At 72.0% G+C, this 57,671-nt stretch carries 41 protein-coding genes (2 of these 41 only partly in view); 34 read left to right on the top strand and 7 right to left on the bottom strand.

All coding sequences use genetic code 11. From position 1 onward, the window contains the following. On the top strand, positions 1-582 hold the end of the coding sequence (locus H291_RS0119570; protein ID WP_020016712.1) for a sulfotransferase family protein. The gene continues 618 nt to the left of window position 1, outside the view; only the last 582 of its 1,200 coding nucleotides appear in the window; the start codon falls outside the window, past its left edge; the stop codon is at positions 580-582. 77 nt (positions 583-659) lie between these two features. On the opposite strand, the gene serA is transcribed toward H291_RS0119570, so the two are convergent. Both serA and H291_RS0119560 read right to left on the bottom strand, forming a co-directional pair. Continuing rightward, positions 660-1,898, bottom strand: a complete 1,239-nt coding sequence (serA, locus tag H291_RS0119565) for a phosphoglycerate dehydrogenase (RefSeq protein ID WP_033327492.1) — start codon at positions 1,896-1,898, stop codon at positions 660-662. 91 nt (positions 1,899-1,989) lie between these two features. Further along, positions 1,990-4,245 (bottom strand): HelD family protein, encoded by a 2,256-nt coding sequence (locus H291_RS0119560; protein WP_020016710.1) that lies wholly within the window; start codon positions 4,243-4,245, stop codon positions 1,990-1,992. Between the two features lie 143 nt (positions 4,246-4,388). Here H291_RS0119560 and H291_RS0119555 point away from each other — a divergent pair, with 143 nt between their 5' ends. The 5 genes from H291_RS0119555 (at position 4,389) to H291_RS0119535 (ending at position 9,466) form a co-directional block, all read left to right on the top strand. Then, positions 4,389-5,771, top strand: a complete 1,383-nt coding sequence (locus tag H291_RS0119555; RefSeq protein ID WP_084468266.1) for a PP2C family protein-serine/threonine phosphatase — start codon at positions 4,389-4,391, stop codon at positions 5,769-5,771. Then, positions 5,768-7,417 carry a sensor histidine kinase gene (locus H291_RS30845; protein WP_198012553.1) on the top strand — a complete coding sequence of 550 codons (1,650 nt, stop codon included), beginning with the start codon at positions 5,768-5,770 and terminating at the stop codon, positions 7,415-7,417. The genes H291_RS0119555 and H291_RS30845 overlap by 4 nt, the downstream gene beginning before the upstream one ends. Before the next feature lie 106 nt (positions 7,418-7,523). Then, complete coding sequence (locus H291_RS0119545; protein WP_033327489.1) at positions 7,524-7,943, top strand: response regulator; 420 nt, start codon at positions 7,524-7,526, stop codon at positions 7,941-7,943. Between the two features lie 124 nt (positions 7,944-8,067). Then, a complete protein-coding gene (locus H291_RS0119540; RefSeq protein WP_020016706.1) occupies positions 8,068-8,997 on the top strand; it encodes a proteasome assembly chaperone family protein in 930 nt (309 codons plus the stop codon). Between the two features lie 265 nt (positions 8,998-9,262). Further along, positions 9,263-9,466: a cold-shock protein gene (locus H291_RS0119535; RefSeq protein ID WP_020016705.1), complete on the top strand. Its 204-nt coding sequence runs from the start codon at positions 9,263-9,265 to the stop codon at positions 9,464-9,466. A gap of 60 nt (positions 9,467-9,526) precedes the next feature. Here the strand turns inward: H291_RS0119535 and H291_RS0119530 are convergent, their stop codons facing one another. Beyond that, positions 9,527-10,432 carry a spermidine synthase gene (locus H291_RS0119530; RefSeq protein ID WP_026365927.1) on the bottom strand — a complete coding sequence of 302 codons (906 nt, stop codon included), beginning with the start codon at positions 10,430-10,432 and terminating at the stop codon, positions 9,527-9,529. Between the two features lie 91 nt (positions 10,433-10,523). Between H291_RS0119530 and H291_RS0119525 the strand changes: the two genes are divergently transcribed. From H291_RS0119525 to H291_RS0119515, 3 genes are all read left to right on the top strand, one after another. Continuing rightward, positions 10,524-11,000: an SAV_6107 family HEPN domain-containing protein gene (locus H291_RS0119525; RefSeq protein ID WP_232216115.1), complete on the top strand. Its 477-nt coding sequence runs from the start codon at positions 10,524-10,526 to the stop codon at positions 10,998-11,000. A gap of 30 nt (positions 11,001-11,030) precedes the next feature. Next, complete coding sequence (locus H291_RS30840; RefSeq protein WP_033327412.1) at positions 11,031-12,272, top strand: DNA polymerase IV; 1,242 nt, start codon at positions 11,031-11,033, stop codon at positions 12,270-12,272. Between the two features lie 106 nt (positions 12,273-12,378). Next, the gene (locus H291_RS0119515) at positions 12,379-12,804 is read left to right on the top strand and encodes a DUF3040 domain-containing protein (protein ID WP_020016701.1); all 426 of its coding nucleotides are present in this window, start codon (positions 12,379-12,381) and stop codon (positions 12,802-12,804) included. Positions 12,805-12,897: 93 nt separating this feature from the next. On the opposite strand, the gene H291_RS0119510 is transcribed toward H291_RS0119515, so the two are convergent. From H291_RS0119510 to H291_RS0119500, 3 genes are read right to left on the bottom strand one after another with little or no spacing between them, the layout of a single operon-like run. Continuing rightward, positions 12,898-15,186 (bottom strand): DUF3488 and transglutaminase-like domain-containing protein, encoded by a 2,289-nt coding sequence (locus H291_RS0119510; protein WP_020016700.1) that lies wholly within the window; start codon positions 15,184-15,186, stop codon positions 12,898-12,900. Next, positions 15,183-16,496, bottom strand: coding sequence for a DUF58 domain-containing protein (locus tag H291_RS0119505; protein WP_020016699.1), 1,314 nt, complete (start codon positions 16,494-16,496; stop codon positions 15,183-15,185). Before H291_RS0119505 ends, H291_RS0119510 begins: the two co-directional genes overlap by 4 nt. Before the next feature lie 20 nt (positions 16,497-16,516). Further along, the gene (locus H291_RS0119500) at positions 16,517-17,566 is read right to left on the bottom strand and encodes an AAA family ATPase (protein ID WP_020016698.1); all 1,050 of its coding nucleotides are present in this window, start codon (positions 17,564-17,566) and stop codon (positions 16,517-16,519) included. A gap of 397 nt (positions 17,567-17,963) precedes the next feature. Between H291_RS0119500 and mraZ the strand changes: the two genes are divergently transcribed. From mraZ to H291_RS0119480, 4 genes are all read left to right on the top strand, one after another. Beyond that, on the top strand, positions 17,964-18,434 hold the full coding sequence (mraZ, locus tag H291_RS0119495) for a division/cell wall cluster transcriptional repressor MraZ (RefSeq protein WP_020016697.1): 471 nt from the start codon (positions 17,964-17,966) through the stop codon (positions 18,432-18,434). Positions 18,435-18,633: 199 nt separating this feature from the next. Continuing rightward, positions 18,634-19,671: a 16S rRNA (cytosine(1402)-N(4))-methyltransferase RsmH gene (rsmH, locus tag H291_RS0119490; protein ID WP_020016696.1), complete on the top strand. Its 1,038-nt coding sequence runs from the start codon at positions 18,634-18,636 to the stop codon at positions 19,669-19,671. Beyond that, positions 19,668-20,096 carry a hypothetical protein gene (locus H291_RS0119485; protein WP_020016695.1) on the top strand — a complete coding sequence of 143 codons (429 nt, stop codon included), beginning with the start codon at positions 19,668-19,670 and terminating at the stop codon, positions 20,094-20,096. Before rsmH ends, H291_RS0119485 begins: the two co-directional genes overlap by 4 nt. Beyond that, positions 20,093-22,117, top strand: a complete 2,025-nt coding sequence (locus H291_RS0119480; RefSeq protein WP_020016694.1) for a peptidoglycan D,D-transpeptidase FtsI family protein — start codon at positions 20,093-20,095, stop codon at positions 22,115-22,117. Before H291_RS0119485 ends, H291_RS0119480 begins: the two co-directional genes overlap by 4 nt. Before the next feature lie 18 nt (positions 22,118-22,135). Here H291_RS0119480 and H291_RS0119475 read toward each other — a convergent pair whose 3' ends face one another. Next, positions 22,136-22,783, bottom strand: coding sequence for a TetR/AcrR family transcriptional regulator (locus tag H291_RS0119475; RefSeq protein ID WP_020016693.1), 648 nt, complete (start codon positions 22,781-22,783; stop codon positions 22,136-22,138). A 92-nt stretch (positions 22,784-22,875) separates the two neighbouring features. Here H291_RS0119475 and H291_RS0119470 point away from each other — a divergent pair, with 92 nt between their 5' ends. From H291_RS0119470 to pgeF, 21 genes are all read left to right on the top strand, one after another. Next, entirely contained in the window at positions 22,876-25,446 is a 2,571-nt protein-coding gene (locus tag H291_RS0119470; RefSeq protein ID WP_020016692.1) for a beta-glucosidase family protein, read from the top strand. Between the two features lie 49 nt (positions 25,447-25,495). Further along, complete coding sequence (locus tag H291_RS0119465; RefSeq protein WP_033327410.1) at positions 25,496-27,163, top strand: ABC transporter substrate-binding protein; 1,668 nt, start codon at positions 25,496-25,498, stop codon at positions 27,161-27,163. Further along, positions 27,163-28,281 carry an ABC transporter ATP-binding protein gene (locus H291_RS0119460; protein WP_033327408.1) on the top strand — a complete coding sequence of 373 codons (1,119 nt, stop codon included), beginning with the start codon at positions 27,163-27,165 and terminating at the stop codon, positions 28,279-28,281. The genes H291_RS0119465 and H291_RS0119460 overlap by 1 nt, the downstream gene beginning before the upstream one ends. Further along, the gene (locus H291_RS0119455; RefSeq protein ID WP_020016689.1) at positions 28,278-29,261 is read left to right on the top strand and encodes an ABC transporter permease; all 984 of its coding nucleotides are present in this window, start codon (positions 28,278-28,280) and stop codon (positions 29,259-29,261) included. Before H291_RS0119460 ends, H291_RS0119455 begins: the two co-directional genes overlap by 4 nt. After that, positions 29,258-30,175: an ABC transporter permease gene (locus H291_RS0119450; RefSeq protein ID WP_020016688.1), complete on the top strand. Its 918-nt coding sequence runs from the start codon at positions 29,258-29,260 to the stop codon at positions 30,173-30,175. Before H291_RS0119455 ends, H291_RS0119450 begins: the two co-directional genes overlap by 4 nt. Continuing rightward, complete coding sequence (locus H291_RS0119445) at positions 30,172-31,254, top strand: ABC transporter ATP-binding protein (RefSeq protein WP_051109554.1); 1,083 nt, start codon at positions 30,172-30,174, stop codon at positions 31,252-31,254. Before H291_RS0119450 ends, H291_RS0119445 begins: the two co-directional genes overlap by 4 nt. 155 nt (positions 31,255-31,409) lie before the next feature. Continuing rightward, on the top strand, positions 31,410-31,727 hold the full coding sequence (locus H291_RS0119440; RefSeq protein WP_020016686.1) for a hypothetical protein: 318 nt from the start codon (positions 31,410-31,412) through the stop codon (positions 31,725-31,727). A 36-nt stretch (positions 31,728-31,763) separates the two neighbouring features. After that, positions 31,764-32,081, top strand: coding sequence for a YrhB domain-containing protein (locus H291_RS0119435; RefSeq protein WP_020016685.1), 318 nt, complete (start codon positions 31,764-31,766; stop codon positions 32,079-32,081). Between the two features lie 226 nt (positions 32,082-32,307). Then, the gene (locus tag H291_RS0119430) at positions 32,308-35,430 is read left to right on the top strand and encodes a LamG-like jellyroll fold domain-containing protein (protein ID WP_020016684.1); all 3,123 of its coding nucleotides are present in this window, start codon (positions 32,308-32,310) and stop codon (positions 35,428-35,430) included. Positions 35,431-36,758: 1,328 nt separating this feature from the next. Continuing rightward, positions 36,759-44,414 (top strand): polymorphic toxin-type HINT domain-containing protein, encoded by a 7,656-nt coding sequence (locus H291_RS32760; RefSeq protein ID WP_198012552.1) that lies wholly within the window; start codon positions 36,759-36,761, stop codon positions 44,412-44,414. Beyond that, positions 44,411-44,746, top strand: a complete 336-nt coding sequence (locus H291_RS33860; RefSeq protein WP_157237194.1) for a hypothetical protein — start codon at positions 44,411-44,413, stop codon at positions 44,744-44,746. The genes H291_RS32760 and H291_RS33860 overlap by 4 nt, the downstream gene beginning before the upstream one ends. Positions 44,747-45,036: 290 nt before the next feature. After that, positions 45,037-46,641: a UDP-N-acetylmuramoyl-L-alanyl-D-glutamate--2,6-diaminopimelate ligase gene (locus H291_RS0119420; protein ID WP_020016683.1), complete on the top strand. Its 1,605-nt coding sequence runs from the start codon at positions 45,037-45,039 to the stop codon at positions 46,639-46,641. Between the two features lie 82 nt (positions 46,642-46,723). Next, positions 46,724-48,175 carry a UDP-N-acetylmuramoyl-tripeptide--D-alanyl-D-alanine ligase gene (locus tag H291_RS0119415; RefSeq protein ID WP_020016682.1) on the top strand — a complete coding sequence of 484 codons (1,452 nt, stop codon included), beginning with the start codon at positions 46,724-46,726 and terminating at the stop codon, positions 48,173-48,175. Then, the gene (gene mraY / locus H291_RS0119410; protein ID WP_020016681.1) at positions 48,172-49,254 is read left to right on the top strand and encodes a phospho-N-acetylmuramoyl-pentapeptide-transferase; all 1,083 of its coding nucleotides are present in this window, start codon (positions 48,172-48,174) and stop codon (positions 49,252-49,254) included. Before H291_RS0119415 ends, mraY begins: the two co-directional genes overlap by 4 nt. After that, positions 49,251-50,723, top strand: a complete 1,473-nt coding sequence (murD, locus tag H291_RS0119405; RefSeq protein WP_020016680.1) for a UDP-N-acetylmuramoyl-L-alanine--D-glutamate ligase — start codon at positions 49,251-49,253, stop codon at positions 50,721-50,723. The genes mraY and murD overlap by 4 nt, the downstream gene beginning before the upstream one ends. Positions 50,724-50,741: 18 nt before the next feature. Continuing rightward, positions 50,742-51,974, top strand: a complete 1,233-nt coding sequence (locus H291_RS0119400; RefSeq protein WP_020016679.1) for an FtsW/RodA/SpoVE family cell cycle protein — start codon at positions 50,742-50,744, stop codon at positions 51,972-51,974. A 94-nt stretch (positions 51,975-52,068) separates the two neighbouring features. Beyond that, complete coding sequence (murG, locus tag H291_RS0119395) at positions 52,069-53,223, top strand: undecaprenyldiphospho-muramoylpentapeptide beta-N-acetylglucosaminyltransferase (RefSeq protein WP_033327406.1); 1,155 nt, start codon at positions 52,069-52,071, stop codon at positions 53,221-53,223. Beyond that, the gene (murC, locus tag H291_RS0119390) at positions 53,220-54,725 is read left to right on the top strand and encodes a UDP-N-acetylmuramate--L-alanine ligase (RefSeq protein ID WP_020016677.1); all 1,506 of its coding nucleotides are present in this window, start codon (positions 53,220-53,222) and stop codon (positions 54,723-54,725) included. The genes murG and murC overlap by 4 nt, the downstream gene beginning before the upstream one ends. Next, positions 54,725-55,732 (top strand): cell division protein FtsQ/DivIB, encoded by a 1,008-nt coding sequence (locus tag H291_RS0119385; RefSeq protein ID WP_020016676.1) that lies wholly within the window; start codon positions 54,725-54,727, stop codon positions 55,730-55,732. The genes murC and H291_RS0119385 overlap by 1 nt, the downstream gene beginning before the upstream one ends. A 238-nt stretch (positions 55,733-55,970) precedes the next feature. Further along, complete coding sequence (ftsZ, locus tag H291_RS0119380) at positions 55,971-57,311, top strand: cell division protein FtsZ (protein ID WP_026365923.1); 1,341 nt, start codon at positions 55,971-55,973, stop codon at positions 57,309-57,311. Between the two features lie 22 nt (positions 57,312-57,333). Then, positions 57,334-57,671: the beginning of a peptidoglycan editing factor PgeF gene (gene pgeF, locus H291_RS0119375; protein ID WP_198012551.1), read on the top strand. 457 nt of this gene lie beyond the right edge of the window; 338 of the gene's 795 nt are visible here — the first part of the coding sequence; the start codon lies at positions 57,334-57,336; its stop codon lies off the right edge, out of view.

The following is a 57,671-nucleotide window of genomic DNA, read 5'->3' as shown; positions in this document are numbered from 1 at the left end:
GACTGGGTGGCGAACGCGGACCTCACCGAGGACTACCGGTTCCTGCGCAGCGCGCTGCAGATCATGGCCGCGGGCGAGGCCCCGGAGCGCTGGGTGCTCAAGCACCCGATGGACCTGTGGCGCATGCCGGAGATCCTGGCGGCGTTCCCCGGGGCGCGCTTCGTCTGGACGCACCGTGCGCCGGGCGCCACGGTCGCGTCCGGCTGCTCCATGGCCGAGGCGACGCAGGTCATGTACATCAAGCCCGGCCGCATCGACCTGGAGCGCATCGGCCAGGAGTGGCTGGACATCTCGGCCCGCGGCGTGGAGCGCGCCGTCGCCCTGCGCGAGCAGCTGCCCGACGACGCCGTGATCGACGTCGTCTACGACGACCTCATGAAGGACCCCGAGACGGTGGTGCACGGCCTGTTCGAGAACCTGGGTCTGGACTGGGGCGCGACGGACGACGCGAACCTGGCCGCGGCCCTGGACCGCAGCGGCCACCGCGCGCACGCGTACACGCTGGAGCGCTACGGCCTGGACGACGCCAAGGTGGCCGAGGCGTTCTCGGCGTACAAGATCCCGGACTCGGTCCTGAGCTGAGCGGTCGCTGGTCGAGCTTGGCCTACCGCTGGTCGAGCTTGTCGAGACCGCTCTAAACGAGCTCGACCAGCGTCAGCTCAGCGGGCCGCCGGTCCCGGCGGGAACTCGGGGCGCTCGAAGGCGTCGCGGATCCGCAGGCGGATGGTCGCCTCCAGCGCCTGGAGCTTCTTGGACGCACCCCGCTCGGTCACGTCCGAGATGTCGGTGACCACGTAGCCGATGTCGCCGCGCGTCGCGAGCATCTGGCCCTCGATGTTGGCACCGTGGTCCGCGAAGATCTGGTTCACGGTGGCCAGCACGCCCGGCACGTTGCGGTGCAGCAGCTTGATGCGGCCCACCCCCGTGTGCTCGAGCTGCAGGTTCGGCAGGTTGACGCTGAGCATCGTCGACCCGGTCGTCACGTAGTCGCTGAGTTTCTTGGCCACGAACTGGCCGATCGCCTCCTGCGCCTCCTCGGTGGAGCCGCCCACGTGCGGCGTGAGGATCACGTTCGGCAGGCCGCGCAGCACCGACTCGAACGCGTCGCCGCGCTTCTTGGGCTCCTCCGGGAAGACGTCGACTGCGGCGCCCGACAGGTGACCCGAGGTGATGCGCTCGGCCAGGGCGTCGACGTCGACCACGAACCCGCGGCACAGGTTGAGGAAGATCGCGCCCGGCTTCATGCGGTCGAACTGCTTCTCGCCGAACAGGCCGGCGTTGCCGGAGCGGCCGTCCACGTGCAGCGTGACGATGTCCGCCGTCTCCAGGAGCTCGTCGAGGGTCTCGACGCGGCGCGCGTTGCCGAGCGCCAGCTTCTCGGCGGTGTCGAAGAAGATGACGGACATGCCGAGGTTCTCGGCGAGCACGGAGAGCTGCGAGCCGATGTTGCCGTAGCCCACGATGCCGAGGGTGCGGCCGCGCACCTCGTGCGAGCCGTCCGCCGACTTGTCCCAGACGCCGGAGTGCAGGGCGCGGTCGCGCTCGGTCATGCGGCGGGTCAGGGAGATGATCTCCGCGATCGCCAGCTCCACGACGGAGCGCGTGTTGGAGAACGGCGCGTTGAACACCGCGACGCCGCGGTGGGCGGCCGCCGTCAGGTTGATCTGGTTGGTGCCGATGCTGAAGGCACCCACGCCGACCAGGCTGTCGGACTCGGCCAGCACCCGCGCGGTCACCTCGGTCTTGGACCGGATCCCGAGGAGCTGCACGCCGTCGAGGGCGGCGATCAGCTCGTCCTCGTCGAGGGCTCCCTTGCGGTAGTCGACCTCGTACCCGGCCGACTCGAGGATCGGGACGGAGGTGGGGTGGACGTTCTCGAGGAGAAGGGCTCGCTGCACGCACCCATGGTGCGCCAGGGTGCGGGCGAGCGACAAACGGATGGGGCCCACGTCCCGCCTGCTGGGACGGCAGGTGGACGGGGCCCCGTCGTCAGAACCCTTCGGGCAGGTCGCGGGCGTGCAGCACCACGAGGCGCTGCGTCGGCCGGGTCATCGCCACGTAGAGATCGCTGGTGCCGCCGGCGCCCTCCGCGATCGTGGCCGGCTCCACCAGCACGACGGCGTCGAACTCCAGGCCCTTGGTCTCGCGCGGGCTGAGCACGGTCACCTGCGCGTCCTCCGGCCGCTGGGCCGCGAGCCGGTCGGCCTCCTCGGCGCCGACGGCGTCGGCCAGCGCCCCGCCCACGGCGTCGGCCAGCCGTGCCACGTGGGCCGGCGGCGTGACGACGGCCACGCGGCCGGCGTCGGGCCCCACGAACTCCTTGACCAGGCCCACGGCCTCGGCGACCACGGCGGCGTCGTCCGGCACCCCGTCCGGTCCCGGCGCGGTGCGGACCGCGTCGAGGGAGCCCTCGACGTCGCGCGCCGCCCGCAGGTCGGAGACGGGCAGCCGGGCCGCCCGTGCGACCCGCTGGGCGGTGTCGGCCACCGTGGCCGGCGTGCGGTAGGAGACGGTGAGCTCGGCCAGCCGCCACCCGTCGCGCAGCAGCGGCGTGAGCATGCGGTCCCAGCTGCGGGCACCGGCCGCCGACGAGGTCTGGGCGACGTCGCCGACGATGGTCATCGAGCGCGTCGGCACGCGGCGCACCAGCGCCCGCCAGGCCATCGGGGACAGCTCCTGCGCCTCGTCGACCACCACGTGGCCGTAGGTCCAGGACCGGTCTGCGGCGGCGCGCTCCGCCGTGGTCAGTGACGGGCCGGTGGCGGCGAAGCGGGAGGCGAGCGTCTCGGCGTCGACCAGGCCGCCGCCCGCGCCCGTGGCGGACAGCACGTTGCGCGCGTACTCGACCTCCCGGGCCTGCTCGGCCTCGCGGAGCTGGGCCTCGGCCCGGGCCAGGGAGTCGTCCTCGCCCAGCAGCTCGTACGCCTCGTCCAGGATCGGCACGTCCGACTCGGTCCACGGCGCGCCCGGCTCGCGGGCCAGCAGGCGCCGCTCGCGCTCGGACAGCTCCGGCGCCGCCTCGGCCAGCCGGTGGGGCTTGGCGTACAGGTCGGAGACGAGCCGCTCGGGCGTGATCGGCAGCCAGGCGATGTTGAGCGCCACGCGGACGTCGCGGTCGGAGCGCAGGTCCTCGACCACCGAGGCGCGGTCCTCGGACGACAGCGGGGCGCCGTCGAAGTCGCGGTACTGGTCGGCCAGCCGCCCGAGCATGTCGCGCACGAACGACGCGCGCGCCAGGTTGTGCGGCTTGTGCGTGCGGCGGGCGCGGGCGATCGCGTCGGCGACGTCGCGGGGCTGGATCACGAAGTCGTGCCCCTCGACCCGCACCTCGACCGGGTGCCGCGGCACGCGCTCGCGCGCCCGCACCGCCCGGCGGATCACCTTGCGCCACAGCAGCAGGCCCTTGAGCCGGGCCACCTGGCCCTCGTCGACCCCGGTCGCCCGGACCCCCGGCAGCAGGCTGCCGATCGTGGTGGACACCACGCCGGTCTCGCCGAGGGAGGGCAGCACCTGGTCGATGTACCGCAGGAACGCGCTCGACGGCCCGACCACCAGCACGCCGGACCGCTCCAGCAGGCGCCGGTGCGCGTACAGGAGGTAGGCGGCGCGGTGCAGCGCCACCGCGGTCTTGCCCGTGCCCGGCCCGCCCTGGACCACGAGTGCCCCGGTGAGGTCGGAGCGGATGATGCGGTCCTGCTCGGCCTGGATGGTCGCGACGATGTCCGTCATCCGGCCCGTACGGCCCTGGGCCATCGCCGCCAGCAGCGCGCCCTCGCCGGACAGCGCGTCGGCGTCGATCTCGGCGTCGAGGTCCAGGACCTCGTCCTCCAGGCCGGTCACCGCGCGGCCCTTGGTCACCAGGTGCCGACGCCGCCGGACGTCGCCCGGGTGCAGCGCCGTGGCCCGGTAGAACGCCTCCGCGGCCGGCGCGCGCCAGTCCGTGAGCATCGAGCGGTGCTCGGCGTCCGTCAGGCCGATGCGCCCCACGTAGCGGGTCGCGCCGTCGGACAGGTCCAGCCGGCCGAAGACCAGGCGGTCCTCGACCGCGTCGAGCTGCGCGGCCCGGTCCTCGTACATGGTCGCGAACGCGTCGCGCTCGCTGCGGTTCTGGTGCGTCCCGGAGGCGCCCTCCAGGCGCACGTTCCGCAGCCGGTTCGCGGTGGTGCCGCGCAGGGTGTCCAAGCGGACGTACATCGTGTCGACGACTGCTTGCTCGTGGGCCAGCTCGCCCGCGATTCCCGTCACGCCCTACCTCCGTGTTTCACCAGGGAGCCTCCGTCTTTCCACCAGCGAGATCTGTCCGGTCGCAATCAACCGGCCGACCATTATTGCTCACCCGTCGGCCTGTCCGCTGACAGGGCCTCGTCACGCTGGATAGGATCGCCGCCATGGCACCGGGCGGAGCGGGTTCTGCGAGGCCCTCAGGCGGGCCCGGCGCAGAGGCGCGCCCGGCCCGGCTCGACGGCCCGATCTCGGTGCTCCTGGTCGAGGACGACGACGCCGACGCCTTCCTCGTGAGCGAGCTCCTGGCCGACGCGGACGTGGAGTCCGACCTGCGCGCGGACCTCCACCGCGCCCGCTCCGTGGACGAGGCCCTCAACATCCTGTCCATGGTCGCCGTGGACTGCCTGCTGCTCGACCTGGGCCTGCCCGACGCCGAGGGGCTGGGCGCCCTGCGCCGCGTCATGGCCGGCATCGAGGTGCTGCCGGTGCAGCCCGCCGTCGTGGTGCTCACCGGGAACACGGCGCACGACCTGGGCTCGGCCGCCGTCGCCAACGGCGCCGACGACTACCTGGTCAAGGGCGAGGTGGACGGCGACGGGCTGGCCCGCTGCCTGCGCTACGCCACGCTGCGCCGCCGCTCGGCCGCCCAGCAGATCGCGCTGTTCCGCAGCGAGGTGCGTGCCGCCGAGACCACCCGCCTGGAGCGCGCCCTGCTGCCCAAGGAGCTCGTCACCGACGAGCGGGTCTCCGTCATGGTCGGCTACCTGCCCGGCGGCAACGGCCTGCTCGGCGGCGACTTCTTCGACACCGTGGAGCGCCCCGACGGCACCCTGGTCACCGTCATCGGCGACGTCGCCGGGCACGGCCCCGACGAGGCCGCGCTCGGCGCGGCGATGCGCACCGCCTGGCGCACCCTCGTGCTGGCCGACACCCCCGCCGACGACGTGCTGCCGCTGCTCGAGCGCGTGCTCCTCGCGGAGCGCGGCCGGCCCGAGGTGTTCGTCACCATCTGCCAGGCCGTCATCTCGCCCGACCGCTCGCACATGGACGTCTACCTCGCCGGGCACCTGCCGCCCCTGCTCGTGGTGCCGCAGACGCCCGCCGGCCGGACCACGCCCGTGACCCACCAGTGCGAGGAGCTGCCGTCCTCCGACCGCGGCCGAGCCCTGGGCATCCCCGTCGAGGGCAGCTGGACCGCACACCGCGTGCACCTGCCCGAGGTGTGGACCGCCGTGCTCTACACCGACGGGCTCGTCGAGGCGGCGGTCGGCGCCGACCCCGAGGGCACGCCGATCCTCCCGCCCAGCGCCCACGGGCGCATGCCGCGCCTCGGGGCGCACGGCCTGCGCAGCGTCGTCGAGCACGAGATGGACCAGGGCACCGACGAGGTCGTCACCCGCGTGCTGCGCCGCGTGCGCGCCCTGCACGGCGGCCCCCTGGTCGACGACGCCGCGCTGCTGTTCGTCGGCTGGGCCGGCGCCGGCGCCACCGAACCGGGGGAGCGCACCTCGACCCTGGCCGACTCGGTGGAGTGGTCGCGGGCATGACGCTAGTGCCGGACGAGCACCGGTTCACCGGTGTGTCGATGCGCCGCCGCCTCGCCCGCCTGCTCGGCGCCGTCGCGGCCATGCTCGTGCTGGCGCTCGCCGTCGCGGTGCTCGCCCTGGTCCAGTCCCGCGGCCTCGACGCCCGCGCCGACGGCCCCTACTACCGCGCCCTGGTCGACGGCGAACGGGCCTCCGTGGCGCTCGCCGACGCCGACGCGTCGGTCAGCGCCTACCGCGCCACCTGCGACGAGGCCGCGCTGGAACCCTGGACCCGCGCCGTCGGGGCGAGCGGCCGCATCATGCTCCTGGCCGACGTCGAGCGCCGGGCGCTGGCCTCCGACGCCGAGGTGCTCCAGGCGTACGAGGAGGCCGTGCGGCGCACCGACGCCTGGTTCGACGAGTACGCCGAGCCCGTGGTCGCGGCCGTCGAGGCGGCGCCCGCCGGCCAGATGGCCTGCCAGATGGAGCTGCTGAGCACCGCCCCGCCGATCTCCCGGGGCGACGCGCTGTACGAGGCCGCCAACGACGCCGTCTCCCAGTACCTGGCCGAGCTGAGCGCGCAGCGCGACGAGGTCGTGGCCACCCGGGCCGTCTGGGAGCGGCTGCTGCTGGGCGCCGTCGCGACGCTCGTGCTCGTGGTCGTGCTGATGGGCACCATGATGTGGCTCGCCCTGGAGTCGTGGGTGATCCGGCCGCTCACGGAGCTCACCGCCGCCGTCCGCGTGGTGAGCAGCGGCGTGCTCGGGCGGGAGATCCGGCCCGCCGGCACGGGCGAGGTCGCCCTGCTGGCCATGCACGTCGAGACCATGCGCCGCGAGCTCGTGCACCAGGTCGAGGAGATCCGGCTGTCGCACCAGGAGGTCGAGAACGCGCACACCCTGCTCAGCGAGCAGGCGCGCGAGCTCGAGCGGTCCAACCGCGACCTGGAGCAGTTCGCCTACGTGGCCTCGCACGACCTCCAGGAGCCGCTGCGCAAGGTGGCCAGCTTCACGCAGCTCCTGCAGAAGCGGTACGGCGGTTCCCTCGACGACCGCGCCGACCAGTACATCGAGTTCGCCGTGGACGGCGCCAAGCGCATGCAGCGGCTCATCCAGGACCTGCTGAGCTTCTCGCGCGTGGGCCGCACGGGCGTGCCCCGCGAGGACGTCGAGCTGGAGGGCGTGCTGACCGCGGCGCTCGCCGAGCTGTCCGAGCGGATCACGGCCGCGGACGCCGAGATCGTGCACGACCCGATGCCCGTGGTGCACGGCGAGCGGGCGCTGCTCCAGCAGATCTTCGTCAACCTGATCGGCAACTCGCTCAAGTTCCGGGACCCCGACCGGCCGCCCAGCGTGCGGATCGAGGTGCGCAGCATGCGCGCGCACTGGGAGATCTCGGTGGTGGACAACGGCATCGGCATCGACGCCCAGTACGCCGAGCGGGTGTTCGTCATCTTCCAGCGGCTGCACTCGCGCGAGCAGTACGCGGGCACCGGGATCGGCCTCTCGCTGGTCAAACGGATCGTCGAGTACCACAAGGGCCGCATCTGGATCGAGCCGGCCGACGGCGGCGGCACCATCGTGCGGTTCACGCTGGCCCGGCGGCAGGGCCAGCCCGGCACGGGGCGCCTTTCGACCGAACGGGCGCAGTCGACTACGCTTCAATGAGGCGGCCTGACCAGGGCCGACGGCGGGCCGCGACGAGGGGGCCCGGCGATGCCGACATCATGGGACAGGTACGGGCCGGGTGGTCAACGTGAGCGGTCAGAAGGTGATGGAGATCCTCCTCGTGGAGGACGACCCGGGCGACGTCCTGATGACGCGGGAGGCCTTCGAGGACCACCGTGTCCCGAACAACGTCTCCGTGGTGGGCGACGGTGTGAGCGCGCTGGAGTTCCTGCGCAAGCAGGGGCAGTACGCCCAGGCGCCGACCCCCGACCTGGTGCTCCTGGACCTCAACCTGCCCAAGATGGACGGGCTCGAGGTGCTGGCCGTCGCCAAGGGCGACCCCATGCTGCGGCACATCCCGGTGGTCGTGCTGACCACGTCGGACGCCCAGGAGGACGTCGTCGGCTCGTACTCGCTGCACGCCAACGCGTACGTGACCAAGCCGGTCGACTTCGACCGGTTCATCGACGTGGTGCGCCAGATCGACGACTTCTTCGTCTCCGTGGTGCGCCTGCCCGGCCGCTGAGCCGGGCTTTCTCACGACGCTCAGGGCGTAACGGGAAGACAGCCGGCCCCCGCTGCGTTGGACCAGAGCAGACACCCTTTCGGATCGGGTGATCGGCAGTACTCCGACGAGCGAGGGAGCGCACGTGCTTGACCCCCAGGGCATCTACGACGTCGACGAGGCAGCGGTGGAGCGCACGCTGGGTCGCAGCGTGCCCGGCAGCTCCGACGGACCCGTCATGCTGCACGCCGTCCGCGGTTTCGTGGACGCCGGCAGCGCGGGCGACCTCGCCGTCGAGCACCTGATCGACGAGTTCCGCGTGGAGCGTCTGGTGACGTTCGACGTGGACCAGCTGCTGGACTACCGCTCCAAGCGGGTGACCATGACGTTCGACTCCGACCGGTGGGCCGACTACCAGGCCCCCTACCTCGCCGTCGACCACCTGACCGACGCCGAGGGCACCGGGTTCCTGCTGCTGCACGGCGCCGAGCCGGACCTGCAGTGGGAGCGCGTCGTGGCGGCGCTCACCCAGCTCGTGGAGCGCTTCAACGTGAGCCTCGTGGTGGGCGTGCAGGGCATCCCGATGGGGCTGCCGCACACCCGCCCGCTGTCGCTGACGGCGCACGCGACCCGGCCCGGCCTGGTCGACGACTACACCTCGTGGTTCGGCAGCGTGAAGGTGCCGGGCTCGCTGGCCGCGCTCCTGGAGTACCGCCTGGGCGAGTCGGGGCACGACGCGCTCGGGTTCACCGTGCACGTGCCGCACTACCTCGCGCAGTCGCAGTACCCGCCGGCCACGGTCGTCGGGCTGCAGCACATCGAGCGCGCGACCGGGCTGGACCTGGCGATCGGCGGTCTCGAGGAGGCCGCGACCGACGCCAAGATCGAGGTGGAGAAGCAGGTCGCGGAGTCGACCGAGATCGCCGCCGTGGTCAAGGCGCTGGAGGAGCAGTACGACGCGTTCGCCCGCTCCATCGGCCGCCCGAGCCTGCTCGCGGAGACCACGCCGATCCCGAGCGCCGACGAGCTGGGCGCGGAGTTCGAGCGATTCCTCGCACAGCAGAACGGCGAGTGAGCCGGAGCGTAGCCGCAGGCTCACTCGCCAGGAAATAGCGCGTGAGCTGGTGTTCCAGGCAAGTTCGCGGCCCGGTGTGTCATAGCTGCGGCAGAAATGTGCGTGTTCCGTGGCACATTTGAGTGGTCCATGCCACACTGGCGCACGTTGCAGTGACATACCAAGGCCACGTCCGCCGTGTCGTGAGCAAGTCGGGAAAGCATTGCGGCACGGGGGCGGGCAACGGGCTCGCCGTCGGATCCCGGACGGAAGGTCGAAGGACAGCATGGCGCAGGGTTCTGTGAAGTGGTTCAACGCGGAGAAGGGCTACGGGTTCATCGCCCAGGACGGCGGCGGCGCCGACGTCTTCGTGCACTACTCCGCAATCCAGTCCAACGGGTACCGGTCTCTCGAGGAGGCCCAGCGGGTCGAGTTCGAGATCACGCAGGGTCCCAAGGGTCCGCAGGCGGAAGCAGTCGTGCCGCTCTGACGTAACTCGTGAGCAGGGCCGCGCTCCCCCCGGGGGAGCGCGGCCCTTCTTGCGTTCGTGTCAGGGGGTGGCCGTCGGCAGCGGCGCCGCCGTGCCGGCGAACGCCGTGGCGTCCTCGCCCGCCAGCAGCGTGGCGGGCACCGCCAGGGTCCGCAGGGCGCGCCCCAGGCGCGGGTCGCGCAGGTCGGGCTGCTGGGCGTCCTGCTCGTCCTCGGGCACCTCGCGGACGGCCGCGAGCACCAGGTTGCCGTACCGGCGGCCCTTGAGGATCGCGGGCTCGGCGACGGCGGCCAGGCGGCCCTGCGCGGCGGCGTCGGGCCCGAACGCCGCGGCGAGGCTCGCGACCTCGCGCCGGGCCGTGGTCAGCGGCGGCCGGTCGGCGCAGTTGACCAGCAGCACGCCGCCGGGCCGCAGCACCCGGTGGGCCTCGGCCGCGAACCCCGTGCCCACCAGGTGCTCCGGGGTGCGGTCGCCCGCGAACACGTCGCGCACCACGACGTCGTAGGAGGCGTCGTGCGCGGAGGCCAGGGCGCGGCCGGCGTCGTCGGCCCGCAGGCGCAGCAGGGGCGAGCGCGGCAGGGCGAACCACTCGCGCACGAGCTCCAGCAGGCGCGGGTCCAGGTCGACGCCGAGCTGGCGGGAGCCGGGCCGCTCGTGCTCCACGTGCCGGGCGAACGCGCTGCCGGCCGCGCCGAGGTGCAGCACGCGCAGCGGCCCGGGCGGCAGGAGCGCCACGAACGCGGCCATCTGCTGCATGTACTCGAAGTCGAGAAAACCGGGGTCGGCGAGGTCCAGGCTGGAGCTCGGCACGCCGTTGACGTGCAGCGTCACCCGCTGTGGGAAGTCGGGGTCGCGAACCACCTCGGCGGTGCCCGTGGTGATCGGCACGGGGCCCAGGGGCAGCTCGGCGGGGAGTGTCAGTGGTGCGGAGGAGGATGGGCGGCGTCGGGCGGAGCGGCGGGCCATGAGGACAGTCTCTCCCGGACCAGCGGCCCGCTTGACAGGATAGAACGTATGTTCGATAGTGTCGCACAAGGGGTTCGATCGGAGGTTCGAGATGGGCACCATGCAGTCTCAGGGCGGTCGGGACGTGGTCTCGGCACGCATGCTCGTGCCGCGCGCCGTCCCGCCGGGGGTCAGTGCGCTCCTGCGCAAGGCGGACGCGGAGCTCGCCGAGGCGGCGCGCTCCGCCGACCCGGGGGACCGGTTCGTGCACGCGCACCTCGCGGCGATCCGGGCGGCCGCGGCCGTCGTGGCCCTGCGTGGCCGCCCGTCGGCGCGCTCGGGAGCGCGTACGGTGTGGGACATGCTCGCGCACGCCGAGCCGGACCTCGCGGCCTGGTCGGGCTACTTCGCCTCCGGCGCGCCCCTGCGGGCGGCCGTGGACGCCGGCCGCCCGGAGCAGGTCGAGCCCGCGCGGGCGGACGAGCTGCTCGCGTGCGCCGAGGACTTCCGGGACGAGGTCGCGATGCTCGTGGACCCGCAGACCGGGTTCGCGACCCAGCGGCTGTCCCTGGTGCCCGAGGCCTCCTGACAGGCGCAACAGCAAGAACGGAGCAGGTTCGTGAGCAAGGGGCCGCGGTCAGCGGCGGCGAGACGGGACTGGGGGTCGGACGAGTCCGGCTGCTCGGTGTTGCACCTGGACATGGACGCGTTCTTCGCGTCCTGCGAGCTGGCCCGGCGGCCCGAGCTGCGCGGCCTGCCGGTCATCGTCGGCGGGCAGGAGCGCGGGGTGGTGCTGGCGGCCACCTACGAGGCGCGTGCGTTCGGCGTCCGGTCCGCCATGCCGATGACTCGGGCGCGCCTGCTGTGCCCGCAGGCCGTCGTCGTCCGGCCCGACCACAACCTGTACCGCGACGTGTCCCGGTCGGTCATGGGCCTCCTGCACGAGGTCACGCCGCTCGTGGAGCAGATCAGCGTGGACGAGGCCTTCCTGGACGTCAGCGGCGCCCGGCGCCGCCTGGGGCCGCCCACGGTGATCGGTGCCGAGCTGCGCCGGCGCATCGAGGCCGAGCACGGTGTCACCGCCTCGGTGGGCATCGCCCGGAACAAGTTCGTGGCCAAGCTGGCGTCCACGCACGCCAAGCCGGACGGCCTGATGCTGGTGCCGGTGGACGCGACCGTCGACTTCCTGCACACCCTGCCCGTCGGCGCCCTGTGGGGTGTGGGGGACAAGACCGAGAAGTCGCTCGCCGCCTGGGGCATCACCACGGTGGCCGAGCTGGCCCACACCGACCTGCCGAGCCTGCAGGCCGCCGTCGGCCGGGTCAGCGGCGCGCACCTGCACGACCTCGCCTGGGGGCGGGACCCGCGCCCCGTGGTGCCCGAGCACCGCGAGCACAGCATCGGCGCGGAGACCACGTTCGGCACGGACCAGGACGACACCGAGGCGGTCAACCGGCGGGTGCTGGAGCTGTCCGACCGGGTCGCGGCGCGGCTGCGGCACCAGGGCGTGCTGGCGCGCACGGTGTCGGTGAAGGTGCGTTCGAGCGACTTCGCGACGTTCACCCGCTCCCGCACCCTGGACGGCCCCACGGACGTTGCCCGCGAGATCTATCTGGTGGCTCGCGAGCTCGTCGCGGCGGTCGACCTGGGTGGTCTTCCGGTGCGCCTGGTGGGGGTCCGGGGTGAAAACCTCATGCAACGCGGTGGTTCCGCCCAGCAGCCCACGCTGGAGGAGGCGGTCGATCCGCGCTCCGGTGCACAGCGCGAGGCGGAGCTGGCGCTCGACGCCGTGCGTGAGAAGTTTGGGAAAACGGCGATCGACCTGGGTGTACATCGCAAGAACGGCACGCATCTTTACTGATCTGCCCCTATAGTCATGGGTATGCCCGGGATGTCGACTACCAACGACGGCCGGGTCGTCCTATCCTGAGAGGGACACTGTTCCTTTGCGAGATCCGGGGGTCTCGATGCCTCTGTCCGAGTACGAGCAGCGGGTGCTGGAGCAGATGGAGCGTGCTCTGACGTCAGACGACCCGCGGCTGGCGAACACGCTCCAGTCCACAGGTCGTGGTAACGCGCTCCGTTATGTGCTGTCCGGGGCCGGCGTCGTCGTCGGCCTGCTTCTTCTTGTCGTCGGTGCAGCGACGTCGCGTACCTGGCTCGGGGCCATCGGCTTCGTGCTGATGTTCGCGGGTGTGGTCTTCGCGTTCCTCGGACCGCGCAAGAAGCAGCAGGAGGGTCCGGTCGGGGTCGTCGGCGAAGACGGCACGGTCCAGCCCCCTACCGGGGCAGCACGCAAGGCCCGCAAGCGGCAGGGTGGAGGTCGTTCCGGCGGCTTCCTCGCCCGCCTCGAAGAGCGCTGGGAGAACCGGCGCAACCAGGGTGGCCGCTAGCCGGCCAACCGTTTCCGGTGATCCGCGTCAGCGGACCGCCGACATGACAGGAGCCGGGCCCCTCGGGGCCCGGCTCCTGTCATGTCACCCCGGTCAAGCCTTGCGGGCGAGGGCTTCCGTCAGCTCCGCCGTGACCGACGTCGTGAGCTCCTCGAGCTCCGCGGCGGACGGCGGCGTCGAGGCGCGGGCGTAACGCTCGTCCTCGGCGGCGTCGGCCAGGGCGGTGAGCCGCTCGGCGACGTCGTCGGGCAGGGGGGCGCCCGTGCGCGTGCGGATCTCGTCCGCGATCACGGCCGGCGCGCGGCGCAGCGTGACCGAGGGCCCGAGGCGGACCTCCCGCTCGGCGAGCAGGGCCAGCACCCGCGCCCACGCCCGCTCCGGGTCGAGCTCCTCGACCTCCGTGCGGCGTCGCAGGAGCAGCCAGGCCGCCCCGCCGAGCACGCCGAGGGCCACGATGACCGCGACCACCCAGGCCCAGCCGGGCAGGGTCTGGTCGGACACCTGGTTGCCGGACGCGCTCTGGGTGGCGGCCGCCTCGGACTCGTCCGGCCGCTCCGACGGCTGCTGCGTGGGCACCTCGGGCGCCCGCGAGGGCGTCGGGGAGGCGCTGGGCGCGTTGCCGGTGGTCGGGTTCGCGTACGCGGGCAGCGGGCCGGTCTGTACCTGCGGCGTGGGCTCGAAGCGGACCCAGCCCACGGACGGGAAGTAGATCTCGGGCCAGGCGTGCGAGTCCTGGCCCGTGACCCGGTAGCCGCCGGTGCCGTCGGGCCGGCCGGGCAGCCAGCCGACGCCGATCCGGGCCGGGATGTCGAGGCTGCGGGCCATCACCATCATCGACAGGGCGTACTGCGTGCAGTAGCCCTCCTTGTTCTGCAGGAAGTCCCAGACGGTGTCGGACGAGCCCCGGTAGTCGGCGTCCGGGTTGTACACGAACCCGGCGCCGGAGCGCAGGTGGTTCTGGAGCGCGACCACGGCGTCGAACCGGGTCGGCGCGTCGCCGGCGACCCGCTGGGCGTAGTCGGCGATGTCGTCCCGGTGCTCGGTGTCCGGCACCTCCGTGTAGCCGGCCGACCGGGGGTCGCCCCCGCTGGGCACGGCCCGGAGCAGCTCCGGGGTGAGCCCGCGGTCGACGATCTCGACCGTGTACGGGGCGCCCTGCTGGGTGCCCTCGCCGCCTCGCACCTCGTCCCGGAGCGGGTCGTAGGCCCAGTCGCCGTCCACGTCGACCCGCCGGGGCTCGAGCGGCAGCGGGAGCTCCGAGCCGTCGAGCTGCCCGATCTGCACGTCCATCTGGCGGCCCTGGCCCGTCGCCCCCTCACCGGGCGGCGCGAGGACGGTCGACGCGTCGAAGTCCGCGAGGCCACCCGTGGGCACGTTCCGGTTGGTCTGCACGCCGTCGAACGCCGTCAGGGTCATGACGCGCAGGGGGCCGGTCGGCTCGCCGTCGGCCATCGTGTAGGTCAGCACCGTGTTGCCCGAGCGGGCGCTCAGCGGCTGGCGCATGTCGAGCTCGGAGGAGAGCTCGACCGTGTCGGACGGCGTGGAGATGAGCTGGTTCCACGTGCCCGCCAGCGCCGGCAGCGCGGCCATGCCGGTCGCGACGCCGAGCGAGGTGGCGGCGACCGCGACGGACGTCAGCGCGGTGATGCCGGAGCGGAACCGCTGCGCGCGGCGTACGGCCGCGGACTCGGAGTCGCCGCGCCGCCCGGGCGTCACGCCCACCGGGTCGACCGTGAGCAGCAGGAGCATCGCGGTGACGCTGATGACGAAGACGGGCCACGGCACGTCGCCGATCAGGGTGAGCGGCGGCGTCCACAGGAGGAGCAGCGGCACCCCGGCGAAGCCTGGCATGCGGGCTCCGGCGAGCGAGTCCACCACGAGCAGCACCAGCAGCGTGCCGCCCACGGCGACCATGCTGATGGCCGGCCCGGGGTCCACCGGGGCCACCTGCGTGTTCATCAGCTCGGTGGCCTGGCGGAACCGTTCGAGGACCTGCTCCACGGAGTCCGGGCCCACGAACGGCTCGAACCGCTGGCCGGGACCGCCGTAGCGGGCCAGGACGAACCAGACGGCGACCACGAGGCCGGCCGCCGTGGCGATGAAGGACGCGCCGCCCGCGGCGCGGTCGGCGGCCCGGTCGGCGCTCGCGCCCTGGCCCGCGGCGCGACGGGCCGCGGCCCGGTCCACGGCGGTGCGCAGCAGCAGGTAGCGCACCACGCAGGTGGTGGTCGAGACCAGGAGGACGCCCGTCGTGCCCGCGGTGAGCCAGGGCCCGGGGTCGATGACGAGCCGGAGCGCGTGCATGGAGGCGATCACGGCGATCGCGACGAGCACGCCGGAGGCGACGGTGCGGACCAGCGGGCCGCGGTGCGCGGGGATCACGGCGCACGCTCCGCGAGCAGGGCCCAGGCGCGCTCCGGGTCGGTGCGCGCCTCGCACGTGCTGACGTGCCAGCTCGACGCGCGCAGCTCGGCCGCCGTCTGGTCCAGCTCGTGCTGGAAGCCCGCACCGTGCGGCGCCACCAGGAGCGCCCAGCAGGTGCCCTCCGCGCCGAGGGCGGCCAGGTCGTGTCGCGCGTCGGGCCCCTGCGGGCCCAGCACCGTCACGACGATCTCGCCGGGCACCCGCGCGAGCCGCAGGGCCCGCGCGGTGGTGCTGATGGCGTGCTGCCCCTCGGCGTTGCCGCGGTGGCCGCGGATGTCGACGCAGGCGTCCAGCAGCGCGGACCGGCTGGCCCGGGTGGTCGCGAACCGCTCGCCCTCCAGGCTGGGGGCCACGCTCGTGGTCACCAGGCGCGCCGGGTGGCCGGCGTCGAGGAACGAGGTGGCGATCGACGCCGCGAGCTCGACCGCCCACTCGCCGTCGTCCACGGCCGCGGGGCGGCGCATGCTCCCGGACTCCTGCCAGTGCGGCAGCAGCGAGCGGTCGAGCAGCACGGTCACGGGGCGCACGCCGGCGCTCTCGTCGGCGCGCACCATGAGCTGGCCGCGGCGGGCCGCGCTCGCCCAGTGGACCCGGCGCGGGTCGTCGCCGGCGACGTACTCGCGCAGCACGGAGTCGTCGGTGGACTGTAGGCGCGCGCCCGTGGCGGAGTGGTCGACGTCGCCCACCGCGCGCGTGCGGACGGCGAGCTCGACGGTGCGGGGCCACACGGGCACCTGCGTGGGGCTGCCGAGCGGCTGGGTGGCGCGGACCAGGCCGAACACGTCGGTCCGGGTGGTCAGCAACGGGCCCAGCGACCAGCGGCCGCGGCGCATCGGGGTGAGCGAGTAGTGCACGGTGATCCGGTCGGCCCGCGCGGACACCCGGGCGCGGATGCCCTGGTGCCCGGCGAGCTCGTGCGCCGCCTGCTCCGACAGCCGCAGGCGGGAGAGCCGCTCGTACGCGGCGCCGGAGGCCTGGTGCGCGGCGACCAGGAGGCTCACGTCCGCCGTCCGGTCGCGGACCACGGGGTTGGGTGCCACGGCACGCGTCACGTGCAGGGCGCCGCGCCCCGACTCGAGCCGCTGGGTGCCGATCACCAGCCAGGCCACGGTGACGGCGATGAGGGCCGCCGCGCCGAGCCCGACGAGGTCGGGCAGGGTGAGCACCAGCCCGAGCGGGATCAGGACGCCGCCCACGCAGGCCGCCCCGATGCCGCGGGGGGTGAGCCGGACCCGGCTGATCCGGGCGAGCGTGTCACGCCACCTCATGCGCTTGCCGCCCTGGCCGCTCAGAACTGCCGCCGGTCGGCGGGCTCGAGCGCCGGCACCGGCGTGCGCTGCACGATCTCGTCGACGAGCGTCTCCGGCGTCACGCCACCGAGCCGGGACTCGGTGGTGAGGATGAGGCGGTGCGCCAGGACGGGCCGGGCGAGCCGCTGGATGTCGTCGGGCAGCACGTGGTCGCGCCCCGCCATGGCGGCGATGGCCTTGGCGGCCCGCAGGAGCTGGAGCGAGGCGCGCGGCGAGGCGCCCAGCCGCAGGCCGGGGTGCTCGCGCGTGGCGCCGACGAGGCCCACCACGTAGCGCTTGACCGAGGGGGAGGCGTAGAGCGAGCGCACGAGCGCGGAGAACCGCAGCAGCGTGCGCCCGTCGGTCACGGCCTCCAGGTGGGCCAGCGGCGTGGTGGCCTCCTGCCGGTCGAGCATGAGCATCTCGGCGTCGATGTCGGGGTACCCCACGGTGATGCGGGCCATGAACCGGTCGCGCTGCGCCTCGGGCAGGGGGTAGGTGCCCTCCATCTCCACCGGGTTCTGGGTGGCGACCACGAGGAACGGCCGGGGGAGCTGGTGGGTGGTGCCGTCGACGGTGGTCTGGCCCTCCTCCATGCACTCCAGCAGCGCGGACTGGGTCTTGGGCGAGGCGCGGTTGATCTCGTCGCCGATGACGATGTTGCTGAACACCGGGCCCGGGCGGAACTCGAACTCGTGGCTGCCGGTGCGGAAGATGTTGACGCCGGTGAGGTCGCTCGGCAGCAGGTCGGGCGTGAACTGGATGCGGCCCACGTGGCAGTCGATGCTGCGCGCGACCGCCTTGGCGAGCGTGGTCTTGCCGACGCCGGGCACGTCCTCGACGAGCAGGTGGCCCTCGGCCAGCAGGACGGCGAGCGTGATGTCGGCCAGGCCGGGCCGGCCGGTCACGACGGACTCCACGGCACCCCGGACCCGGGCCATGGTCTCCACGAGCTCGTCGAGCGCGCCGGGTCCGGGCGCCGGCTGTGCGGCGGCCGCGCCGCCGTAACGAGGGTCCGAGAGGCCGGAGGTGGTGGGTTCCGTGTGCACTGGGGGGACCTCCATCGGGCCGGGAGTCAGGCCGGTTTCTCGCGCGGGTACGCGCTGTTCGGAAGCCGCGGCGAGAACGCCCGCCCGGCTGGTCCAGCCTAGTAGAGATGTAAAGCACTCTGTTGAGTGCATCACGCGGTCTTCACAGATCCGAGAGCTTGTTTCGCCCTGGTGAAACGACGTCCGGCCAGGTCGCGCACGCCTGGCGGGATGCGGCCCCGCGCGACCTGATCCGACATTCCACGCCACGCCGGACATGAATTTACTCCACCTGCTCTTTACCTCTTTGACCTGCGCATTGAGGGTCGCTGGGCAGTTCTCCCCATCGTTTTTCCGAGTGTGGTGGTGGAAAGTGGAGTAGCGTGGAGTATGCGGGAGCGGAAGGAGGTGTCGGCCCATGACTGCGATGGCGGAAGGTTTCGCAGGTCTGGGTCTGCTCCTCGGTACGTACACCCCGAAGCTCGACGAGAAGGGGCGCCTGATCCTTCCCGCCAAGTTCCGGGGGCGCCTGTCCGGCGGTCTGGTCATGACCAAGGGGCAGGAGCGGTGCCTCTTCCTCCTCCCGATGGACGAGTTCCAGCAGATCTACACCCAGATCCGGCAGGCGCCGGTGACGAGCAAGGCAGCACGGGACTACACGCGAAACTTCCTGGCGGGAGCGAGCGACGAGGTCCCGGACAAGCAGGGCCGGGTCTCCATCCCGACGCACCTGCGCGAGTACGCCGGTCTCGACCGAGAGGTGGTCGTGATCGGGGTCGGTACCCGCGTGGAGGTGTGGGACGCGCAGGCCTGGGCCACATATCAGGAGCAGACCGAACCCGACTACATCGATCAGGCCGAGGAGATCTTCCCCGGGCTGAGCTTCTAGGACAGGTGGGCTGACCGGCCGCACGGTCAGGCCTCCTCCCGCAGGATCCGGCGCACTTCCCCGCCGCCGGAACCGTGCGGAGGGAGACCTGACCGGGCGGCCCGCCCGGATGTACGAGCAGTACGAGCGCCACGAGCACGAGGCACCACGCATGACCAGCACCACGGCAGGACCCGCACGACGCAGGAGGGAGACACCGATGAACGCGACCGGCAACGGCCCCGGCGGAGACGCCGCCGACCGCCACCTCCCGGTGCTGCTCCAGCGCTGCGTGGACCTGCTCGCCCCGGCGCTCGCCGAGCCCGGGTCCGTCCTGGTGGACTGCACGCTCGGCATGGGTGGCCACACCGAGGCCGTCCTGGAGCAGCTTCCCGCCGCCCGCGTGATCGGCATCGACCGCGACCCGCAGGCCCTCGCCCTCGCGGGCGAGCGGCTGGCCCGGTTCGGCGACCGCTTCACGCCGGTGCACGCGGTGTACGACGAGATCACCGAGGTGGTCGACGCGCACGCCGGCGGCGCCGTCCAGGGCGTGCTCATGGACCTCGGGGTGTCCTCGCTGCAGCTCGACGAGACCGACCGCGGCTTCGCCTACGCGCAGGACGCGCCGCTCGACATGCGCATGGACTCCACCCAGGAGCTGACGGCGGCCGACGTGCTCAACACGTACGACGAGCGTGACCTCGCGCGGATCCTGCGGGAGTACGGCGAGGAGCGGTTCGCGGGCAAGATCGCGCGAGCGATCGTCCGGCGTCGAGCCGAGCGGGAGTGGGACCGCAGCGGTGAGCTCGTCGACCTGCTGCGCGCCGTCATACCCGCCGCGACCCGCAAGACCGGCGGCCACCCGGGCAAGCGCACCTTCCAGGCGCTACGTATCGAGGTGAACGGCGAGCTCGAGGTGCTCGAGCGCGCCGTGCCCGCCGCGATCGAGGCGCTCGCCGTGGACGGCCGCATCGTCGTGGAGTCGTACCAGTCGCTCGAGGACCGGATCGTCAAGCGCGCCATCGCGCAGGGCACGACGTCGTCGGCCCCGCCGGGGCTGCCCGTCGAGCCCGAGACCCACCGGCCCTATCTCGAGGCGCTCACACGGGGCGCGGAGGAGGCGGACGCCGCCGAGCTGGAGCGCAACCCGCGCTCGGCCTCGGTCCGGCTGCGCGCCGCCCGCCGTCTCCGTCCGACGCCCGAGCACCTGCTGAACCGCACCAGCACGCACCACACAGCGAAGGAGGACCGCCGATGAGTGCTACCAACGCCGCGACGGCCCGCGCAGTCCGTCCGGCCGAGCTGCCCCGCACCCGCAGGGCGCCGCTGACCGCCATCTCCGGGGGTGCCGCGCAGCGCGGCCGCCGCCTGGACGTGGTCCGCGCGCCGCTGCACGCGAAGAGTCGGGTGCCGTTCTTCGTCCTGTGCGCCACCCTGATGATCGGCTCGCTCGTGGCCGTCCTCGTGCTGAACACCACGCTCGCCCGGGGCTCCTACGAGATGTCGCAGCTGCAGGGCGACGTCGCGCAGACCGCCCAGGACGTGCAGGTGCTGGAGGAGGGCCTGAGCGCCGCCGAGACGGACCTGCCGGACAAGGCCCGCAGCCTGGGCATGGTGCCCGCGGAGAACCCCACCATGGTCAGTGTCCGCACCGGCAAGGTGGTGAAGGGTACGGACCAGTGACGGGCTCGACGTCCGGCGCGGGCCGGCAGCGCACCCCCTCGGGGCGCGCTGCCGGCCCGCGTTCCACGCCGCCGCGCCAGGCGAAGCAGCCGGCCAGGAAGCAGCCGGCCAAGAAGCAGCCCGCCAGGAAGCAGCCGGCCAAGGCCCAGCCCCGTGCCACCAGCACGCGGCTGGGCCTTCAGGCACCCGACGGTCCCCGCGCGTCCCCGGCCCAGGCCCGGCCCGCCCGGTCCCGGGTGGCGCGCCCGCTGCCGCCGAGGCCCGGCCGGCCGGAGATGCGGCAGCGCTGGCTGGTCGGCATCGCGGCCGTGGTCGTGCTCGTCTTCCTGGTGCGGCTGGTCCACGTGCAGCTCATCGAGGGGCCGACCCTGGCCGCGAAGGCCGAGGCCCAGCGCACGGCCACCGCGGTCACGCCTGCGCACCGCGGCGACATCACGGACGCCAACGGCGTGGTGCTGGCCACCTCGGTGGACCGGTACACCGTGGTCGGCGACCCGAAGGCGATCGAGGACTTCCGTGGCGCGGGCCGCGTCGACGCCGACGGCCACAAGGTGGAGAACGGCGCCCTGGGCATCGCCCAGCTGCTCGCGCCGATCCTCGACGAGCCCAAGAACGAGCTGGCGGCCAAGCTCGTGGGCGAGTCGCGCTACCGCGTGCTCGCCAAGAACGTGGTGCCCCAGGTGCAGCGCGCCATCGCCGACCTGGAGATCCGCGCGTACATCCGCACCGACCTGACCTCCCGGCGCACCTACCCGTCCGGCACGGTGGCGGGCTCGCTGGTCGGCTTCGTGAACGAGGAGCAGGCCGGGCAGGGCGGCATCGAGCTGGCCTACGACGACCTGCTGGCGGGCACGCCCGGCTCCGACACCTACGAGCGCAGCCTCGACGGCCTGCGCATCCCGGCCGCCGGCCAGGAGTCCGTCCCGGCGGTGCCGGGCGACAGCATCCAGCTCTCCCTGGTGCACGACATCCAGTGGAAGGCGCAGGACTCCATCGACGAGGCCAAGCGGACCACCGGCGCGGAGTACGGGATCGTCATCGTGCAGGACATCCGCACCGGCGAGCTCGTGGCGCTCGCGGACTCGGGCTCCACGGACCCGAACGACCGGTCGACGGCGGCCGTTGCGGGCGGGTCGCGCGCCGTCAAGGACGTCTTCGACCCCGGCTCGACGGGCAAGGTGGTCACGATGGCCGCCGCCCTGGAGGGCGGCTACTGGACGCCGGACAGCCGGTTCACCGTGCCCTACTCCTACACGACGCCCAACGGGCAGACCTTCCGTGACTCGCACGAGCACCCGGTGGAGCGGCTGACGCTGACCGGGGTGCTGGCCCAGTCGTCGAACACGGGCACCGTGCAGGCCGGCGAGAAGATCCCGCTGCAGACGCGGCAGGACTACCTGTACAAGTTCGGCTTCGGCGCGCCGACGGGCCTGGGCCTGCCGGGCGAGTCCGTGGGCCTCATGCCGCCCGCCGACGTCGCGGACTGGGACGGCCGCACGCAGTACGCGGTGCTGTTCGGCCAGGGCCTGTCCGTCAACGCCATGCAGGCCACGAGCGTGTTCTCGACGGTGGCGAACGGCGGCGTGCGCATGACGCCGACGCTCTTCGAGGGCTCGACCAGCCCGGACGGCACCAGGACGCCGGCGGAGCGCGAGCCGGGCAAGCGGGTGATCTCCGAGGAGACCGCCGACACCCTGGTCGAGATGATGGAGACCGTGACCGGGGACGAGGGCACGGGCAAGAACGCCGCCGTGCCGGGCTACCGGGTGGCGGGCAAGACGGGTACCGCGCAGATGCCCACCGGCAGCGGCGGCTGGACCTACATGGCGTCGTTCATCGGCGTAGCGCCGGCCGACGACCCCCGGTACACCGTGTCCGTCTTCCTCAAGAGCCCGCACAGCTCGATCTTCGGCGGCGACGTCGCGGCCCCGGTCTTCAGCGACGTCATGGGGTTCACCCTGCAGACGATGGACGTGCCGCCGAGCGAGCAGGAGAAGCGGCGGCTCAAGACCGAGTGGTGACGCCGTGCGGGTCGTGGGTCAGGAGGCCGCGATCCGCACGGGCGCGCCCAGCGTGGCCGTCAGGATCGACTCGATGGCGAACTCCGTGCCCGACGCCAGGTCCACCGCCGCGGGGTCCAGCAGCCACTGGAGCTGCAGGCCGTCCATGACGGCGATCACCGCGGCCGCGGCACGCTCCGGCTCGCCCTCGGGCAGGGTCACCTCGCGCTCGTCGGCCAGCACGCGCACGGCCTGGGAGATCTCCCCGCGCAGCACGCTGAACCGCTCGGCCACCCAGGTGGAGGCGGGGTGGCCGTCGGTCACGGACTCGCCGGTGAGCACCGCGTAGGCCTGGACGATGCCGCGCCGCTCCGCGTTCTGGCGCGCGGTGGTGACCAGGTGCCGGAACAGCTCGATGCCGCCCGGGATGTGCTTGCCCTCCAGGTGCTGCACGTCCACGCGGTCGCGGTACTCCAGCACCTCCCACAGCAGCTTGTCCTTGCTGCCGAAGTGGTGCAGCACGCCCGCGTGCGTGATCCCCACCTGGGCCGCGACGTCGACCAGCGAGCCCTGGTGGTAGCCCTTGGACCCGAACACGCGCGTCGCGGCGGCGAGGATCTCCTCCCGCCGCTGGTCGCGCGTGGGTCGCTTGGCCTTCGGGGCAGCCTGCCCGGTCGCTTCTGGCATGGGCTCACGATAACCGAGAATCCGGGCTTACTAACCAGTAAGTAAGTGTGGTTGAATGCGGGCAGCCGTCCACCGCCGAACGGAGAACGCACGTGTCATCGCAGACAGTCACCACGCAGGGCGCCACCACGGAGCCCGAGCTGCTCCGCCTCCTGTCGGAGCTCTCCGTCGAGGAGAAGGTGTCGCTCGTCGTGGGCGCGTCCATGTGGACCACCACGGCCGTGCCCCGCCTCGGGCTGGAGCCGGTGGTGCTGTCCGACGGCCCGGTGGGCGTGCGCGGCCCGGACGGCGGCACGTCCGCGATGTTCCCCGCGCCGTCCGCGCTGGCCGCGACCTGGGACCTGGAGCTGGCCCGCCGCGCCGGCGTGCTGTTCGCCGCCGAGGCGCGCCGCCACGGCGTCGACGTCGTGCTCGCCCCGCAGGTCAACCTGCAGCGCACGCCCGTGGGCGGCCGGCACTTCGAGTGCTACTCGGAGGACCCGCACCTGACGGCCGAGATCGCGGTGGCCCTGGTCGGCGCGGCGCAGGAGCAGGGCGTCGGCATGTGCGTCAAGCACTACGTGGCCAACGACTCCGAGACCGAGCGGACGCGCTACCTCGCGCGCCTCGACGAGCGGACGCTGCGCGAGGCCTACCTCGCGCCCTTCGAGCGCCTGGTGCGCGACGTCAACCCGTGGTCCGTGATGGGCGCCTACAACGGCGCCGACACGCAGGGCGTCGCGGCGCCGCTCCTGGAGCACCGCCCGCTCGTGGTCGACCTGCTCAAGCAGGAGTGGGGCTACGACGGCCTGTTCGTCAGCGACTGGGTGGCCACGCAGTCCGTGGCGCCCGCCGTGCGCGGCGGCCTGGACCTGCAGATGCCCGGGCCCGACGGCGCCTGGGGCGACGGCCTGCTCGACGCCGTCCGCTCCGGCGAGGTCGCCGAGGCCGAGCTCGACGACAAGGTGCTGCGCCTGCTGCGGCTGGCCGGCCGCACCGGGCGGCTCGTGGCACCCGGCGGCGACCGCGGTGCCGCCGGCCACCCGCTCCACGCCGTCACCGAGCCGGCGCCCGCCACCGCGGCGTCGGGCAAGCTGCTCCGCGAGCTCGCCGCCCGCTCCGTCGTCGTGCTGAAGGACGACGCCGGGCTGGTGCCGCTGGTGTCCGACGGCGCCCGGCCGCTGCGCGTCGCGCTGCTCGGACCCGCCGCGACCGAGCCCTTCTTCCAGGGCGGCGGCTCCTCGTTCGTGCAGCCCGACCACCTGACCTGGCCCGCCGACGAGCTGCGCGCCGCGCTGCCCCAGGGCTCCGAGCTGACGCTGCTGGCCGGTGCCCGCGCGCTGCACAACCCGCCCGAGCTCGACCTCGGCCGCTGCACCGACCCGGTCACCGGCGAGCCCGGCCTGCGCGTCACGGTCCTGGCGGCCGACGGCAGCACGCTGGAGGAGCACACCGTCACCGAGTGGTCCGGCTGGCTGCAGGACGCGCGGCCCGACGCCGACGCCGTCCGCCTGCGCGCCGCCGTCCGGCTCGACGAGCCCGGCACCCACGAGCTGGGCGTCGGCACGGTCGGCATCCACCGGGTGCTCGTCGACGGCGCCGAGGTCACGACCGGCAGCACCCGGGTCGACGAGGACGTCGTGCTCTCCTCCGGGCACAACCACCCGATCGCGGCGCTCGCGCAGGCGAGCGGCACCGCCGACCTGGACGCGACCGTCCAGGTGGTGCACGCCGTCGGCTACGGGCACTTCGTGCGCGCCGCCCTGGTGCACCGCCTGCCCGGCCCCTCGGCCGACGACGAGCTGGCCGCCGCCGTCGAGGCCGCGGCCGCCGCCGACGTCGCCGTCGTGCTGATCGGCACCACCGCCGAGGTCGAGTCCGAGGGCTACGACCGCCCCGACCTGGACCTGCCCGGCAACCAGGACGAGCTCGTGCGCCGCGTCGTCGCGGCCAACCCGCGCACCATCGTCGTCGTCAACGCGGGCGCGCCCGTGCTGCTGCCCTGGCTGGCCGACGTGCCGACCGTGCTGTGGGGCTGGCTGCCCGGGCAGGAGGCGGGCACCGCGCTCGCCGACGTGCTCACCGGCGTCACCGAACCGTCCGGGCGCCTGCCGTGGACGCTGCCCGCGCGCTTCGAGGACGTCCCCGTGCCGCACGCGCGGCCCGTGGACGGCGTCGTCGACTACGCCGAGGGGACCGACGTCGGCTACCGCGCCTGGGAGCGGCGGCTGGCCGCCGGGGCGGACGGCGCCCCCGCGCCCGCAGCACCGTTCGGGCACGGCCTGGGCTGGACCTCCTGGGAGTACGAGGACGCCGTCCTCGCCTGGGGTCAGTCGCACGACGCCCCCGCGACCCTGACCGCGTACGTGACCGTCCGGAACACCGGGCCCCGCGCGGGCCGCGAGGTGGTCCAGGTCTACGTCGAGGCGCCCGAGGGCGGCCCGAGCCGCCCCGTGCGGTGGCTCGGCGGCTTCGCCGTCGCGGACGTGCCCGCCATGGGCAGCGCGACCGTCCGCGTCCCCGTGCCCACCCGGGCGCTGCAGGTCTGGGACCCGCAGACCCAGGGCTGGACCACGCCGCCGGGCACCTACCGGCTGCGCACCGGCAGGTCCGTCGCGGACCTGCGCCTGACCAACGAGCTGACCGTCCGGCCCGGGGAGGAACCCGGCGCCGGAACCAAGTGACACACACCCCATATCCGTCCCGCGAGGGACAAGTGCAAGGAGGCACACCGTGAGGATTCACAAGCACGTCGCCGTGGCGGCGGCCGCGGCAGCGGTCGCGCTGCTGGCAGCCTGCAGCGGCGGGGGCGGCGGCAGCGCCACCCAGGCGGGCGGCGGGGAAACCCTGACCGTCGGCATGCCGAACGGCGTCCAGACCGAGAACCACAGCCCGTTCGCCACCGGTTCGTCCGCGCTCTCGCTCGGCTACGCCTTCGCGATCTACGAGCCGCTGATGATGCGCAACCAGGCCCGGCCGTCCGAGGAGCCCAAGCCGTGGCTCGCCGACAGCGTCGAGTGGAACGAGGACTTCACCGAGGCCGTCATCACGCCGCACGAGGGCGTCACCTGGTCGGACGGCGAGGAGTTCACCGCCGACGACATCGCGTTCTCCATCCAGCTCCGCAAGGACTTCGAGGCGCTGAACACCGGCGCCCTGCCGTACAACACGATCGAGACCGACGGGTCCACCGTCACCGTCACGTTCACCGCCGGCCAGTTCGTCAACCAGTCCAAGCTGTACGACCTGGTCATGGTGCCCGAGCACATCTGGGCCGACGTCGAGGACCCCACCACCGACACCAACCCCGAGCCCGTCGGCACCGGCCCGTACACGCTCGAGACGTGGACGCCGCAGGCCGCCACCGTCGTCGCGCGCGACGACTACTGGGGCGGCAAGCCCGCCGTCCCCGAGATCCGGTACTCGTCGTACAACGACAACAACGCCCTGACCACCGCCCTGACCACCGGTGAGGCGCAGTGGGGCTGGACGTTCATCGCCGACTTCGAGAACGTCTACATCGCCCAGGACCCCGAGCACTACCACCAGTACGCCGCCGGCGGCCTCGGCATCGACGTGCTCTACCTGAACAACGAGACCAAGCCGTTCGACGACAAGGCGTTCCGCCAGGCCCTCAACATGGTCATCGACCGCCAGGAGCTCGTCGACGTCGCCACCTCGGGCGTCAACCCCGCGCTGACCAGCGTCACCGGCCTGCCGCTGCCCGCCGGCGAGGAGTTCCTCTCCGCCGACTACGCCGACCAGGAGTACGCCGTCGACGTCGAGGGCGCCCGCGCCCTGCTCGAGGACGCCGGCTACACCTGGGAGGACGAGAAGCTCGTCGACCCCGACGGCGAGGAGGTGACGTTCGAGCTCGTCAACCCGGCCGGCTGGAACGACTACCTGACCGCCCTGGACCTCATCAAGAACTCCGCCGCCGAGCTCGGCGCCACCGCCACCGTCAACCCCGTCAACCAGGACGGCTGGTTCGCCGACGTCATCCCCGGCGGCGACTTCCAGGCCACCCTGCACTGGACCGACGGCGGCGCCACCCCCTGGGACATGTACTCCGACATCATGGACGGCGCGCACTACGAGAAGCTCGGCGAGCCGGCCACCTGGAACTTCGGCCGCTTCCAGAACGACGCCGCCACGAAGGCGCTCGCCGACTACGCCGCCGCGCCCGACGACGCCACGCGCACCGCCGCCCTGGAGACCGTCCAGAAGGTGTTCGTCGAGGAGGTGCCGGGCATCGCGATCTGGACCCGCCCGGCCACCGCGCAGTACTCGACGCAGAACTACGTGGGCTGGCCGTCGGAGGAGGACCCGTACAACCAGCCCCAGCCCACCGGGGTGCAGGCCGCCCAGATCCTGATGAACCTCAAGCCCGCGGAAGGCTGATGAGCACAAGCACACCGGTGCTGGCCGCGCACGGCCTCACCAAGCACTTCCGGGCGGGCGGAGGTCGCGTCAGCGGCCGTTCGCCCGCCCGGGCGATCCACGCCGTGGACGGCGTGGACCTCGAGCTCCACCGCGGCCAGGTCCTGGCCGTGGTGGGGGAGTCGGGGTCCGGCAAGTCCACGGTCGCCCGGCTGCTGGCCGGACTCATCCCCATCACGGGCGGGCAGGTGCTGCTCGACGGCGCCGAGGCCCGCCTGCGGGGCCGCCGGGCCTTCCGCGCGTACGTGCGGCGCGTGCAGATGATCTTCCAGGACCCGTTCGCCTCCCTGAACCCGGTGCACCCCGTGCGCTACACGCTGACTCGCGCGCTGCGGCTGCACCGCAAGCAGTCCAGCGGGGGCACGCTGCGCGGGACCGAGCTGGAGGCGGCCCTGACCGAGCTGCTGGAGCGCGTGCACCTCACGCCCGCCACGCGGTACGTGGACAAGTTCCCGCACGAGCTGTCCGGCGGGCAGCGGCAGCGCATCGCCATCGCGCGGGCGCTCGCCGCGGAGCCCGAGGTGCTGCTCGCCGACGAGCCCGTCTCGATGCTGGACGTCTCCATCCGGCTCGGCATCCTCAACCTGCTGGCCGACCTGCGCGACCGGCTCGGGATCGCCGTCCTGTACATCACGCACGACATCGCCTCGGCGCGCTACTTCGCCGACCGCACCACCGTGCTGTACGCGGGGCAGGTCATGGAGACCGGCGACTCCGAGTCCGTGACGCAGGAGCCGCTGCACCCCTACACGCGGCTGCTCATCGCCTCCGCGCCCGACCCCGACGACCTCGCCGGGACCGGCGCCGCAGCCGTGCGGGAGCAGGGCACCGGCGGCGAGCCGCCGAGCCTCGTCGACCCGCCGCCCGGCTGCCGGTTCGCGCCGCGCTGCCCGTACGCGACCGACCTGTGCCGGGGTGAGACGCCCGAGCTGATCGAGGTCACGCCCGGGCGGTCCGCGGCGTGCTGGGGGTACTCGGAGCGGGAGGGGCGGCCCGACGTCGGGCGGGTCTCGACAGGCTCGACCAGCGGTGGGGTCTCGACAGGCTCGACCAGCGGTGGCGGGGAGGCGGGCGCATGAGGTTCCTGCTGCGCAGGGTCGTGTTCTACGCGCTGACGGCGTGGGCCGCGATCACCATCAACTTCTTCATCCCGCGCATGCTGCCGGGCGACCCCGTCACGGCCCTGCTGGGCCGCATGCAGGGCCGCATCGACAGCAACGCCGAGCACTCGCTGCGCGTCCTGTTCGGTCTGGACCAGGACACGAGCATGTGGCAGCAGTACCTCGACTACTGGGGCCTGCTCCTGCGGGGCGACCTCGGGCTGTCCTTCACGCACTTCCCGACGCCCGTGGCCGACATCGTCAGCCAGTCGCTGCCGTGGACGGTCGGGCTGGTCGGCGTCGCCACGATCATCGCGTTCGTCATCGGCTCGCTCATCGGCACGTTCCTCGGCTGGCGCCGCGGTACCTGGGCCGACGGGCTGCTGCCGGTGGCGACGTTCTTCCAGGCCGTGCCGTACTTCTGGCTGGGCCTGATCACCATCGCCGTGCTGTCCGTGAACCTCGGCTGGTTCCCGTCGTCCGGCAGCTACGACCGCGGGCTCGTGCCCGCGTTCAGCGGCGAGTTCATCGGCTCGGTCGTCTACTACGGCTTCCTGCCCGCGCTGACCGTCGTGCTGTCCTCCGTGGCCGGCTGGGTGCTCGGCATGCGCAACATGATGGTGACCGTCTCCTCCGAGGACTACGTCACCGTCGCGCACGCCAAGGGCCTGCCCGAACGGCAGGTCATGCTCGGCTACGCCGCCCGCAACGCCGTGCTGCCCCAGGTCTCCAGCTTCGCGCTGTCCCTCGGTTTCGTCGTCGGCGGCACGCTCATCATGGAGATGGTCTTCTCCTACCAGGGCATCGGCTACACGCTCTACCAGGCCGTCTCCACCCACGACTACCCGCTGATGCAGGGCTGCTTCCTGGTCATCACCCTGTCCGTCCTCGTGGCGAACATGGTGGCCGACCTCGCCTACGCCCTGCTCGACCCCCGCACCCGGACGGAGGACCGATGAAGAACCAGCTGCTGTTCCTGCGCAACGGCAAGGTCATCACCGGCCTGGTCATCCTGGGCTTCTTCACGCTCCTCGCGCTGGTGGGCCCGTGGCTGTCGCCCTACGACCCCAACCAGGTCAGCGATGCGCTGCTCAGCCCGCCGTCCGCCACGCACTGGCTCGGCACCGACCACACCGGCCGCGACATCCTGTCGCAGATCATCGTGGGCGCTCGCGGCGTGCTCGTCGTCGGCCTGGTGGCCGGCGTGAGCGCCACCGTCGTGGGGGTGCTCGTGGGCGTGACCGCCGGGTTCGTCGGCGGCATCGGCGACGAGTCGCTGTCCGCGCTGTCGAACATGTTCCTGGTCATCCCGCAGCTGCCGCTGATCATCCTGATCGCCGCCCAGCTGCCGTCGGCCGGCGGGCTCACCGTCGCGCTGGTCATCGGGGCGACCGGCTGGGCCTGGGGCGCCCGCGTGCTGCGCGCCCAGACGCTGTCGTTGCGCAAGCGCGACTTCGTCGAGGCGGCCCGGGCCAACGGGGAGCGCACCTGGCGGCTCGTGCTCGCCGAGGTGCTGCCGAACCTGACGGCCGTGATCGCCTCCGGGTTCGTGGGCACCGTGACGTTCGCGGTGCTGTCCCAGGTCACGCTGTCGTTCATCGGCATCACGCCGGTGAGCGACTGGAACTGGGGCACCATCCTGTTCTGGGCGCAGAACAACCTCGCGCTGCAGCGTGGCGCGTGGTGGTGGTTCGTGCCGGCCGGGGCGTGCATCGCGCTGCTCGGCATGGCGCTGACCCTGGTCAACTTCGGTATCGACGAGATCGTCAACCCCCGCCTGCGGTCCACCGGCCTGCACGCGCGCTCGCTGCGTCGCCGGGGCATCCGGCCGCGCGTGGGGTTCACCCCGGTGGTGCGGGAGGTGCGGTCATGAGCACAGGTGTGGAGACGAGCCCGGGCGTTGCCCGGGACGCGGGGCCGACGGCGGAGGAACCGGTCCTGGAGGTCCGGAACCTGAGCGTCGACTACGGGTTCGGCGACGACCCCACGCACGTGCTGCGCGAGGTCTCGCTCACGCTGCGCCGCGGCGAGGTGCTGGGGCTGGCGGGGGAGTCGGGCTGCGGCAAGTCGACCCTCGCCTACGCGGCGACGCGGCTGCTGCCGCCGCCGGGCCTCATCACGGGCGGGGAGGTGTGGCTCACGGGCCGCGACGGCGAGCGGGCGGACCTGCTCGCCCTGTCCGACGCCGAGCTGCGGGCCGCCCGCTGGCGCGACATCGCCATCGTGTTCCAGGGCGCGATGAGCTCGCTCAACCCGGTGTTCCGGGTCGAGAAGCAGCTGATCGACGGCATCCTGGCGCACCGGCCGCGCATGGGGCGCGCCGAGGCCCGGGAGCGGGCGGCGGAGCTGCTGCGCCTCGTGGGCATCTCGGCCGACCGGCTGCGCGCCTACCCGCACCAGCTCTCCGGCGGCATGCGCCAGCGCGTGATGATCGCGATGGCGCTGGCCCTGGAGCCGCAGGTGCTCATCATGGACGAGCCCACCACGGCCCTCGACGTGGTGATGCAGCGCCAGATCCTGGAGCAGGTCATGGAGCTGCGCGAGCGGCTGGGCTTCTCCGTGGTGCTCATCACGCACGACGTGTCCCTGCTGGTGGAGGTCGCCGACCGCATCGCCGTCATGTACGCGGGCGAGATCGTGGAGACGGCGCCCGCCCGCGACGTCTACCAGCGCCCGCGGCACCCGTACTCCGCGGGGCTGCTCGGGTCCTTCCCTCCGCTGCACGGGCCCCGGCGTGAGCTCGCGGGCATCCCCGGCGCCCCGCCGGACCTGTCCCAGCGGGAGCCGGGCTGCCCGTTCGCCCCGCGGTGCCCGCACGTCATGGACGTGTGCCGCACGGAGCTGCCGGTGCTCGGGCGCACGGCTCAGGCCGAGGAGGCGCGGCTGGTGGCGTGCCACTTGCACACGTCGCTGTCGGCGGGGGAGAAGCTGCCGGATCTGGTGGCGCGGTAGGCCTGGGGCTGCCGGGCTGGTTGCTTGACCGGCGGGCTGGGCCGCCGTCGGGAAAGTGTTGGTTGCCGGGGTGTGTTGCTGTGTGCGGACAATGTCTACGCACAGCAACACACCCCGCTCGCATGCGTTCTTTCCGAGCCCGCTGGAGGACCCTGATGGGCATTGACGTGGCCCCTTTCCGGGTGGACCGGAGAGGTACGAGTCCGCGACACCGCAGGTTCGAACTGCTCGATGTCTACATCGACCGCGACGAGGAGTTCACCAGGGCATGTGTTGGCTCGAACCTGCCCGTGCTCACCCGTGCCAAGCCTTATGGTTCCGTCGTTCTGCTCCCGGAGGAGATGGATCAGTTCGCCGAGGAACTCCGCACCTCGGCTGGGTCCGGTCGTCCCGGATTTCTGGCGTCGATCCTCGTCCTGGCCGATCGCTGCGCTTCGGACAGGTCGACGGAGCTGCACCTCGACGGGGACTGACCTGAGCCCAAGGTCCAGCCTGTTGGAGGTTCGCGATTGAGCGCGTTGATCCTGTTCCAGGACGCGTATGAACGAGCGCAGTCATTTCTCGACGAGAACGTTCGGCCGTCGCACCGTATGGAAATTGTCGTGTGCTCCTGTGAGGAGTACCCGGGTGCATGGGTGTTCGGCTACAACACCCGGAGATTCCTCGCCGGCGGAGACCTGATGTCGCTGTTGGTCGGGAGCGGTCCCGTTGTGGTTCCGAAGAACGGTGACGTGGTCTTTCTTAGCGCGTCAACCTCGCCGATATCCGAGCAGCTCGCCCAGACGTCGCAGCCCGAGCCGAGCGTCCAGAGCCCGCCGTCGTCCTAGCGCGGTCGTGGCCGGACGGGTTCCTTGCCCGGCCCGTGTCTGAGGGCGAAGCTCGTCACCGGACCGGAAAGATCACCCGCTGTTCGGTCAAGAAGTGGTGATTTGTGCCCCTAATCTCCTCTCTGTGGACATTCCGGACCTTGGTGGGGTGCGCCGATCGGCGGCGACGGTGTGGGGACGTGCGGCACGGGGGATCCGGACGCGCGCGGGTACTGCGGTCGCCGCTGTGACGGCGCTGGTGGTCCTCGCGACGGGCGCCTCTGCCCTGGTCGCGACCGGGGCTGCGGACGGCGTGCTGGCCGCCATGGGCGATGAGCCCGTGCTGGAGTGCCCGGTCGAGGAGCCGAGTCTGGTGGAGGCCCTGGCCACGGCGGCCCGGTGCGGTCACGAGGTCGAGGCGCTCGACGAGAAGACCCCCTGGCAGTCGTCCTTCGGCCAGCCGTCCGGCCAGGTGCGGCTTGAGGTCGGCAGCAGTGCCGACGCGTCCGACGCCGACGGCGACGGCGAGTTCGAGCCGATCGAGACCGCGGTGGCCGAGGACGAGTCCGGCCGCCTGAGCCCGGCCGCTCCTGCCGTGGCGATGAGCTTCTCGGCAGGCGGCGAGGATGCCGCGGCCGACCCGGACGTGCTGGCGCGGATGACCTCCGCCGACGGCCAGGTCGTGGACGTCGAGGCGCCGTTCGAGCTGACCGACCCCGTCGTCGAGGACGACCGCATCGTCTACCCGGACGTCCTGTCCACCGGCGGCAAGCCGTCGGGTGTCGACCTGGTCGTCGCGGTGAACGCCGACGGCTCGGGCTTCAGCCAGGTGCTGCGCCTCACCGACGAGGCGGCGGCACGCAACCCGCACGTGGCGAAGCTCGACCTCGACCTCGGCTACGACGTGAGCGCCAAGAACGCCTCCGGCACCGGCCTGAAGGTCGCACGCGAGCACGGGGCGTTCACCGTCACCGACCCTGATGCGGCCGAGCCCGACGCCGATGGCGCCGACCCCGAGGTGTTCCGGTCGTCCCGCCCGCTGGTCTGGACCTCCGAGGTGCCCGCGGAGCAGCCGGCCGCCGCGACCGCAGGGCGGGCGGCGGCCTCGGGGACGGCCGACCCGTCCCCCTCGGCCGCGCTCGACGAGACCGACCCGCTGGCGGGTCCGCTCACCCCGGAGGCGGTGGTCGAGATCCCGACGGACGACGGCGCGGACACCGAGCCGGATGCCGTGGGCGCTGCCATCGAGGCCGCTGCCCAGGACGAGGCGACCGCTTTCCCGATGTTCGCCGCGCTGGCTGTGTCGGGAACCCTGTCCGAGGTCACCGCGATCCGGAGCGCGTGGCCGGACAGCGCGTCCTCCTACCAGTTCGACGGCGACGCGGGAGTCGGCCGCTGCTCGGCACCCGACCCGTACGCCGGCTACCAGTGCGGCTCGACCAGCACGCACCGGATCCTCTACGAGTTCGGCGGCCTGAGCAGCGTGGGGAGCCTGGCGTCCGCGGACGTCACCAAGGCGGTCTTCAACATCAACGGCACCTTCTCGTACAACTGCGACAAGACCGGGGTCTGGGTGTACCAGGCCGGCTCGAACGCCGTCAGCAGCTCGACGACGTGGCACAACCCCGGGTCCTGGTCGACCCGTCTCGCATCAGAACTGGTGACGCACCGGTCGGGCTGCACCGGCATGGTGCGGTCCGTCGGGTTCGACGTCACGGCGGGCGCGAAGAAGGTCGCGTCCTCGAACTGGTCGTCGCTCACCCTGGGTGTGCGGTCGGCGAACGAGACCTCGATGGTCGGCTGGAAGCGGTACATCGGCCGCAACGACGGCAACGGCAGCACCAGTGCGCGCGCGACCCTGTCGGTCACCTACAACCGTGCGCCCGGCGTCCCGACGAGCCTGACGACGTGGCACAGCAAGGAGAAGTTCTCCTGCAAGACGGGCACCGACCGCCCGATGCTGCGCATCACGAATCCCAAGCTGTCCGTCTTCATCCGCGACCCCGACGGGAACGCGACCAAGGCGCGGTTCCAGATCTGGCGGATCAACAGCGGCACCCAGGTGTGGGGCGCCTACATGTCGTCCTTCCAGCCCTCCGGGAAGACGCACACCATCCAGGTTCCGACGGGACGCCTGACCGAGAACGTCGTCTACAAGTGGCGTGCGCTGGCCAAGGACTCGACGGGCCGGGAAGGCTCGTGGTCGCAGTGGTGCGAGTTCGGGGTGGACACCAGCAAGGTGCACACGCCCACCGTCACCGTCCTTACATCAGGTGACGGCGTCGAGGCGGCCTACCAGGACGGCGTGGAGACCGGTGGCGTCGGCCTGACCGGAAAGTTCCGGCTGGGCCCGAACGGCTCGGCCGACACGGTGAAGTACGCCTACTCGTTCGGATCCCAGTCGTTCGACAAGACGGTCAAGGCGCAGTCCTCTGGAACCGCGACGATCTCGTTCACGCCCAAGACCTCAGGTCCGCTGACACTCTGGGTGCGGGCGTATGACCGCGCGGGCAACGGGTCGATCTCCGACCGCGAGCACCGGATCGACGTCGCCTACCCGCAGTCGACGGGCCTCTGGCGGCTCGACGAGGGAACCGGGACCACGGCGTACGACGCCTCTGGATCAACGGTGCCGCGCAACCTCGACCTGGGGTCGGCGACGAAGTGGGGCGATGGCCCACACACGCTCTTCGGCTCCCGGACGGGCGACCGTGCCCTGGTGTTCGACGGGGTGAGTGCCCGTGCTGCTTCGCCCGCGGTCGTCTCGTCCGCCAAGAGCTTCGTCGTCTCGGCGCACGTCTGGTTGGACCCGCAGGCCGCGCCGGATCAGCAACACGTCGCGCTCTCGCAGAACGGGACGTCCAATCCAGCGTTCACCCTGGGCTATCGCACGTCATGCGCGGCAACGGGCAACCAGCCGTGCTGGTCGATGATCATGTACAAGGCGGACACAACGGACCTGTCCAACGTCGCTGCTCAGTCGAGGACCGCCCCGGTCACAGGCCAGTGGGTCCACCTCACCGGTCAGTACGACGCCGACACGGACAAGGTCTCGCTGTGGGTGTGCGAGATCGGCACCCCCGATGCTCCGTCGTCGGCAGAACCCGTGCGATCCAACTCGACCTCGACACTGACCGCACCGTGGGCGTCGACCGGCTCCTTCATCGTGGGCCGCCGCACCCTTACGGGTGTGGCCGACAACTTCTGGCAGGGCCGGGTCGACAACGTCCGGGTCTTCGACGGACAGGTCGTGGCGGAGAACAAGATCCGCCGGCTGTGCCAGGGGGCGGATGACGTCGACTTCATCGGCGGCGCCCCCGCGCTGGACCCGACTGTCAAGGACAAGTCGGTCGAGGAGATGAGCCAGTGACCGCACGAGGAGCGGGTAGGGACGTGCGGAAGCTGACGAGCCAGATGGGAACAGCGGTGACGGGTATGGGCGCGCGGGTGCGCGACGGTCTGACCAGGGCCACGGTCGGCACGGCACGAAAGGTCCGGTCGGGATGGCGCGCCGGGGCTCGGCGCGCCGGTCTGGTGACCGTCGCGAGCGGCCTGGCCCTCGCCCTGGTCGTCGAGCCTGCGCTCGCGGCCGGCCCGCACGTGGGCATCGACTGCCAGGTCACCGCGGTGGACCAGGACACGGCGCTGGAGCTGGCGGACGCCTGCGGGCGCGACGTCGAGATCACCTCGGCCCGCTCGCCGTGGTCCACGTTCACCGCGACCGAGGAGGGCACGGTGACCCAGGAGATGACCGCGACCGCCTCGCGCACCGCGGTGACCGGCACCTGGGGACCCGTCTCGAACCGGGTCGTCGACGCGGACCCCACCGACGGAGTGCTCTCCGTGGCGGCACCCGTCTACCCGATCGTCCTGTCGGACGGCACCGAGGGGGTGCCGCTCGCGACGATCACCAAGGACGGGCACACGCTCACCTACGACAGCCCGTTCGACCTGACGGAACCGGTCGTCGAGGGCGACACGGTGACTTATCCCGCGGTCGCCGGCAAGGGTGCCGACCTGGTCGTCACCATCAACCCGGACGGTACGGGTATCTCGACCGCACTTCGCCTGGCTGACCGCGCCGCGGCCAAGCGCGCGGACGACAAGCTCGGGCTGGGCGAGCTCACCTTCCCCGTCACGACCTCGGCAGGTCTGACCGTCACGCAGAACGCCGCCGGCGGCTTCGACGTCGTCGACGCCTTCGGGCAGGACATCTTCCGGGCTCCCGAGCCGAAGATGTGGGACTCCTCTGCCTCCGGCGCGCCCGACGAGAGCGCCGCAGGGTCTGGCCTGTTCAGCTCCGGTGCCACGCAGCGAGACACCACGTCCTCCGCGGGGCCGACGGCGGCAGTGCGGTGGGACCAGATCAGCGACGCGGACGCCGGCGACCCGGCTGCCCGCGCGACGGCCCCCCTCCTCGGGGACGAGCAGGTGTCCATGCCGGTGGACCTCGTGCCCGCAAAGGCCCGCCACACCACCGGCGTGCCCGCTCCGGCGGCGTCGGCCGAGCCGGGCACCGGAGCGGACGCGCTGAGCGGCGCCTCTGCGCCTGGCGTCGACCTCTCCGGTGGTCTGTCCGTGGGTGGCGACCTGCTGGACATGCCGGGTGGGTTCGGCTCTGCGGGTTCGACCGAGACTGCGACGGTCGGTGTGCGGATCCGGCCGGACCGCGACTTCCTGCTCTCGGACCCGGACACCGTGTTCCCCACGCTGATCGACCCGACGGTGACCTCCGCGGGCAACGAGTGGCTCATGGTGCACGAGGGCACGCCCGACGAGACCAGCGGGTACATGTTCGAGGGCAACCAGGGCCTGGGGTTGTGCGACGTCGCGGTCGTCGCCTCCTGCCTGGAGACGGTCCGCTTCCGGCTGGGCTGGCAGTTCTCCGGCCTCGACCACCTCGGGCTCCTCGAGCCGGGTGACATCTCGTCGGCCACGTTCAGCGTCTACGGCGATCACAGCTGGGACTGCACGCCGCGCACGGTGCGCCTGTACGGCACGAAGCCGATCGACGCGGCGTCGAACTGGGACAACTGGGGCAAGCCCCCGTTCGGTACGGAGCTGTCCCGAGTGACGGTCGCGCACAAGGAGGCGTGCGACAACGCCGGATGGGTCGACTTCGACGCGACGACGGGTGCCAAGAACCTGGCCTCGACCGATACCGGCACGCTCAGCCTGGGTCTCGTCGCCCTCAACGAGACCGACATGACGCTGGGGTGGAAGCGGTATCGCCACGACGCCAAGCTCACCGTCGAGTACGAGCCCCCGGCCGTCTCGGCGGACGCCGAGGGCTCCGACCTGGCGGCACGTACGGAGAACCTCGACCCGGCCCAGCAGGCCGCGGACGACGCGGCTCCGGACGCCGTCACGCCGACTGCGGAGCCCGTGGCGGCTCCGCCGGAGCCGACCGCAGACCCGGCGCTCGTCCCCGTGCAGGACACACCGGAGGCCGCCGAGGCGACCATTCCCGTTCCGGAGACGCTGACACCCGTCAGCGACACCCTGCTGGGCGGGCTCGAGCTCGCGGTCGGGGCTCCGGCGCCCGCCGCCGGCACGCCCGAGGCGGCGTCCGAGGTGCACGTCGAGGTCGCCGACCAGGCCGCGGCGGTCGGTGCCGGGATCTCCGGCGTCCTTCTCGATGTCACCGACACCTCGGCAGAAGCTCCGCCCGAGAACGGGGTGCGGCAGGTCGAGGTCCAGGTGGACTACGAGAAGTTCACCGACCTCGCGGGCGCCGACTGGTCGGGCCGCCTCGGCATCGTCCGCATCCCGGAGTGCCACGCCACGACCCCGGACCTGGAGGAGTGCTCGCCCACGCCGGTCGACTCGACGAACGACGTCGAGCAAGGGACCGTGACCGCGACGCTCGACCTGGCCGCCGCCGGTGCGCCGGCAGCTGCAAGGTCGACCGCGCTCGCGGCCACCGGCGGCGACACGTTCGCTGTCACGGCCGGCACCAGCTCCGGAGCCGGCGACTGGGGCGCCACCCCGTTGTCGTCGGCGTCCTCGTGGTCGGTCAGCGGCGGCACGGGCTCGCTCGGCTGGTCGTACCCGATCCAGGTCCCGTCCCCGGCGGCCGGACCCTCGCCCGAGCTCGCGATCGGGTACTCCAGCGCCTCCCTCGACGGGCGCGTGTCCAGCACGAACAACCAGTCCTCGTGGGTCGGGGACGGGTGGGACATGACCAGCGGTTTCGTGGAGCGGCGGTACGTGCCGTGCTCCGAGGACCGCGACGAGTCCGGCGGACAGAACCCGAACAACGCCAACCGCAAGACCGGCGACCTCTGCTGGGACAGCGACAACGCCTTCCTCGTGTTCAACGGCACCTCCTCGGCCCTCGTCCGCGATGACGACCCCGCGACGACGAGCTCGATCGAGTGGCGGCCGGAATCGGACGACGGTACCCGCGTGCGGCAGTTCGGCCGCCCCACGGGTGACGCCGCCAAGACCGACGCCGGCTGGGCAGGGGAGTACTGGGAGGTCACCACCACCGACGGCACCAGGTACTACTTCGGCAAGGACGAGCGGTACTCCGGCGACACGCTGGCCCAGAACTCCCGTTGGACCGTGCCGGTGTACTCCAACCACCCGAACGAGCCCGGGTACAAGACTGCGTTCAAGGACTCGAGTCAGCAGATGGGTTGGCGGTTCAACCTCGACTACGTCCGCGACACGTCGGACAACACGATGACCTACCGGTACGAGAGCGAGACCAACCGGTACGGCGCGAACAACAACACGGGTGCCACGCGCTCCTACACGCGCGGCGGCACGCTCGACTGGATCAGCTACGGCACGCGCGCGGGCTCCGAGCCCACCGCCGCAACCGGTGCGGGCGCCCCGAACCTGGTCGACTTCGTCGTCGCCGAGCGCTGCCTGGCGGCTGCGACGGACTGCGAGATCGCCGACCGCGGGACGACCGCTGGTGCGGTGCGCTGGCACGACACGCCCGTGGACCTGGAGTGCTCGTCGAGCACGAGCTGCCCCGATGTCCGAAGCCCGGCGTTCTTCTCGACCATGCGCCTCACGACCGTGGTGACGAAGGTGAACGTCGGTGGCACGCTGACGGCCAAGGACACGGTCGCGCTGACGCAGAAGTGGCGCGACCCGGGCGACGGCACGGGCCGGATCCTGTGGCTCGACGCCATCAAGCGCACGGCCAACGGCCCCAGCAGCGCGGCGTCGGACGACGTCGCCTTCGACCCGATCAGGTTCGACGGCGAGCGGCAGCTGCCGGGCCGTGTCGCGGACACCGTCGCCGACGGGCTGCCCGCCATGAACCGCATCCGGGTCACGGGTATCACCACCGAGACCGGCGCGACGATCTCGATCGAGTACACCCCGACCGAGTGCACCGCCGATGTCTACAAGCCGGAGCCACAGGGCTACCTCGATCTCAAACAACAGCAGGACAACAAGTCACGATGCTTCCCGGTGGTGTGGCACCCGTGGGGCATGCCAAAGCCGCGCAGCGAGTATTTCCACGCCTACATGGTGTCCAAGGTGACCCAGTCGGCGGGCCAGACCGGTGCGTTCAGTGTTCCTGTTGTCACTTCGTACTCGTACGACGACGGCATCGAGTGGGCACGGATCGACGACCCCCTGACACCGAAGAAGGACCGCACCTACTCGGTCAACCGCGGGTACATGACTGTCACCACCACGACGGGGTCCGGCTCGGTCGCCGCGAAGACCAGGACCCGGTACCTGCAGGGCACTGGCAAGAGCATCAATCTCGACCTGGCCCCGATCACGACGAGCCAGGTCACCGACCACGAGCGATTTGCCGGGATGCCGGTCACGAGCACCGTGCTCAACGGGCAGACCGAGGTCTCCAAGACGATCACCATCCCCGAGGCGGAGGAGACGGCGAGAACGGGCAGTACCGAGACGGACAACCTGCTGGTTGCCACCCGGACCAGCCGGACGGATGTCTACACCGCGTCGTACAAGGCCGACGGCTCGCAGGAGTACGTGACGCGAACCGAGACGGAGTACGGCGAGCACGGACAGGTCACCAAGGTCAACGACTACGGGGCGTTCTCGGAGACAGCGGACGACAACACGACGTCAGACGACCTGTGCACGACCACCGACTATCTGACGAACAGCGCCAAGCACTTCGTGGTGCCGATTACGACCAAGACGGTCAGCGTGCGCTGCGGCGTTACGGACACCACTCTCGACCAGCTGGTCGCGGCATCCGAGATCAACTATGACGATCCTCGTGACCGGGGGCTACCGACGAGCGTCCGGACGAACGACAAGGACGGCGTTCTCGACGACGAGTCTCCGACCGTGTACACGGAGTATGACGACCGGGGCCGGGTAGAGAAAACGACTGACCCGCTGGGGCGTGTGTCCGAGACGCACTACGACGAGACCGCACAGGGCGTCCCTGCCACGGTGACCACCAAGAGCCCGGACCCCGACGGCCCGGGCGACGGCGACGGTGACGGCGTCACCCTGACGGCACACGAGTCCACCACCACGTTGCATCCGCTGCTCGGCGTCCCGACGACGGTGAGTGACGCGAATCAACGTCCCACGAAGGCGACCTACGACGCCGCCGGACGCCTGCTGTCGGTGACCTACCCGGACCGGGAGGGCAAGTCGGCGAACGTCACGTACGCGTACTCGACGTCGCGCAACGGCGTGAATACGGTGACCACCAAGACGCTCGCCGCGGACGGGGTCAAGTACCACGTCTCCGTGGCCCTGTACGACGGGCTGCTGCGCCCCGTCCAGACGCAGACGGAGTCGCAGGACGGCAACGAGGAAGCCGTCAACGGCCGTCTCGTCACCGACACGGAGTACGACGTCAACGGCCGGGTCGCGCTCACCACCTCTGCCTGGTTCGCGACCGGTAGCCCGAGCACGACCCTCGTGGGCGCGGCCGTCGAACCGGAGTCCAAGACGGTCTTCACCTACGACGGTCTGGGGCGCGTCAGGACCGAGGCGCTGTTCACGGGGACGCCCTCGAATCCGTCCTACGAGCGGTGGCGCACCACTTCGTACTATGACGGTGCCACCACCACCGTCATTCCTCCGGACGGCGCGACCCCGACCCAGACCGTGGTCGACGCCCGTGGTCGGACCGTGGAGCTGAACCAGTTCCTGCGCGACCCTGTCGAGCACGTGACGGTCCGCACGCTGGACGGTGTGCTGGACCTGGACGAGCAGTCGACCAAGTACCAGTACGACGGCGCCGGTCGGTTGTCGAAGGTGCTGGACACCGACACCAACGAGTGGACCTACGAGTACGACAAGCTCGGCCGACAGGACAAGGCCGTCGACCCGGACGCCGGTACGACGATCACGGAGTACGACGCCGCGGGCCAGACCACGTCGGTGACGAACGGCGCGGGCCAGAAGCTCTTCTACACCTACGACAAGCTCGGACGCCGCACGGCTGTCCGGCAGGATGACCCGATCACCGGCGCGGTCCGCGCCAAGTGGACCTATGACGTCCTGACGTCCTACGCGCCCGACAAGATCAACGCCAAGGGACAGGTCACCAGCTCCACGCGCGTCGCGTCGGAGGCGGACGGGGGCGGCGAGTTCATCACCGCGCTGACCGGATTCGACGCTGCCTACCGCCCAACTGGGACGGTGACTGTCATCCCCGACACCCCCAAGATGGCCGGGCTCAAGGGGACCTACGAGCAGAAGGTCGCCTACACCGCGGACGGGCAGGTCGCCTCGACCACGTACCCGGCCGCCGGTGGGCTGCAGAAGGAAACAGTCACCAACCACTTCGACGACGAGACGAGCGTCGCCGAGTGGATGGGTGGCGGGTTCGGGTGGGGCACGTACGTCGCCTCCAGCCGTACCGATGTCTTCGGCCGGCTGTCCTACCTTGACCTCGGCAACACCTACGGCACCGTCGTGTCCTACGGGTACGAAGTCGGTACCAGCAGGCTCACGAACGTCAAGCTCGATCGGGAGCGGATCGGCGGCACCGAGCTCGACATCAAGTACGCGTACGACGACGCCGGCAACGTGCTCAGTGCCCAGGACAAGCCGACGGCGGTAGGCCGCGCCGCGGACAAGCAGTGCTACCAGTACGAAGCAATGCGACGTCTGGCCGAGGCCTGGACCCCGGCGTCCGGTGACTGCGGGCTGGCGAGGTCGATCCCGGCGCTGGGCGGAGCTGCGCCGTACTGGACGTCATTCCAGTACGACGCGATCGGCAACCGTACCGACGAGACCTACCGCACTCGCGGCCTCGCGGGTGACATCGACGGTGGGGAAACCACCAAGATCGACTACGCATACGTGGGCAGCCGGGATCTCAACGGAAACGGCAAAGCCACGGACGCGGGCGAGTTCGCTGGGCCGCACGCGGTCACGTCGATCACGACGGACGGACCCAGCGGCAGCACGGAGACGTCGTTCACGTACGACAACGCGGGCCGGACGCTGACCCAGTCGCAGGACGGCGACTACCTGACCACAAAGCTGTCGCTGGGCTGGGACCACGAGACCGAGCTGGCCTCGACCAGCCTCGCCACCACGGTGTACCCGGAACCCGAGCCGGGCTCCGGTGATGATGACAGCGACGGCGACCAGTCCTCCGGTACGGGCCCGGACCGCGGCACGGGCACGACGACGACGGCCGCCGGCCGCAACCTGTACACCGCCGATGGCGACCGCATCGTGCGGACCGCGCCGGACGGCTCGATGACGGTGTACCTCGGCGGTCAGGAGATCACCAAGGCTGCCAACGGCACCGTCACCGCCGCTCGGTACTACAGCTTCGCCGGGCAGACGGTCGCGATGCGTACCGCCAACGGGCTCGGCGGTGTGACGTCGCTGATCAATAACCCGCAGGGGACGCCGCTGGCCTCGGTGCACAACACCAACTGGACCACCACGAGCGTGGACAAGCACTACACGCTGCCGTTCGGTGAGCAGCGCGGTGGGGTCTCGGCGCCGGGTGACCACGAGTTCCTGGGCAAGGTCCGGGACGAAGCCACGGGTCTGACGCTGGTGGGGGCGCGTTGGTACGACGAAACCATTGGTAAGTTCCTGACGGTGGACCCGGTCATGGACCTGACCGACCCGGACCAGTGGAACGCATACTCCTACGCCAACAACAACCCGACCACAAACTGGGATCCCGATGGGCTTGAGCCACGGCCCTGGCACCAGTCCGGTGTGGGATTCAGCGACCTCAGTCAGGAAGTAATCGACGCTCACTCCAGCAGCGACGGATGGAACACCGGCTGGGGCGGCCAGACCTACTCCGGGCCTATGACAATTTCTTCCGGAGTGCCTAATGTGGTCAACGGGACGTCGCTGAGCTTGGGTACCGCGGGCGAGCTGCACGGCAGCTCCACGAGTCCCGAGCACAGCATGAGGTACACCATTCTCGCCTCGGTCTATGCGCCACAGACGGAGAAAATCCTCAACGGCGCATCATGGTTCACTGTCTTCGCCGAAGCGGCAAATCTGGGCCTCTACCTTGCTTGCGTCCAAGAAGATTGCCCGGCCTATCAGGACACGAGTAATGGCGATGCGGCCCTTATGGTCGCAGGAGTCCTCGCCCCTGGGGGGAACTACACGAGAAGCGGCGACGAGCTCGCGGGCTCTGCAAAAGCCTGCAGAGGTGGAGATTGTGGTGTTCCTGGAGGCAAGTGCTTTGTTGCGGGCACGTTGGTCCTGACTGAAGACGGTCCCAGGCCAATTGAAGAGATCGAGGTCGGCGATAAGGTTTGGGCCAAGAATTTCGAGACCGGCGAAGACGAACTCCGAGAGGTTGATAGGACTTACATTCGACGCGCCGAGACGCTCTACGAACTCACGGTCGCTGGGTCGGTTCTCACGACGACAGCGGAGCACCCTTTCTGGGTCGAGGGTCAAGGCTGGACTGAAACGCGTGATCTATCCGCCGGTGACTTGCTATCCACTCCGGACGGTATTGTCAGGCTCGACGGGGTCGAGGTGCTCCCCAAGGCCGAGATGGTTTACAACTTCCGCGTCACCCGCGACCACAACTACTATGCGTTGGCTGGCAGCAGCCCGGTCCTGGTGCATAATGCGGACTACCCTGAGATGGCGGACTTCGAGGGGATTCTCCGACCCGGAGGTTCCGCATTGGGTGCCGAGGGCTCGGATGATTCGATCCGCGTACTCCAAGGGGGCCTGGCTGACGCGGAGAAGATGTTCGAGGAATTGCGCAAGGGCGGTGAGGTGGTTGCCAACAATGCAAAGTTGACGCGCGTTAAGTTGCCTAACGGGGGTTTCGTGCAGTTGCGCACAGAAATGAGTCGCAGTCCCCATTCGGCGGCGACTGTCGATGTAAACATACCGGGATTCGATGACATTAAGAAGGTAAAGTACAATCCATGAGCTCGAATGTAGCCCTTGTGGCAGCGCGCATCGCGCTATTGGTTGATCGTGAACTAGTCAATGATGGAGTGGAAATATGGACGCTCTTTTGGCATGTTCGCCGTCTTGTCGATCGCGCTTCAGACGACGAGATTCTCGAAATTGTAGACGCTGCCTTGCGCGCACTATTGTTGAGTGGTGTGCGAGTCGGCGAGATTGACGATCGGTCGGGTCGCTTCCATCTGTGGGCTGATCAAGATTCAGCGGATCGCCTTATGAAAGCCATCCGCGATTTGGGTCGAGAGCCAAACATGGGGGATGTCGGTTGGCTGGTGCGCGATGTTTATCCATAATCAATCGGGAGCCTGAGTTGGTCGACCGCCAATTTATGCGAGCCAGGTGCCCGTTGTAGGAGTCGGCTGCTCCTTCGGGGCCCCACTCTGCGGCGCCCTTGCGTAGGTTTTTCTCGCTTGGGCTCGTCGAATGGTTGCTTGTCGGCATCTGATGCAGCAGACTCACCTCGCCTGCAATCGTGTTGCGTTCTCAGACGGGTGCCGACCGTGGCTCGGACCACCCCACAGCCACCACCCAAGGCCCACACCCAGGACGAGACCCACCCCCGCGAGACGGTAGGTTCTTCTCCGTGACATCCCCGATCGACCGGATCCGACCGGCCGCCACGACAGCGCGTCAGGTCTCGGACCTCGCCGTCGCGTTCGGCCTCACCATCGCCCCAGGTCAGCCCGCTGACGCCGCGGTCACCTGCGTGGCCTCGGACAACCGGGTGGTCCAGGACGGGGACCTGTTCGTGGCCCTGCCCGGCGCCCGCGCGCACGGCGCGCAGTTCGCCGCGGACGCCGTCCGGCGCGGGGCCGCCGCCGTCCTCACGGACGCGCGCGGGGCCGAGCTGATCGGGGCCGGCAGCACCACGCCGGTCGTCGTCGCGGACGACCCCCGCGCCATCCTCGGCTCCGTCGCCGCCTGGGTGCTGGGCAACCCCGCCGAGGACCTGATGACCTTCGGCGTCACCGGCACCAACGGCAAGACCACCACGACCTACCAGCTCGACCATCTGCTGCGGGCGCTGGGCTGGATCGGTGGCCTGATCGGCACGGTCGAGACCCGCTCCGGGGACCGGGTCATCGCCAGCACGCTCACCACGCCCGAGGCTGCCGACCTGCAGGCCCTCCTGGCCGCGATGCGCGAGGACCACGTCCGCACGCTCGCCATGGAGGTCTCCTCCCACGCCCTGGCGCAGCACCGCGTGGACGGTGTCGTGTTCGGCGTCGCCGGGTTCACCAACCTGACGCAGGACCACCTGGACTTCCACGGCGACTTCGAGTCCTACTTCGCCACCAAGGCCGAGCTGTTCACGCCCGCCCGCGCCCGCCGCGGCGTCGTCACCGTCGACGACGCCTGGGGCGACCGCATGGCGAACGAGGCCCAGATCCCCGTCGCGACGCTCACCACGCTGCCGGACAAGGCCGCCGACTGGGTCGTCACCGACGTCGCGCCGCACGGCACCGGGTCCGCGTTCACGCTGACGCACCACGACGGGCGCACGCTGCGCACCTCCACCTCGCTGCCGGGCGGCTACAACGTCGCCAACGCGGCCCTCGCCGTCGCGATGGTGCTGGAGGGCGGCTCCGACATCCGCGACGTCACCGACGCCCTGGCGGCCGCCGACGGCCTGAGCGCCACCGTGCCCGGCCGCATGGAGGTACTGGCCATGGCCCCGCGCGTGGTCGTGGACTTTGCGCACAACACCGAGGCCCTGGAGCTCGCCCTCGCTGCCCTGCGCCCGACGACGACGGGCAAGCTGGCCGTCGTGTTCGGCGCCACCGGCGACCGCGACCCCGGCAAGCGCCCCTTCATGGGCGCCGCCGCGGTGCACGGCGCCGACGTCGTCTACGTCACGGACGACGACCCGCACGACGAGGACCCCGCCAAGGTGCGCACCGAGGTCCTGGCTGGAACCGGCGTCGACACGCCCGGCGACGGCACCCCCGGCAGCGGCACGCCGGGCACCGTGGAGCCCGCGGACGACGGCGCCTCGCGTACCGTGGAGGTCCACGAGGTCGCCCCGCGCGCGGACGCGATCCGCGCCGCGATCCTGGGGGCCGGCCCGGACGACACCGTGCTGGTGGCCGGCCGCGGGCACGAGACGATCCAGGAGATCGCCGGCGTGGACCACGTGCTCGACGACCGGGTCGAGGCGCGCGCCGCCCTGGCGGCCCGCGGCGCGTGACCCGAGCAGGACGCGCCGTGCGGAACGCCGACGGCGCAGCAGCATCCCCAGCAGGACCCACGCAGGAGAGGACGACACAGGCATGATCGAGCTGTCTGCGGCACAGGTCGCCGCAGCCACCGGCGGGCGGCTGCACGCCGACCCGGACGTCACGGTCACGGGGGCGGTGATCATCGACTCGCGCCAGGCCGCGCCCGGTGCGCTCTTCGTGGCCCTGCCGGGGGAGCGGGTGGACGGGCACGACTTCGCGGCCCGTGCCGTCGCGGCGGGCGCCACGCTCGTGCTGGCGGCCCGCGAGCTGGATGGCCTGCCCACCGTCGTCGTCGACGACCCGCAGGAGGCCCTGGGCGAGCTCGCCCGGTACGTCCTGGCGACGGTCCGCGAGGGCGGCGACGGCTGGCCCAAGGTCGTGGGCGTGACCGGCTCGGTCGGCAAGACCACCACCAAGGACCTGCTCGGCCAGCTGCTGACCCCCGAGGTGAGCGGCGAGGACGCCATCATCGTCCCCACCGGCTCGTTCAACAACGAGATCGGCCTGCCGCTCACGGTGCTCCGCGTCACCGAGCAGACCCGCTACCTGATCGCCGAGATGGGCGCCGACCGCATCGGCAACATCGCCTACCTCACGCGCATCGCGCCGCCGAACGTCGGCGTCGTGCTCGCCGTGGGCGTGGCGCACGTGGGCCACTTCGGCAGCGTCGAGGCCATCGCGAAGACCAAGGCCGAGATGGTCTCCGGTGTGGTCGACGGCGGCACGGTCGTGCTGAACGCCGACGACCTGCGCGTCGCCGCCATGGCCGGCCAGGCCGCGCCCGGCACGACCCTCCAGACCTTCGGCACCATCCCCGCCGCCGACGTCCGCGCCGAGGACATCACGGTCGACGCCACGGGCCGGGCGGCCTTCACGCTCCGGATCGCGCCGTCCGGCGACGGCGAGCAGCGCGCCGACGTCGCCCTCCAGCTCGTCGGCCCGCACCACGTGAGCAACGCGCTCGCCGCGGCCACGGTCGCCCTGCGCCTCGGGGTGTCCCTGCCCGACGTCGCGCAGCGGCTCACCGAGGCCACCGCCCGCAGCCCGCACCGCATGGCCGTCACCGAGCGGCCCGACGGCGTCACCGTGATCGACGACGCGTACAACGCGAACCCGGACTCGATGAAGGCCGCCCTGCGCACCCTCGCCGTCATGGCGGGGCGCACGCGCCGCTCCGTCGCGGTGCTCGGCGAGATGCGAGAGCTCGGTGAAGGAGCGCGCGCCGCGCACGACGAGATCGGCCGCCTCGTGGTACGGCTGAACATCAAGCAGCTCGTCGTCGTCGGCGACGGCGCCTATCACATCCATGAGGGCGCCATGCAGGAAGGCTCCTGGGGGTCGGAGTCGATCTTCGTGCCCGACCTGGCCGCCGCCCGCGCAATGCTGGACGAGTCGCTGGAGCCCGGCGACGTCGTGCTCGTGAAGTCCTCGCTCGGCTCCGGACTCTGGGAGCTCGGCGACCACCTGTCGATGGCTCTGACCGCTAAGGACAACAACAAGTGATCGCGATCCTGGTCAGCGCCGCGGTGGCGCTGCTCGTGGCCCTGCTGGGCACCCCGGTCTTCATCCGGTTCCTGGTCCACAAGAACTACGGCCAGTTCGTCCGCGAGGACGGCCCCACGGGGCACTTCACCAAGCGCGGCACCCCGACCATGGGCGGCGTCGTCATCATCGCGGCCACGCTCATCGGGTTCGCGGCCTCGATGCTGGTGTCGGGCCGCCTGCCGAGCGTGTCGGCGCTCCTCGCGCTGTACCTCATGGCCGGCCTCGGCCTGGTCGGGTTCCTTGACGACTTCACCAAGATCCGCAAGCAGCGCTCGCTCGGCCTGACGGCGCGCGCCAAGCTGATCGGCCAGGGCATCGTCGGCATCTCGTTCGCCGTGCTCGCGCTGCAGTTCCCCAACGAGAACTCGCGCACCCCGGCGTCCACCAGGATCTCGTTCCTGCGCGACACCGAGTTCGACCTCGCGTTCGCCGGCGCGACCGTGGGCCTGATCCTCTTCGTGATCTGGGCCAACCTGCTGGTCTCCGCCTGGTCCAACGCGGTGAACCTGACCGACGGCCTGGACGGCCTGGCCACCGGCGTCTCGATCATCACCTTCGGCGCCTACGTGCTGGTCGGCATCTGGCAGCTCAACCAGTCCTGCCAGTTCCTGGCCACGGCCGGTCCACGCTGCTACGAGGTGCGTGACCCGCAGGACCTCGCGATCGTCGCCGCCGCCGTCACCGGCGCCTGCGTCGGCTTCCTGTGGTGGAACGCCAACCCCGCCAAGATCTTCATGGGCGACACCGGCTCGCTCGCCCTCGGCGGCGCCCTGGCCGGCCTGTCCATCCTGAGCCGCACCGAGCTGCTCGCCGTGCTGCTGGGCGGCATGTTCGTGCTCATCGTCTCGTCCGTCGTGATCCAGGTCAGCTCCTTCAAGCTGACCGGCAGGCGCGTGTTCAAGATGGCGCCGCTGCAGCACCACTTCGAGCTGTCCGGCTGGGGCGAGGTCACCATCGTGATCCGGTTCTGGCTCATCGCCGGCCTGCTCGCGGGCCTCGGCATGGGCATCTTCTACGCCGAGTGGGTGGCCTCGTGACCGAGGCCGACACCTACGGCACGGTCGAGCCCCGCGTCGCCCTGGCCGACGCGCGCGTCGTCCTGGCGGGCCTGGGCGTGACCGGGCGGTCGCTCCAGCAGGTCCTCGTGCCGCGCGTGGCCTCCCTGGTCACGGTGGACGACAAGGCCGACGACGCCGACCACGGCAAGATCGACGCCGACGCCGCGGCCGCCGTGCTGGCCGAGGCGGACCTGGTCGTCGCCTCGCCGGGCTTCCCGCCGCACCACCCCCTGATCGCCGCGGCGCTGGCCGCGGGCATGCCCGTGTGGAGCGAGATCGAGCTCGCGTGGCGTCTGCGGGTGGACCGGCTCGGCACCGACGCGCCGGCCCCGTGGCTCGGCATCACCGGGTCCAACGGCAAGACGACCACCGTCGAGATGCTCGCGGCCATCCTGCGGGCCGCCGGCCTGCGCACGGCCGCCGTCGGCAACGTCGGCCGGTCGCTCGTCGAGGCCGCCCTGGACCCCCTGCTCGACGTGATCGCGGTGGAGCTGTCCAGCTTCCAGCTCCACTTCACGCACACGATGTCGCTGCAGGCGGGCGCCGTCCTGAACGTCTCGGCCGACCACCTGGACTGGCACGGCTCGCTCGAGTCGTACACGCGCGACAAGGGCCGCATCTTCGAGCGCGTCCAGGTGGCCTGCGTCTACAACGTCGCGGACCCGACGACGGAGGACCTCGTGCGCGAGGCCGACGTGGTCGAGGGCGCCCGCGCCGTCGGCTTCGTGGTGGGTACCCCGAGCCCCGGCGACCTCGGCCTGGTCGACGGCGTGCTCGTGGACCGCGCCTTCCACGCCGCCGACGACGACCCGGACCGCCGCAAGAGCGCCGCGGAGCTCGGCACGCTCGCGGACCTGAAGCAGCTGGGTGACCACAACGGCGTCGTGCCGACGCACATCGTGGCCGACGCCCTCGCCGCCGCCGCCCTGGCGCGCGCGCACGGCGTGCCCGCGTCCGCCGTCCGCGACGGGCTGCGCTCCTTCGGCCCGGGCGAGCACCGCATCCAGCGCGTCGCGGAGGCGGGCGGCGTCACCTACGTCAACGACTCCAAGGCGACGAACGCGCACTCCGCGGCCGCCTCGCTGGCCGGTTTCGCGCACGGCACCGTGGTGTGGATCGCGGGCGGGCTGGCCAAGGGCGCCACGTTCGACGACCTGGTCTCCTCCCGCGCGGACCGCATGCGCGCCGCCGTGGTGATCGGCGCCGAGCCGGGCCTGCTGGCCGACACGCTGGCCCGACACGCGCCCAAGATCCCGGTTGTGGTGATCGATCCCGGTGACACTGAGACCGTGATGCGCCGGGCGGTGACGGCGGCGCGGGACCTGGCGCAGCCGGGGGACACCGTGCTGCTGGCCCCGGCGGGCGCGTCGCAGGACCAGTTCACCTCGTACGCCCACCGCGGCGAGGAGTTCGTCCGCGTGGTGCGTGACCTGACCACCACGCACTGAGCGCGGGAGGGGCAGGGGATGGCCACGACGACCACGAGCCGCAAGGCGCCCGACCGCCCGTGGCTGGGCGAGTGGAACTCGACGGTGACCAGCTACTACCTGCTGGTGGGCACCACGGGGCTGCTGACCGTGATCGGCCTGATCATGGTGCTGTCCAGCTCGACGGTCACGTCCATCGCGGAGGGGCAGTCGCCGTACGCGGCGTTCCTGGTCCAGGCGCAGTACGCGCTGATGGGCCTGCCCGTGCTGCTGATCGCCGCCCACCTGCCGATCCGCTGGTACAAACGGCTCGCGCTCCCGGCGCTCCTGGTGGCGCTGGTGCTGCTGGTGGCCGTCATCTTCATGGGTGAGGTCACCAACGGCCAGCAGAACTGGCTGTCGTTCGGGCCCGTCCGCTTCCAGCCCTCGGAGCTGGCCAAGCTCGCGCTCGCCGTCTGGCTCGGCACCGTGCTGGGCCGCAAGCAGGCGCTCCTGGGCAGCTGGTCGCACGCGATCCTGCCCGCCGTGCCCGGCGCGGTCGTGGTGATGGGGCTGGTGCTCGGCGGCGGTGACCTCGGCACGGCGCTCGTGATCGGCCTGCTCGTCGCGGGCGCGTTCCTGGTGGCGGGCGTGCCGCTGTCGCTCATGGGGCTCGGGAGCGCCATCGCGGCGTTCGTCGTCGGCTACGTGTTCATCCTCCAGCAGGGCTCGGGGGACCGGCTGCGGCGCATCATCGCGACCTACGGCGCGGAGTGCGACGCCGCCTCGGAGTGCTACCAGTCCCTGCACGGCCTGTTCGGGCTGGGGACCGGCGGGCTGTGGGGCGTCGGCCTGGGCGGCAGCCGCGAGAAGTGGAACTACCTGCCCGAGGCGCACAACGACTTCATCTTCGCCGTGATCGGCGAGGAGCTCGGCCTGTTCGGCACAGTGCTGGTGCTCGCGCTGTTCGCCGTGCTGGGCCTGGCGATGAGCCGCGTGATCCAGCGGCACAAGGACCCGTTCGTCAAGGTGACCACGGCCGCCGTCGGCTGCTGGATCGTGGGCCAGGCGTTCGTGAACATCGGCGTGGTGATCGGGGTGCTCCCGGTGATCGGCGTGCCCCTCCCGCTGGTGTCCGCGGGCGGTTCGGCCCTGATCACCACCATGGCCGCGCTCGGGATGGTCATATCCTTCGCCCGGACGGAGCCGGGGGCTGCCAAGGCACTCGCTGCACGCGGTAGCGTCGTCCGCAAGTCACTGGCCGTGCTGGGCGGCGCGGTCCGGAGACGGTAGAAATGTGCACGGCGGCTCGATCTGTGGCCAGATCCTCCACAGCGGGCCGGCGCGCGATCGATTCGCCCGGGTACCGGGCGACGACCAGAAGGTGATGATGAGCTCAGCAGCTGTGTCGGTGGTGCTCGCCGGAGGCGGGACCGCCGGTCACGTCAACCCCCTGCTCGCGGTGGCCGACGAGGTGCGGCGCCGCCAGCCCGGCGCGCGCGTGCTCGCGCTCGGCACCACGACCGGCCTGGAGGCCGACCTCGTGCCGGCGCGCGGCTACGAGCTGCGCCCGATCCCGCGCGTGCCGCTGCCGCGCCGCCCCAGCCCCGACCTGCTGCGGCTGCCGGGCCGGCTGACGGCGGCCGTGAGGGCCGCGGAGGACGCGATCGACGAGATCGACGCGCAGGCCGTGATCGGGTTCGGCGGGTACGTGGCCACGCCCGCCTACCTCGCCGCGAAGCGCAAGGGCGTGCCGATCGTCATCCACGAGCAGAACGCGCGCCCGGGCCTGGCCAACCGGCTCGGCGCCCGCTGGGCGTCCCGCGTGGGCCTCACCTTCGCCGGCACGCCCCTGCGCGGCGGCGTGGTCACCGGCCTGCCCCTGCGGCAGGCCATCGCGGCCCTGGTCCAGGAGCGCGAGGCCGACGCCGCCGGCCTGCGCGCCCGTGCCGCCGCCGAGCTCGGCCTCGACCCCGCGCTGCCGACCCTCGTGGTCACCGGCGGCTCGCTCGGCGCCCTGAGCCTGAACCGCGCCGTGTCCGGCGCCGCCACCCAGATCCTCGCGGCCGGCGCCCAGGTGCTGCACCTGACGGGCAAGGGCAAGGGCGACGAGGTCCGCGAGACCGTCGCCGGCGTCGACCCCCAGCGCTACCAGGTGCGCGAGTACCTCGAGCAGATGGAGCTCGCCTACGCGGTGGCCGACCTCGTGGTCTGCCGCTCCGGCGCCGGCTCCGTCGCCGAGCTCGCCGCGCTCGGCATCCCCGCCGTCTACGTGCCGCTGCCGATCGGCAACGGCGAGCAGCGGCTCAACGCGGCCCCGCTGGTCGAGGCCGGCGGCGGCCTCCTGGTGGACGACGCGGACGTCACGCCCGCCTGGGTGGCCCAGAACGTTCCCACGCTGCTCGCGGACCGCGAGCGGCTCGGTGTCATGGCGAAGGCCGCGGGGTCGGCCGGCACCAGCGACGGCGCGGCTCGTGTCGTCGATCTCGTCGAGCAAGCCGTACGGTCAGCAGGTACCGACACCACGGAGGTCAGGTCATGAGCACCACGGTCACGGATCAGATGGCGGATCAGGTCGCGAAGCTCGGCCGCGTCCACATGATCGGCATCGGCGGCGCGGGCATGTCCGTCGTCGCCCGCCTGCTCGCCGGTCGCGGCGTCCCGGTGCAGGGCTCCGACGCCGCGGAGTCCGAGGTGCTGGCCGCGCTGCGCGACGAGGGCATCAAGGTGTGGGTCGGCCACGACGCCGCCCACCTCACCGGCGCGGACACCGTGGTGATCTCCAGCGCCGTGCACGAGGACAACCCCGAGCTCTCCGCGGCCCGCGCCCGCCGCCTGAACGTGCTGCACCGCTCGCAGGCGCTGGCCGCCCTCATGGAGGGCTCGCGCGGCGTCGCCGTCGCGGGCGCGCACGGCAAGACGACGACGTCGGCCATGGTCGCGACCATCCTGCGCGAGGCGGGCCTGGACCCGTCGTACGCGATCGGCAGCACGGTGCGCACCGCCAGCGGCTCGACGCCGGGCGGCCACCTGGGCTCGTCCGACGTGCTCGTGGCGGAGGCCGACGAGTCGGACGGCTCGTTCCTGAACTACACGCCCACCATCGCGGTGGTGACCAACGTCGAGGCCGACCACCTGGACCACTACGGCACCCCGGAGGCGTTCAACGGCGCGTTCATCCGGTTCGCGCGCCGCCTGGTCCCCGAGGGCTGGCTCGTCGCGTGCGCCGACGACGAGGGCTCGCTCTCCGTGGGCGCCACGATCTGCGCCACCGGCGGCCACGTCATCACCTACGGCACCAACGACACCGCCCGCGTGCGCGTCACCGACATCTCCACGACGCCGGAGGGCACCACGGCGGTGCTGCGCGGCGACATCCTCGGCACCAACGAGCAGGTGGCCGACGGCGCCGGCGTGTCCGGCAACGTGCCCGGCATCCCGATGCGCCTGTCGGTGCCGGGCAAGCACAACGTGCTCAACGCGACCGCGGCCGTCGTCGCGTCGGTGCTGCTGGGCGTGCCCGCCGAGCAGGCGGTCGCCGGGGTCGAGGCGTTCGTCGGCACGGGCCGTCGCTTCGAGGAGAAGGGCGAGGCCGACGGCGTGCTCGTCGTCGACGACTACGCCCACCACCCGACCGAGATCAAGGCCGTGCTGACCGCGGCCCGCGAGATCGCCGACGGCGGCCGCGTGCTCGTGCTGTTCCAGCCGCACCTGTACTCGCGCACCAAGACGTTCGCCGACCGGTTCGCGGCCGAGCTGTCCGCCGCCGACGAGGTGGTCGTCACCGGCATCTACGGGGCGCGCGAGGAGCTCGACCCGACGGTCACGCCCAGCACGATCGTCGACCTCATGCCCGACCACGGCGCCGCCTACGCGGTGCCGGACCGCCTCGACGCCGCGCACGCGATCGCCGACCTCGCCCGGCCGGGCGACGTGGTGCTCACCGTCGGCGCGGGCGACGTGACCCAGCTCGGACCCGCCGTCCTGGCGCGCCTCGCGGCCCGTGTGGAGACGCCGGGCACGCCGGGGCTGGGCGAGGACTGATGCGCCCGCCCGCGCGCCCTCGCGCCGCGGGCACGGCACGGCCGCGCCCCGCGGACCAGGGCGCGGCCCGGCAGGACCGGGGAGCACCGGAGCCGGACCGGCTCGGGCGGGACCTCCAGGAGGAGGCCCGCCCGCGGCCGGCCGGCCAGGCGCCGGGCCGGCCGCGGCCGGAGCGTCCGGCTCGGCCGGAGCGGCACGACCGCCCCGCTCGGCAGGACCGTCCCGCGACCGGCGCCACGCCGTCGGCGGGCGGCCGGGTGGGCGTGGTCTCGGACCAGCTCGCCGACCGCCTCGCCGAGCGCACCGCGATGGCGCGCTACCGCGTGTGGCGCCGCATCGGCTGGACCGCGCTCACCGTCGCGGTCGTGGCGGGACTGGTGTGGGCGGCGTTCTTCTCGCCGCTGTTCGCGCTCGACCCGGACCAGGTCCAGGTCACGGGCGAGGGCACCACGGTCGACGTCGGCGAGGTGCGCGACGCCGTCACCGCCGAGGCCGGCGTGCCCCTGCCGCGCCTGGACACGGTGGGCCTGCGCGAGGAGATCCTCGCGATGAACGCCGTCAAGAACGTGCGCATCACGCGCAGCTGGCCGGACGGGCTCGCGGTGGCGCTCACCTCGCGGGAGCCGGTCGCCGCGGTGCCGCAGCCCGGCGACGTCTACGCCCTGATGGACGCCGAGGGCGTCCGCGTCGCGACCGCCGAGAAGGTGCCGAAGGGCCTGCCCGCGATCGTGACGTCGCTGTCCGACGCCGGGGCGGGCAAGCGCGCCCTGGACGCGGCCCTCGCCGTGCTCGGCGCGCTGCCGACCGAGCTCGCGGCCGACGTCAAGACGGTGAGCGCGGCGACCCAGGACGACGTGCGCACCACGCTCGCGGACGGGCGCGTGATCCGGTGGGGGAGCGGCGCGGACGTGCCGCTCAAGACGAAGGTCGCCCAGACGCTGCTGCGGGCGGAGCCGACGGCGACCACGATCGACGTCTCGTCGCCGGGCCTGCCGGTCACGCACTGAGCAGGTCCGGAACCGGGCGCGTCGCGCACCGACTCACGTACCGACCAGGAATAACATCGCTGTGATTTCTCGCGTGCATCGTTGCGCGACACGCGCGACGATGTCTTCGACACACCCCGGCGGCACACCTACCGTCGAACTCAGCAGCAACCTGACATAACTCTAACCCTCTACCTCAACCTGAGACTTTGGGAGGGATGAGAGTCGGGACTCGGGACCCGAATCGAAAGGCGACGACGTGGCAACTCCGCAGAACTACCTGGCAGTGATAAAGGTGGTCGGCATCGGCGGCGGTGGTGTGAACGCCGTCAACCGCATGATCGAGGTCGGCCTCAAGGGCGTCGAGTTCATCGCGATCAACACCGACGCACAGGCCCTTCTGATGTCCGACGCCGACGTCAAGCTCGACGTCGGCCGGGAGCTCACGCGCGGCCTCGGCGCCGGCGCGGACCCCGAGGTCGGCAAGAAGGCGGCCGAGGACCACGCGGAGGAGATCGAGGACGTCCTGCGCGGCGCCGACATGGTCTTCGTCACCGCGGGCGAGGGCGGTGGCACCGGCACGGGCGGTGCCCCGGTCGTCGCGCGGATCGCGCGCTCGCTCGGCGCGCTGACCGTCGGCGTGGTGACGCGCCCGTTCACCTTCGAGGGCCGTCGGCGCGCGGTCCAGGCGGAGAGCGGCATCGAGAACCTCCGCGACGAGGTCGACACGCTGATCGTCATCCCGAACGACCGGCTCCTGTCGATGTCGGACCGCAACGTGTCCGCCATCGCGGCCTTCCACTCGGCCGACCAGGTGCTGCACTCCGGTGTGCAGGGCATCACCGACCTCATCACCACGCCCGGCCTGATCAACCTCGACTTCGCGGACGTGAAGTCGGTCATGCAGGGGGCGGGCTCCGCGCTCATGGGCATCGGCTCCGCCCGCGGCGAGGACCGCGCGGTGCAGGCGGCCGAGCTGGCGATCTCGTCGCCGCTCCTGGAGGCGTCGATCGACGGCGCCCACGGCGTGCTGCTCTCGATCCAGGGTGGCAGCGACCTCGGCCTCTTCGAGGTGCACGAGGCCGCGCGCCTGGTGCAGGAGGCCGCGCACCCGGAGGCGAACATCATCTTCGGTACGGTCATCGACGACGCCCTGGGCGACGAGGTCCGCGTGACCGTCATCGCGGCGGGCTTCGACGGCGGGCTGCCCAAGGAGCGCAAGGACAACCGGGCGCTCGGTCAGGTCGCCGGCGCGGTCGGCGCGGGCTCGCGCAGCCCCGCGACGGCGCCGGTCCCGCTGCCCGACGTGTCGGACGCGGCCCGCCGCGCGCCCGAGCAGGTCGGGGTCAACGGCATGCCGCCGTCGGTCCCGCCGACGCACCAGCCGTCGCCCGTGTCCACGCTGCCCCGCGTGATCGACGACGAGACCTCGGACGACGTGCCGCGCACGCTGGACGAGCCGGCCGTCGTCGTGCAGGGCTCGTTCAACCGGCAGGACGTCGGCCGCGAGCAGGGCGAGCGGGTCGAGGTGCCGCCGCTGTACGACGAGAACCCGCGTCGTTCGGCCGAGGACCTGGACGTCCCGGACTTCCTGAAGTGATCGGCCGGGTAGCCTCACACCCGTGAGCGAAACCCGGACTCTTGCAGGCGTGCACCCCGTCGACCTGGGCGACGGGGTGCACGCCTTCTTCACGTCCGGCGCGGGCGGCGTCTCGCCCGCGCCGTGGGCCGCTGCCGACGGCAGCGGCGGCCTGAACCTGGGCCTGAACGTGTCCGACGACGACGCGCGGGTCGCGGTCAACCGCTCCCGGGTGGCGGAGCGGCTCGGCGCGCCGGTGGCGTTCGCCACCCAGGTGCACGGCGACGTGGTGCTCGGGCTCGGCGCGGCCGAGCGGGAGCAGTGGGCCGCGCACCGGCCGCCGGCGTCGGCGGGGGAGGGCGACGCGCTGGTCACCGCCGA

The organism is Promicromonospora sukumoe 327MFSha3.1 (assembly GCF_000385135.1).
GTDB lineage: Bacteria > Actinomycetota > Actinomycetes > Actinomycetales > Cellulomonadaceae > Promicromonospora > Promicromonospora sukumoe_B.
The sequence above is the reverse complement of the archived record's forward strand: the minus strand, read 5'-3'. Positions and strand labels throughout refer to the sequence as shown.

What these genes read in the sequence shown, in the direction of transcription:
- H291_RS0119555 (WP_084468266.1), top strand. Translation starts at nt 4,389, where the DNA reads ATGGCACCGGGCGGAGCGGGTTCTGCGAGGCCCTCAGGCGGGCCCGGC.
- H291_RS30845 (WP_198012553.1), top strand. Translation starts at nt 5,768, where the DNA reads ATGACGCTAGTGCCGGACGAGCACCGGTTCACCGGTGTGTCGATGCGC.
- H291_RS0119545 (WP_033327489.1), top strand. Translation starts at nt 7,524, where the DNA reads ATGGAGATCCTCCTCGTGGAGGACGACCCGGGCGACGTCCTGATGACG.
- H291_RS0119535 (WP_020016705.1), top strand. Translation starts at nt 9,263, where the DNA reads ATGGCGCAGGGTTCTGTGAAGTGGTTCAACGCGGAGAAGGGCTACGGG.
- H291_RS0119530 (WP_026365927.1), bottom strand. Translation starts at nt 10,432, where the DNA reads ATGGCCCGCCGCTCCGCCCGACGCCGCCCATCCTCCTCCGCACCACTG.
- H291_RS0119525 (WP_232216115.1), top strand. Translation starts at nt 10,524, where the DNA reads ATGGGCACCATGCAGTCTCAGGGCGGTCGGGACGTGGTCTCGGCACGC.
- H291_RS0119515 (WP_020016701.1), top strand. Translation starts at nt 12,379, where the DNA reads ATGCCTCTGTCCGAGTACGAGCAGCGGGTGCTGGAGCAGATGGAGCGT.
- H291_RS0119505 (WP_020016699.1), bottom strand. Translation starts at nt 16,496, where the DNA reads ATGAGGTGGCGTGACACGCTCGCCCGGATCAGCCGGGTCCGGCTCACC.
- mraZ (WP_020016697.1), top strand. Translation starts at nt 17,964, where the DNA reads ATGACTGCGATGGCGGAAGGTTTCGCAGGTCTGGGTCTGCTCCTCGGT.
- rsmH (WP_020016696.1), top strand. Translation starts at nt 18,634, where the DNA reads ATGAACGCGACCGGCAACGGCCCCGGCGGAGACGCCGCCGACCGCCAC.
- H291_RS0119485 (WP_020016695.1), top strand. Translation starts at nt 19,668, where the DNA reads ATGAGTGCTACCAACGCCGCGACGGCCCGCGCAGTCCGTCCGGCCGAG.
- H291_RS0119475 (WP_020016693.1), bottom strand. Translation starts at nt 22,783, where the DNA reads ATGCCAGAAGCGACCGGGCAGGCTGCCCCGAAGGCCAAGCGACCCACG.
- H291_RS0119460 (WP_033327408.1), top strand. Translation starts at nt 27,163, where the DNA reads ATGAGCACAAGCACACCGGTGCTGGCCGCGCACGGCCTCACCAAGCAC.
- H291_RS0119455 (WP_020016689.1), top strand. Translation starts at nt 28,278, where the DNA reads ATGAGGTTCCTGCTGCGCAGGGTCGTGTTCTACGCGCTGACGGCGTGG.
- H291_RS0119450 (WP_020016688.1), top strand. Translation starts at nt 29,258, where the DNA reads ATGAAGAACCAGCTGCTGTTCCTGCGCAACGGCAAGGTCATCACCGGC.
- H291_RS0119445 (WP_051109554.1), top strand. Translation starts at nt 30,172, where the DNA reads ATGAGCACAGGTGTGGAGACGAGCCCGGGCGTTGCCCGGGACGCGGGG.
- H291_RS0119440 (WP_020016686.1), top strand. Translation starts at nt 31,410, where the DNA reads ATGGGCATTGACGTGGCCCCTTTCCGGGTGGACCGGAGAGGTACGAGT.
- H291_RS33860 (WP_157237194.1), top strand. Translation starts at nt 44,411, where the DNA reads ATGAGCTCGAATGTAGCCCTTGTGGCAGCGCGCATCGCGCTATTGGTT.
- H291_RS0119415 (WP_020016682.1), top strand. Translation starts at nt 46,724, where the DNA reads ATGATCGAGCTGTCTGCGGCACAGGTCGCCGCAGCCACCGGCGGGCGG.
- H291_RS0119400 (WP_020016679.1), top strand. Translation starts at nt 50,742, where the DNA reads ATGGCCACGACGACCACGAGCCGCAAGGCGCCCGACCGCCCGTGGCTG.
- murG (WP_033327406.1), top strand. Translation starts at nt 52,069, where the DNA reads ATGATGAGCTCAGCAGCTGTGTCGGTGGTGCTCGCCGGAGGCGGGACC.
- murC (WP_020016677.1), top strand. Translation starts at nt 53,220, where the DNA reads ATGAGCACCACGGTCACGGATCAGATGGCGGATCAGGTCGCGAAGCTC.
- H291_RS0119385 (WP_020016676.1), top strand. Translation starts at nt 54,725, where the DNA reads ATGCGCCCGCCCGCGCGCCCTCGCGCCGCGGGCACGGCACGGCCGCGC.